Consider the following 57671-nt stretch of genomic DNA (forward strand, 5'->3'; position numbering starts at 1 on the left):
GGTGTTCCTGCTACTTTTTTTGTTGTTGGTCAGCAAGTGGAAAAACACCCAGAAATGATGAAGAGGATTGTTGACGAGGGTCATGCATTCGGAAATCACAGCTTTACTCATTCTTTATTCCCAGACATTCAATCGAGCGATGTCCAAAATGAATTAAGACAAACTCAAGATATTATTTCTGATACAGTTGGTCGGCAGTCGGACTTATTTAGACCTCCGTTCGGTGCACTGACACGAGCTGATGAAGAATTAATTCATCGAATCGGATTCCGGTCTATCATGTGGTCAGTTGATACAATGGATTGGTCAGGTCTTTCTGGTGATGAAATTTATTCAACGGTGATCAATGAGATCTCACCAGGTGGAATTGTTCTTCAACATAATATCGATTGGAACCCGGAGAATTTAAAAGGAACTGTCGATGCCTTACCAAAAATCATTGATGAACTTCAAAGGCAAGGTTATACTTTTGTAACGATACAAACATTATTAGAATAACTATCGGTGAACTTTTTTAACAAGGAGAAGCAAAAGTAAAAGGGGAAATTTTATATTAATGGAAGGGAAAGCATTTTCTTTTGATGTTTTACCATCAACTTCTATAATAACGTCAAAAAACAGTGTGCATTCTCTGCACACTGTTTTTATTATGACTAGTTAACTCTTACTACTACACCTCTGAAATTATCTGCCCAGTATCCACTATTCATGCTAGCAATTGCAACACCTGTAGAGCTTTGAGAACCGATGAACTGTCCTCCACCTAAGTAGATGGCTACATGTCCATTTGTTTTGTAAGTGTCAAAGAACACAAGGTCTCCAGGTCGCGCTTCGCTATAAGAAATACGTTGACCAGCGTTTACTAATCCATCTGTACTATAAGGTAAGCTTTTACCAACTTGAGAGAAGGACCATGCAACGAATCCCGAACAATCAAATCTACCATTAGCTACGTCATAAGAACTTCGGCCACCACCGAATACATAAGTAGAATTACCGAAATACTTTCTTCCTACTTGCGTGACTGCCCCGCCACTAGAAGAAGTTGATGCTGTAGTTGATTGACTTGTCGAAGAATCACTACTCGAACTTGAAGTTGTGTTTGAACTTGAACTCGAGCTTGAACTTGAGCTTGAACTCGAGGTTGAACTTGAAGAACTATTGCTGCTGCTTGAGTTATCATTAGAACTTGACGAGTTTTCACTTGTCGATTGGCTTTGTTGTTCCGCAATTACTCTTTCTTCTTCTTCTTGACGCTCTTGCTCTTCCGCTTGGCGCTGTTGTTCCGCTTCTATTCTAGCTTGAATATCTGCTCGATCAGATTGCAAGTTTTCATCTTGTTTTACTAGTTCTTCCATCATTTCTTCCGTTTGCTTTTCTTTCGAAACTAGTTCTGCTTTAAGTTCATCATTCTGATCTTGTTGACCTTTAAGATGTTTATGCATTCCTTCCATCTCTGTTAAGATGTCATTTAGTTCATCTAATTTATTCTCAACCTTTTCTTGCTTCTCTTCTAACTCTATTTGATTTTTTTCTAGTTTTTCAATAAACTCATTATCAGCTTGAGCAATTCTTGAAATTGTAAACACTCGGCTCACAAAGTCACTGAAACTTTCAGAACCTAAAATAACTTCTAAGTATTTAGCATTACCGCCTTGTTTTTGATAGGCATTTGCACGATCTTTAAGTAAGTTAAATCGTCTTTCTATATCTTCCTCTAATTCATTAATTTCTACTTCCATTTTTTCGATTTCTTCATTTCTAGTAGAAATATCTTCTTCTGTTTCTTCCATTTTTGATTTATTATCAGCAATTCCTTGATCTACTCGTGCAATTTGATCATTAATTTCATCAATTTCAGTTAAGATATCCGATAATTCTTGTTCAGCTTCTGACAAATTAGATTGTACTTCTGATAATTCAGATTCAATTTCAACTTTCTCATTTTCTAAATCACTTGTCGCTCCTGCCAACCCTGCTGGAAAAAATAATACCCCTGTCATTCCTAAAACGATCATAAGTCCTACTAATTTTTTCTTCACAAATACCCCACCTTAATCTCTAATCATTCTAATGTCCCATTATCTTAAGTTACATCTATATAATTCTATGTTTTTATGTATATTCTTGGTGAAAAATGATAGATATATGACTCACTAGGTAGAATAGTACCATTATAAAATCACAGGAATATGATAATCATGTTACAAAAACATTTCAATTTGTATTTTTAGAGAATTTGTGTCTGTTATCAGAATTTTCTAAACGGGATTTTTTATCTTTTTTTATCATTCTTTTGTATGATATCTGCAAAAAAAAGAACAAGCCTTTGCTCGTCCTCTTCTATTTATATACTATGAAATTCTCTTCTAAATCAGACAGTCTTGGGTTCTTAATCTTTAAGACCTTTTGTTTCTCAGTGATCGTACAAAAACCTCTTCAAGTAATTTATCTCGTTTATGCATCGATATACTATTATTAAATCTTTGTTCCCATTCTTCGTTTAATTTGTTTGCCTGAACTAAATATTCTGCTCCTTTTTTCATAAATGATTTGTAACGATCTGTTAAAATTTCAATTGCTTTACCATATTTTTCATCCGTATAAGGTTCGACAGCCTCTTCATAAATATCTATTAATATATCACCTTCTCTTTCGGGAAAATATTCATGAGGAGGAGTACTGTCAAATGCGCAAAATCCTATCTCTCTAGCTACAACCATATCAATACTTTCAGGATCAAAACCGCAATGATAAAGTTCAACATTATAGCCTTTCTTACTAACTTCATCTGCCACTTTTTTCAACAACGTAGATTTCCCTGTTCCTGCTCTCCCTTTTATAAGCCATCTTTTATGACAATCGGTCGTTAATTGTGGTATAAAATCCACCATGCCTTTAGGTGTGACAGCTCCAAAAAAACGATGCTTTATAACTGCTTTTTTTGTCAATTCCTTTCCCTCACTTAACCAGTCTTTTGTCATACGTTGAGCTAATTTGTTAAGCTTATGAAAATCCATATTATTAATATATATCTCTTCTAGACCATCGTGTACATACAACCCCTTTTTAAATGATACATGAGCATTTTGGAAAGCGATGTTCATTCTTTCATTAACAAGTTTCTTACTTTCCTTTTCAATCATTTGTGCTTCTTGATTCAATTCAGCATCTAGATCTAGTTTTTTTATGATTGTACCTTGAAACTCTAGTTTGAGTAGGTCCCCGTCATATATAGCAATGCTCAGTTCTCGATTGATCACACAATCTATGCCATTTTTAATGGAGGAGCTATGAATAATTTCAACATCAAAACCTTCTTTCGTCCACTTGTTAGCCATTTCTTTCATGAAGTCTGTTTTAATGGACGGGATTTTTCCATTACATACGATACCTTGGCGAATTGATTGTAAATTAGATGAGTAGAAATGATAAAACCCTTTTGCCGTATGGTCCCCTGCAAAGTAATCCAACTGTTTAGCTGCCATATGCATGCACTCCTTTTTCAAATAAAATTTCCATTGGTGTATTAGCCTATGCAACAACTATCAACTGGTGATGATCAATACGCCATTTCTCCCGTTCCCTAGGATTAATAAAACACAAAAAAACAACAAGATAAAGATATTCTCGTTGTTTTTTATTGACGACTAATTTTTAAATGTTATGCTGATTTCTTTTTCTTCTTTAAGAACAATTCTCTTCGACGTTTCATCCCCTTTGTAATATAACAACCTTTAAAACTTCGAGGTTCATAAGAAGCAACAAAGGCTTTTTCTTCATATTGAAATTTCGACATGATTCAAGAACCTCATTTGAAGCTATTCATAATCCATTATTGACTACTTTTTCCTAGAGTATTTTCAATCTTTTCAAGTCTTTCTTCTACCTCTTCTTCTGTTAATTCATATTCTACGATATATCTGTTTCTTGGATGAACACGACATTCATGCGTACAACCTCTCAAATAAAAATGTTCATTTTCTTCTGATATTAAAATTTGCTTATTGCATTCAGGATTGGCACAATTTACATATCGCTCGCAAGGTTCGCCTGTAAAATGATCTCTTCCTACAACATGATGCGTTATTTGGTTGACAGGAACAGTCAGTCTCTCGTCAAAAACGTAGCATTTTCCATCCCATAGTTCCCCTTTCACTTTAGGGTCTTGTCCATACGTAATAATCCCCCCATGAAGTTGGGAAACATCTTCAAACCCTTCTTTCAAAAGCCAGCCTGAAAACTTTTCACAGCGAACACCACCAGTGCAATATGTGAGAATTTTTTTATTTTCAAACGTCTGTTTATTTTCTTTGATCCAATCTGGTAATTCGCGAAAACTTTTGATATCAGGTTTGATAGCCCCTTTGAAATGACCTACGTCATATTCATAGTCATTTCTTGCATCTATAATAACGGTATTAGGATCATTCATCTGCTTATAAAATTCCTCAGGTTCTAAGTAATTTCCAGTTATCTCATTTGGATCCACATCTTCTTCTAAATCAAAAGAAACCAATTCATCTCGGTGACGAACGTGCATTTTTTTAAATGCATGCTCCTTGGATTCTTCTATTTTAAACACCATATCTTCAAATCGAGGATCTTTCTTCATTTCTTCCATATATAAATCAGTTTGCTCTACTGTTCCAGAAACTGTCCCGTTGATCCCCTCTTCTGAAATCAAAATACGACCTTTTAATCCGAGACTTTTACAAAAATCTAAGTGTTCTTGTTTTAACTCTTCAGGAGAATCAATCGTAATGTATTTATAATAAAGCAATACTCTATATTTATAATCGAACATTATTTCTACCACCTTTAATTCATTGAAATAGTTATTAAACCTTTTTACTTAAAAAGTCCATTTTATAGTATACCAAAGGATTAACAATCGTTACAACGGTTAATCCTTACAACTACTTTCCCATACGTGCGTATAAACTCGGTTCATTTTTGCTATTCTTGGGTAAATTGGTCTGTAAAGGAGTGGATGTCATTGTTACTAGGATACGCTTGTATTAATACTGTAATCCCAACAAAATTAAAAACATGTAGGCTAGCCACATATCATAAAAAAGGGAAAGAGATTATCAAACAGCATACAATATCTAATTTAAAAAGCGTCATTTTGGCTTTAAAATGGAATATAAAAAATGACATATTATTTTTTCGAATCAGTTCAGATATAGTTCCCCTAGGAAGTCACCAAGATATGGACTGGGAATGGTGGTTGGACTCAGACGTTCTAGATTTGACAACTGAAATTAAAACATTACAAGAAAATTACCAAATGAGATTATCGATGCACCCTGGGCAGTACACGGTAATTAGTTCTACAAGAGAAGACGTATTTAAACGAAGTGTGAAAGATCTTGAATACCATGATCGCTTGCTTAACCTTATCGGCGGAACGGAAATGATCATCCACGGAGGTGGGGCCTATGGCGATATGGACTCAGCTAAAAATCGCTTTGCTGACCGCTATTTAACACTCTCTTCAAGTATTAGAAAGAAATTAATTTTAGAGAATGATGACGTGACGTATCAATTACATGACGTACTTGAAATCCACGATAAGTGTGGCATTCCGATTTGTTTTGACATCCATCACCATCATTGCAATCACGGAAAAGAGACAATTTCGTTACGTGATTTATTTGACAAAGTGATTGATTCTTGGCCATCTGGAACTACACCTAAAGTACATATAAGTTCCGGGAAAGAATATCTAACCGATCGGCGTCATCACGATTACGTATTTAAGGAGGATTTCGAAAAATTGCTAGCTATTATTAATGGAAGAAATGTAGATATCATGCTTGAAGCGAAGAAAAAAGAACAAGCTGTATTGAAGCTAACAGAAGAAGTTTCAAACTGACACGACAAGAAGATAACTAAAAAAGAGCCTTCAAATGAGGCTCTTTCATGTTTTACGCTAAAAAACTAAATCCTATTGGCAAACTAAAACCTAAATAAAGTGTTATGATAAATGAAATAATTAACCCAATTGTTACGCCTTTTGCACTCTTCCCTTTGTTCAATTTTACTAATACCATCTCAGAGAACCCTATCACAGCTAAACCTGTAGCAAACTTCAATCCATACATCATGTGATCAATCGAACCGAAATTTACAAACAATATGATCCCTGTAATTAAAATGAGAACGTAAAATAATCGTAAAACCATATGTACGATTTTCATTTGCTTAGCCATACCATTTTTAAATAATGATAATGCTACAAAAAACAAAATAAGCGCTACAACCCATGTGAAGATGTGGGTATGTGTCGAATATAACAAACCAATTCCTCCTTTTTTCATTCATATTATATAGACGAATAATCGTCTCATCTCCCATCTTATACAAATTGAATGCATAAATAAAGAAAAACCCCCTGTAGCTTCTAGTTTTTCACCTCTTATTTTTCTAGACTTTTTTTATAATCTGACGTTTAAGAAAATCTCCTTGACACTAACCGGTTCTTAAGGCTAAATTACTTGGTGAAACGAAATATATTAATTCTTTATTTATATACTCGTTCATTATGTTAATGAAGATAGAAAAGAGGCTATCAAATATGAAACATGCAGATCCAAAAGACATTAGTATAGGTATTGCAGCTGGAACCGGAGCATACCTTCTATGGGGATTCCTCCCTATATATTGGAAACTTGTCGATCATGTCCCATCGATGGAAGTTTTAGCCCATAGAATTTTTTGGTCATTATTATTTATGATCGTCATGTTTGTTAGTTTACGAAAAGTCAGTCAACTCTCGTATGATATTCGCTATTTATGGACTCATCCTAAAATCATTGCTGGTATTTCTCTTTCTGCATTTTTCATCAGTGTAAACTGGGTCTTATTTATATGGGCAGTAGCAAATGAAAGGATTGTAGAAGTCAGTTTAGGTTATTATATTAATCCTCTTTTCAACGTTTTACTAGGGGTGCTTTTTTTCAAAGAAAAACTTATCTTCTGGCAGAAGATTTCTGTTATTCTCGCATTAATTGGTGTCAGTATCATGACGTTTTCTTTCGGGCAAGTCCCATATATCGCTCTTATACTCGCTTTTAGTTTTGGTATGTACGGATTAGTGAAAAAACAGACAAAAATTGGAGCCATGACAGGATTAACGATTGAAACATTATTATTAACACCTGTTGCTTTAGGTTTCTTATTTTGGGTGCATGCTGACTTCTCTTCCGTATTTTATACAGACGAACCTACAACAGGCATTCTCCTTGTTGGAACGGGGATAGCAACTGCAATTCCTTTATTGTTATTTGGTATTGGTGCGCAGAAGATTCCCCTTTCCTTTATCGGATTTCTTCAATATATTGCACCTTCTATCATGCTACTTTTAGGTGTTCTCTTATACGGAGAGCCGTTTACACCTGTTCATGCCGTATCATTTTTCTTTATATGGCTTGGTTTAATTATTTATTCTTTTGCAAAAACATCGTTTATGAAAAAACTCACCCCATGATAAGAATACTCTTCATTGGAATATTCTATCTTCTATCTGCTAACGATATAAGAAAACAGGTGGAGGGTTGACGACAATGAATAAGACAACAACTTTTTTTCTCGGCATGACCGGAGGAGCAATCGGCTTCATATATACGTTTTATGCTGTCTTTTTTGGTACCCTAGACGAAACGACCTTTGGGGAATCATTTTTTATGGGGACAACGATGGTTGCTATGTTATTAAGTACGATAGCGATGATTGGTGCTGCGCTCGTAAAAAGAAAACCGACATTCTCAGGTTGGCTAATGTTCGTTTCAGGGCTTATGCTACCGTTATTCATAAGCACCTTTGGGCTCATTCCATTACTATTTATAGTGCCTGCTGGTTTATCGGAAATAATTAGAAATCGTCACTAGATCTGATGGTTACATTCCACCTAATATGGGAATATGGATTAGGTACTTATTTTATCTTTAGGGGGAATGTTCAAATGATTTCACAAGAGGAAAAAACGTTAGCATTGCTTATCTATCTCGTTAGTTTTTTAACAGCAATTATCGGCCCATTAATAATTTGGCTGCTGAAAAAAGATGAGTCAGCTTTTATTGACTACCACGGTAGAGAGTACTTAAATCTTTTTATTTCTTATACAATTTATATGACAGTCAGTGGAATCTTAGTTATCCTCCTTATCGGATTTGTTTTGCTCCCGATTGTTGGTGCTGCCGCTCTCATATTCACCATTATTGGTGCGGTAAAAGCTTATAGTGGAGAATATTACCGTATTCCGTTTCTTTTACGGATTTTATAAGCAACAAGGGTAACGAAGCTGGTTTACGACCAGCTTTTTTTATGTCTTATAAAGATGATGATTGAATGCCTATGAATGAGATCGGTTTCTACGATTTCGTTTATTAATCATGTTTACCCCCATCACAACTGCAATCATTTCTTCATTATCGACCGATTGCGAGTCGTTAATAAGCTGAAAAACAGGTGCTTCAAAAAAACCGCTGATTCTTTTAAATTCAGCAATCACTTCCTCCTTTTCATTCATCATTGTGTATTCATTTGAAAATGCTCCTGAATGTATGGAAATTGTCCCTCGATTATCTGTAGTATATTCAAATTTTTTTGCAAAAAAAGCGATTTTTTGCTTAAGAGAACCCATTTCCCTCGCTCCTTCCCCTACCACACCCCATTTTCTTGACATAAACGGAAAAGCACCTTTGACAACAACTTTTCCATCTGCATTTTGTACATCAACGCTTGACGAAAAAGCACTTTTTAAATCTAATTGCCCAATTTGCACTTTCTCTCCATTGAATATAGGTGTGACACCATTGGAGAAAAAATTATCCTTAAAATAAATCGTTCTATCGTCCATGCCTTTCATCCTTTCTAAAAATAAACATTTCAAACTCCCCTGAAAATAATAAAACTTTAGAAAGAGTTCTAGCTTCCACTCTCTCGTCAATTAAGATCATTTTCATGCATCATGGTGCGAAAAATTAGAATTGGTGCCTAACTAAGTTTTAATACCTTAACTTATAAATTCTTCTTTTATCGATTAATTCCTTTAACCTTTTTTATAATAGTTATTTACATTAAGCTATTGATGCTATAAATTAACCACACGTGTCGTGCACAACCTTAGGACAGAGCAATCCGACCAGATTAACATAAATCGTCTCTTGGCTTCTAAGATCACATTCACAATAAGTGCTCCCTATATTTAATTACATATCATTTTGCAATCTATGTGTCGATGAATCACAAAAGGAACCTCCACGGTTGCCAAACATCACGTTCTCCCGTATAAATAAACTATAATTACGGAGGTGATGAGATATATGTTAAAAATCGCTGGTGTACAAATGTTTTCTGATGATTTGCAAGTATCAAAAAATAAACAAAAAGCCATCGAACTCGTTAAAGAAGCGGCTAATAATGGAGCAAAAATGATCTGTCTACCTGAGTTATGGGTTACAGGATACAACTTAAAAAAAGAGGACCTCTCTAATTTAGCAGAAACACATGACGGAGAAACGGTTAACACGTTTAAAAAATTAGCTAAACAATTAGGAGTTGTGTTAGTTATTCCTTTTTTAGAAAGTGAAAATATGATAGATACTAAAAAACAATCGTATTATATTTCAGCAGCAATCATAGACTGTGATGGAAGCATAGTTGGCGTTTATCGAAAGTCTATGCTTTGGGGAACCGAAAAAAACATATTTACTGCAGGGGAAAAAGTTTACGAGGTTTATCATACGTCACTAGGTTCCATCGGAGTATTAATTTGTTATGATATTGAATTTCCAGAACCAGCAAGAGCGCTTGCTTTAAAAGGTGCCCAACTAATTTTTGTACCTTCTGTATGGAGTTTTGAAGCAGAACCACGTTGGGATATTCAACTACCTGCTAGAGCGCTAGATAATTCTCTTTATATTTTCGGCATTAACACTTATGGAAATAACTCTTGTGGAAAAAGTAAATTACTCGATCCAAATGGAAGTCTACTAACTTGTGCTCCTAAATATAAGGAGGAAATCATATATGGAAACATAGATTTCCAAAAAATACTTGAAACAAGAAAAAGAATTCCTTATATAGCTGATCTACCCTCTCGATTTATTTCAAAAGACCTTATGGAAAATCCGATTCATTCAAAGAATTAAATTATGCACTAATCATAAATTGTCCGAATCATACGAATTTTAACTTTTATAAAAAAATATTATAAACCCTTTTAAATAAGGGGTTTCTTCTTTATTCGCATATTCTGTGTAATATTTTATTGTAGATAGTTTTGTATAACTATGCTAAAATCATTTTTATCATACATTAACTTAAGATATACATTAATCTTTTAGACCATCTTCTCTTTTAAATAGTGCTAATATTAGTACTATTTGAAATATAAAAAACTATAAGGGGGAACGATTTGTGAAAAAACTATTTTTGATTTTTGCACTTGTATTGATTGCTAGTTTTGTCGCTGCTTGTGGAGATGGAAATGCTAATGAAGAGGTTACTGGAGATGGTAATGCTGCTGAAAACAACAATGTTGAAGATAATGCTGAAAATAACAACGCCGTTGCAGATGAGGACATGCCTGAGTTGACCGTAGCAACGGACTCCAACTATGTTCCATTTGAATACTTAAATACGGAAACTGGAGAAATGGAAGGCTTTGATATTGACCTTATTTATGAGATTGCTGATCGAGTAGGATTTACCATTGACTTAGAAGTCGTCGAGTTTGACGGGATTGTATCTGGTATGGGAACAGGTCGTTACGACATCGGAATTGCTGGTATGACGATTACGGAAGAACGTGCGGAAAACTTTGACTTTTCTGACCCATACTATGACGCTGGTTTAATGATAGCGGTACGTGAAGATGAAGAAGAAATTCAATCCGAAGATGATCTTGATGGAAAACCAGTTGCAACAAGAGCTTCAACTACAAGTGAAGATTATTTGTTAGAAAACACAGATGCTGAAATTAATACATTCCCTGACATCGTCAATGCATACCAAGACCTCGTTGCTGGTCGTGTTGATGCCGTTGTTTATGATTTACCAAACGTGCTTTATTACATTGATACAGAGGCAATTGGTGAAATGAAAACAGTTGGTGACACGTTGACAGGTGAGCAGTATGGAATTGCCTTCCCTCAAGGATCTGAACTAGTAGCAGATGTTAACGAAGCTCTAGCTGAGATGAAAGAAGACGGGACTTACGGAGACATTTACGAAGAGTGGTTTGGTGAAAGACCAGACGATGAATAATCGTTTAATAACATGATATAAATTTGGAGCGCAACAAAAAGATGTCACTCGTTGCGCTCCAAAACTACATAATAGAAAAAGGAGGCCACCTAAGGTGATAGAGAATTTTACTGAAATTTTCACTAGTCCTCACTGGGTTAATACTCTCCCCTTCATATTGAAAGGCTTACAATTAACATTAATCGTTACATTTGTTGGTGTGTTTTTCGGATTTATTTTAGGTAGTATTTTTGGATTGGCTCGATTATCAAAAAGTAAAGTCATCTATGGTATTGCTACAGTTTATATCGAAGTTGTGAGAGGAACACCAATTCTCGTACAAGCTTTATTTCTATATTTTGCTGTATCCGACTTTTTTGGTATTAACTTTACAGCTTTGACTGCTGGAATTATTGCTATTGCCATTAACGCTGGAGCTTATATTGCTGAGATCGTTCGAGGTGGAGTGGAAGGAATTGATAAAGGTCAAGCGGAAGCTGGACGTTCTGTTGGACTAAGTTCTACTCAGACGATGCGCTATATTATATGGCCCCAAGCTTTTAAACGGATGATTCCACCCCTCGGTAACCAATTCATTATAAGCTTAAAAGATACGTCTATCTTTGCCGTTATCTCATTAGGAGAGGTTACTTATTTGATGAGACAGTATGTCGGAACAACTGCTGAAACATTCGTGCCGTATATCATGCTTTGTTTAGCTTATCTTATTATTACGATCCCATCGATGGTATTTTTACGTCGTATAGAGCGGAGGTTAGATGTTTAATGATTAAAGTTACTGATTTACACAAATCCTTCGGAGCTACAGAAGTGTTAAAAGGAATTGATGCTGAAATAAAAGAACAAGAAGTATTATGTGTCATTGGTCCATCCGGATCTGGTAAAAGTACATTTTTACGTTGTATCAATCTATTAGAAGAAATTACAGCAGGTGACATCGTTATCGATGGCGAAAGCCTCATGGACCCTAAAATTGATATTAATGAACTTCGGTCTCAAGTAGGAATGGTGTTTCAACACTTTAATTTATTCCCACACATGACGGTACTTAATAATGTTACGTTAGGTCCAATGAAAGTGAAAGGAATTTCAGAAAAAGATGCCGAAAAACTTTCTCTCGACTTATTAGAAAAAGTTGGTTTATCTGATAAAGCGTACGTATATCCTGGTAGCTTATCCGGAGGTCAAAAACAACGAGTTGCTATCGCAAGAGCATTAGCTATGAGTCCTAAAGTGATGCTGTTCGATGAGCCCACCTCTGCACTTGACCCCGAACTAGTTGGAGATGTTCTAGGAGCGATGAAAGACCTTGCTAACGAAGGAATGACAATGGTTGTTGTTACACACGAAATGGGATTTGCTCGTGAAATGGGAGATCGCGTGTTGTTTATGGACGAGGGTAAAATTATGGAGGAAGGCCGTCCAGAAGACATCTTTGATAACCCGCAGCACAAACGAACACAAGAGTTTTTAAGTAAACTCCTTTAAAAAGATCCTAAGCAAAAAGCCATTCCAATAGAATGGCTTTTTGCTTATTCCATTTAATTATTAATTTAGTTCATCTCTTATCTATCAATAACTGCTTCTCTATATCTTCTTTATGTAAAGAAAATTAAAAATAAATCTAGTGATAAAATATATTTTCAGCTTTATTTCCTCTGAAAAAGGGAAACAAAGAAAGCAGGTGATGATATATGCGTGTATTAATAAAAACAATCTCGATCATAGGTTTCTTCATTCTACTTATCTATGGTATTCAACTAGCAATGTTTTACTTCAATCAAGAGCAATCTTTGTTCCTTAAACCATCGCTTTCCGAAGAAGATGCAAAAAAAATATCCACTAATCGAGAAAATGTCGAAGAACTAATCATCGAAGTAGAGGAAAATATACATATTCATGGTTGGATAATGGAAAACCAAACAGATCGCACCTCCCCCGCTCCCTTACTTATCTACTTTGGAGGAAATGGGGAAGAACTTTCCCACTCAATTGATTCTTTTAATCATCTAGATGGTTGGTCCGTATTGTTAATGAATTATCGAGGATATGGATTAAGTGATGGTTCTCCGTCTGAAGAAACGTTATTTCACGATGCTCGAGCAATGTATGATGAACTGACTGAACGTGATCGTATTGTTGTTGCTATGGGAAGAAGCATGGGTACAGCACCTGCCACACATTTATCGAAGGAAAGAGACTTGGCTGGTACTATCCTTGTCTCGCCTTATGATAGCAGAACGCGATTATCAGAACATCGCCATCCCTTCATCCCAGCTCAACAACTCATTCGTCATCCATTCGAACTCAGTGATAAAGCACATTCAATAGAATCTCCTTTATTAGCTTTCGTTGCTTCTGAGGATCGAGTTATTCCTCCTGAACATTCACAAGTAACCATAGATGCGTGGGCTGGAGAAAAAAAAGAAGTTTACTTAGAAGGATTTGGCCATAATGATTTGCAAGCTAGTGAAAATTATTGGGAAAATATTGAGAAGTTTTTGGAAAACAAAAAAGGTCAGAAACCTTGATTATCAGAAAAAAAGCTAACGGACAATTACTATCCGTTAGCTTAAATTAGTTTCTGTTATCTAAAAAATAACAATCTAATTTATACATTCACATATGTCTTTCTTCGATCGCGAAAGCCTTTCACAATTCTCAACAACATAGCTCGATCCATCTTTAATAAAGGTTGACCTATATTTTTTAATAACTCTTTCGTATTATCGTCATGAAAACATATCGTACGGTTTAAATAAGGTTTAAACACTCGTAACGGATCATTTAATTTCTGTTCTTCCAAAGATAATGTATTTTCCTTTTCATAAGGAACAAGTTCAATAGCTTGGAAGTCCATTCCGTCTTTGATCGTATCCATAATTAAGTCATTAGCTGGAGGCGCAGGGTTTACAAGATTATAGACTTTAGTCGTCTGTGCAAACTTCAGTCCTGCCACTAGAAGTGTCGTAATATAATCTACTGGGACAATATGCGTTGTCTCATTAATTCCTACTAAAATCTTCACATCATGATGATCGACCTTATCAGGATACCTCGACATTCTCTTCTTTAAAAGCTCAACCATACGCATAACACCATACATACCAAAAGTCGTGTCCGCTTCTCCGGTTTCGGAATCACCAATAATGATCGCTGGACGCATGATGACCACATCAAAATGTTCTTTGTACGACATCACTTCGTGTTCTGCGTAGCATTTACTTTCCTCATATGCATTGACAAACTGTGTAGAATCAATTGGGTAAAGTTTTTCAAACCCTTCCGTTCGTTCTCCTAATGTATAGGCTGTACTCACATGGATGAACTTTGAAATTTGCATTTGTTTTGCAAAGTTTAAAAGATTTTGCGTCCCTTCAAAATTAACTTTTAGAAGTTGATCACGATCTTTTTCATTAAACGATAAATATGCTGCACTATGATAGATAGCATCAATCGTTCCTGATAATTGTTTTAATTTTGTCTTCGAAAGACCTAGCGTTTCGTCGGAGAGATCTCCTTCCAAAACGTGCAATTGCTTTTGCTCTTGACTGTTCAAACGATTTTTCAATAACGCTGCTTTTTTATGACTACGAACAAGGACATAGACGTTATGGTCTTCTTTTACTAATTTATGAACTAAATCCATTCCTAAAAATCCCGTTCCACCTGTTACAAAAACATTCATGGAATAAAAGCTCCTTACTTACTCTTTATTTCAAAATCACCGATCGACACGGTTGTTTAATAATAACTGAATATCTAGTTTATTTTACACTAACTAAGTATTGTTTGTGTAGTAAAAAGGGTTACTTGATCAGTTTCCCATCTGAGTTCCTACAGAAACACCAGTTATTGTCTTATGATTATTGTGGTTTTTTGGTAACTTCTTCGGTCACATCTTGTCCAACAAATAAAAATATCATTACCCAACAGATAAGGCTGACACTATATACAGGAAGAAGGCCAGGGATGAAACCATTGAGTAAATAAATGACACCAATAGCTAAAATAAGCACAATTGATTTTCCTGGAGACAGAACTAAACGCTTGATTGGTTCAACGAAAGCTATTTTAGAAAAAGCTACTTTATATTTTTCAGCTGATACGAGTCCGAATACGAACGTCCATAAAATGAGTACAATTAGCAGTATAAATGTACTAATACTATAAAAATAAAAGAAAAATCCTCCAAACAAGCTAACAATATTTAAATTAACAAAAATAACTGCAAACATGATGATAATTCCTAAAGCAATCGCATTTGCTTTCAAGAACACGGTTCGATATACGGACCAAAAAGTTTTAAAAAGAGGTGGTTCCTCTCCTTTACTCCATAATGTCATCAATCGACACATTGCAATCCATGCGGGATAAAAACCAAATACCCCAAATCCTAATATTGTAAATAAAATCCATAATAAATTAACGAAGGCAAGTTTCATCATCCAATCTGCCACTCGGTAAATAAACCCTGAAGTTCCAGTCTGTTGCACTTCATTCCCTCCTCTAGTTTTCATTTAGTGATAATAAATTACGTTCTTTAAACCTAAAAAAGTAATCATCCCGAAGGTGACTACCTTAATAATTTCATGATTAATAATACGACCTTATCAGTTTAACTCTTTGCGGCATTTTTTTCTACACTTATTGATTTTCTTTCCCACTTTGGTCACTTATGCATATCTTATTTAGGAACAATTAACGAATAGGAGGATAATTTACATGTCTATGCAAGAAGAACGAGATCGTTTAAGCGTTGATGAGTTGGATTTATGTGATATTCCTTTTACCGCTACTAGAGACGATTTGGCACCCGAATTTACTGCACAGGCACTCATCAATAATCAATTAAGTGAGGTAAATTTAGGTAATGAACGTGGAAAGTGGGTTATTTTATTTTTTTACTCGAGCAATTTCACGTTTGTATGACCAACAGAGTTAGCAGCAGTTGCTGCTATTTATGATCATTTACAAAAGTTAAATGCCACAGTTTGGGGCATTAGTACCGACAGCATTTATTCTCATAAAGTGTTTAAAGAAATCTCTCCGTCTATGACTCAAGTTGAGTTCCCACTCGTAAGTGACCGAAATCAACGAATAAGTCGAGCATATCGTGTATTAGATGAAGAATCAGGTGCTCCCTTTCGAGCAACGGTCTTAATCGATCCAGAAGGGATTATTAAATCAAAACTAGTATATCCACGAGAAGTTGGACGAAACACGTATGAAATCATTAGAATGTTAGAAGGTATTCAATATTTTTTAGATACTGGTCTTGGTGTCCCAGCAAATTGGGTACCTGGGAAACCCGGTATCGAAAGAGATCCAAATATGATAGGAAAAATTTAGTGCAACGCCTTCAAGGATTTATCTATGTTAAAGCTAATTATTGATGTGAAAATATTCGTGAGGCTCCTTAAGAGTGATGATTTTAGCAAAATCATCACTTAATGATAACAAAACCAGACGTTAAAAAACCCACAAAAAAATAGATAAATATACACCAGTTAAAGCCATTGCCGATCCTGCTACTGCTCCTTGTATTTCACCCTCTCTTGCTATTTGTGCGGTTCCAATTCCATGAGCAATCGTTCCGATCGCCAGTCCCCGAGCCATCGGATCAGAGATATTAGTTATATTCAAAAGCCGTGGTCCAAACATAGCTCCGATCATCCCTGTAACCATCACAAATATTGCGGCTAGCGCTAGATCCCCTTGATTTAATGAAGCAATTTCTAAAGCTATTGGTACTGTTGCTGATTTCACAGAAAGTGAAACAGAAACAGATTTTGTTATCTGAAACAAATGTGCCATTATTAAGCTAATCACTACCGCAACTGTAGACCCTAAAATAAGACTTACACCAGCGGCTAACCCGTGTTTTAAAATAAACTTTCTGTTTTTATAAATGGGGACAGCCAAAGCAACTGTAGCAGGTCCAAGAGCATACGTTATGACATTTTTTGCCGGTTCATACTGACTATATGGGACATCTCTAAAAATTAGAATAGCCATGATCAATACCGTGCTTAAAAATATCGGAGTCAAAAATGGTGACGGAAAACGCTGATATATTTTTTTAGTGATCATGTAAACGGCAATGGTCATAACAATGTGTACGATTAGTATAGTATTCATCTCACTCTTCCTTTTTTCGTGATATCGTTTGTGACATTCCACCAGTTACGATGATACCAATACATGTGCTCAACATAATAACAAACATTAAAAAAATTCCTTCCGAAATACCCATATGTCCAAGAGTCATAAGACCAACACAAATAGGTATAAAAAAAAATGTCAAATGTTTTATTAATAATTTCGCTCCACGTTCTATCCAAGTGATCGGTATAATACCGGAGACTAATAAAATAAACAAGATAACCATACCTAAGACATTACCCGGTAGCGGAATGGAGGCCCATTCCGTTAAAAATAAACCTAGTTGATGAATAGCCCATAATATCATTAGCTGTAGTAAAACAAAACTTATATTTTTCCACATATTCATTCACTCCTAGGTTCACTGTATCTGTAGCCTTTTATTTCGTCACTATAGAATTATTTTTTACTAATGAAAACCGCCCTCCGTAGAGGACGGTTTTCATTTTCACGTTCTTTAGATCGGAGATGGTTTTCTATCATTTCTCACCTAAATTACTTCTTCGTATACTTCATGATCGTTATATGCCCGCGTATACAAATGCTCTACATCCGCGTCCGTCAGAACCATCAATTTTTCAAATGACATCTCTTTTACTCTAGACAAAAATTTAATCATGTTTTCTCTTTCCTGACGTTGCATATAAACCCTCTCCTTTTCTGTATTAATACAGTTTGTATTTTATATTTGTATTGTATAACAGATATAAACAGTGGTCAATGTTTTTTTAAAACATTTTTTACAATCTACTAAAAATAGTTAATTGGTCATTAAAAGTGGAAAAGTATATGAACTTCGACCTAATATTCATTTTTATTAGAAAAACTTGGCTTATCGCCAAGTCCTGGCGAAAGCCTTAGTTTTTATACTTTAGTCCATTAACGGAATTAAACTTTAAAGTATAAAAAAGCCCTTCTGCATAGGACAGAAAGGCTAAAAAAAGTGTTATTGAGCTTTTTTTCTCATTGATTTTGGTACATAAACACAATATGGCTCGCTCTCCAAGTAATCTCCTGTCATTGCATAAGCTCTCGAACGAGACCCACCACAAACGTGTTTGAATTCACAGACGCCACACTTTCCTTTATATAAGTCTGGATTTCTTAATGATGTAAACACTTCTGACTCTCGATAAATGGTTGGAAGAGGTGTCTCTCGTACGTTACCTGCTTTAATAGGCAACAATCCGCTTGGGAACACATCTCCTGTATGGGATATAAACACAAAGCCATTGCCATCATTAACCCCTTTAGGCGCTCTCCCTAGTCCGTCGATCTGACCTGTAGAGCCGCTTTTCAGTGCATCTTCATAATGAATGTCAGATCCTTCACTCGCACTAATTTTTTCTCGCATTTTATTTTGAATGACAACTCTTCGGTAATGTTGTGCTGCTGTTGTTTTAATATCAAATGGCACTTTCTTGGAAAGGTCATAAAGCCATTGGAAAACTTTTTCGTGTTCAACAGGTGAAATCATATCTTTTTCCTGTCCTCGTCCTGTAGGAACGAGGAAAAACACACTCCATAACACACAGTCCAATTTTTCAATCATTTCTGCCATTTCTTCTAAGTAATCGTAATTATATCTAGAAATAACCGTATTAATTTGCAAAGGCATTTCTAATTCATGCAAATAATTGATCGCATTCATCGTTAAGTCAAACGAACCTGTCGTACCTCTAAAATGATCATGAATTTCTGCATTGTGTCCATCTAAACTAAATGCCCATCTTGATAAACCGACATCTTTTGCTTTTTCCATCGCTTGTTTAGTCACATTAGGTGTAGCAGAAGGAGTCATTGAAACACGAACACCTTTATCAATCGCATATTTCGCTATATCAAAAACATCTTCTCGCATTAATGGATCTCCGCCTGTAAAAACAAGCATTGGATTATTCATGGAATGTATATCATCAATGAGTTTCTTCCCCTCATCAAAAGAAAGTTCAAATGGATGGCGGTGATACTGAGCTTCCGCTCGACAGTGTAAACATTTTAATTCGCAAGCTCTCGTTAATTCCCATATAACGATAAATGGATTTTCATTATAGTCTCGAGGAAACATGTGAAACCCTCCCTGTATCTTATCTCTTACGATAAGTTTAACGTTGGGAGTATCTTCTCGATGTGACGAAGATCACATTATCTCCAACTTAAACATAATGTTCACATTATCTATACATGTTTTGTTAAGTTCACTGAATGTTAGAAAATGAATGGACACAAAAAGTGTAGGACTATTTCGAGAATGCTTCTTTCTCTGCCAGTTTTTCTCTCTTAGGGACTTTCTCTACTGGCAAAACACTGAGTCCTTTGACAAGACAGTACTTGAACATCCTTATTATTCAGAAGTGCAAATTTATATGTATGTTTCACTCATTAGTTTTACATGCTAGTGATCGCAAGTAGAATGAATACAATTAACAGGCAAATCGCAACAATCCATGAAACGGTATAATCTTTTGTTGGTGAAGCACTAGTTCCATCCTCCTTCAGTTTCTCATCCAAAACTTGTTGACTATCCGTTTCACTAAAGGCAAATTTGTCTTCTCCTTGACTGTTTAGCTTTTGCAGTTGTTCAATAATCTCAGCTAACGCAACAAAAACGACCGCAATGGCAATACCAGAAAACCAGTAAGGTAAAATAAAACTCCACGCATAATAAGTTCCTGCTCCTCTGAATGTTTCTGAGCCAATTACTAATCCACTTATCATTGTAAAAATGAGAATGATTACTGCTACAGTTAGAAGTAATATGGAAACCTTGTTTTTATAATTCAAATAAACGCCTCCTAAAATTCCACTAGAGAGTAATATTCTACAAAAAAAAAATACTTTTCCTTCAATATAGAAGAAATTTAAATTCAAAAACCTCTATACTTCTCAACTTGGCTCCATTTATCGTAGGTTATTGATTTTTAAATCACCGCTCATGTCTTGTGGACAAGGTGTTATCAGCCTCTTTTTTCAGCTTGAGTATCACAGATGTTTAAAATCATACTTCGACAGAATATTTGAGTTAAAAAGTATAGTGGCTCAATTATTTTTAACATAACTGTTAGTAGTTCTTGATCTTATAATCTGTCTTCGTTCTAGTTACTAGATAAGATTCCTTCCCGTTTATATAATCAGTTCGTGACGGTATATAGAGTGGAGCATCCGCTCTTTTGTTCCTTTTTTCCAATAGAGTTTCTGTTTCTTTCCCTGCGATGCCATCTATTTCTAAATTATTATCTGTTTGAAATTGTTTCACAACTTCTTTAGTATCTTCACCATAACTCCCTATTGCATCTTCCATATGGTAGCCTAATTTCTTTAATTTGTTTTGTAGTTTTTCTACAGATTCTCCAATATTGCCATAACGAAGAATGTCACTCGAGACGATAGGGGTTGCTTCGATATGAGCACCTTCAACGTTGAACCCATTTTCTTCAGCAATCGAGTCGAATGAAAGTTCAGATGTGACAATGAGCACTGGTGTATCCACTTCTACTGTATCAAAAAGCCATTCTACTTGTTCATCATACATGCGAACACAACCTGCGCTTGCATACGTTCCAATAGAGGAAGGGTTATTGTTTCCATGAATGGCATAAGTATTGCCATGTGTCCCATTTGCATCTAAACCAAGCCATCTGTTTCCAAGTGGGTTACTTGGATCTCCACCTGGAATGTCTTCTTTATAATATGGACGATTTTTAATTTTATTAACAATATTGAATTGACCCTCAGGAGTTAGACTTTGATCTCTTCCAGTAGCCACATAAAATAATTCTACTGCCCTATTGTTTTCATAAAATATAAGGTTATTATTTGCTTTGTTAATAATAATAAGTTGCTCGTTAGATGCAGATACCTCTCCCACTGGCATCATCGATCCGAAAAAAAGCACAAGTAACACGCTACACAATCCTTTTTTAAACACATACATACCTTCTTTCATATCGTTGTATTAAACTATATGAAGAAGGGCTTATACAATTTCTAGTCATATCTAAAAAATCACAAATAAATTTATCATTTGACATAAATAAGTCAACGAGGAGGAGTCAACAATAAAATGCTAACTATTTCAAATCGTCAGCATTTTTATTGTTATTTTATTGTTAATTAATTTTTATCGTTTGTCGTTTTTTCATCCATGAAACAAAGTCTAATATGGCTTGATGACTTACATGATGTCCCGCATGTTTATCTACAATTAATTTTATATTATCGTTTTCTCGTTGATGGTCTACAAAGTCTTTTGCCCCTTTAATCGGAACAACATCATCTTTTTCTCCATGCCAGAAAAATAATTCTCTCCCAATGATAGCTTCTGGTTTCTTCGAAAGATCATACTGATTGATTAATGCTACTTTCTCCGATAGCTCCTTCTCCGTAAATGGAAAATAATCTGATGAGCGTTTCATTTGCTCTACTTGCCGCTGAACAAAGTCTTCATAAGCCGGAGTCCCCATAAAAGATCCAGCTGTTTTAATCCAATCAAATTGCGTCATGGCTCCTAATGAAATAATAGCACCCATCGAAACCCCAGCTATCGAAATATCATCATGATATATATGTGCCTTTTCTTTAAAAATTGATACGATACTTGCTGTTTCATGAATGCTTTGAATAACAATTTCCCAGAAAAATAAGTTTCTTTGGTCATTGGAGATACCTTTGTCACGTTCTCCATGATGCAAAGCATCTGGAAGAATAACTCGATATCCTTCTTCTGCTAATAAGTAAGCGTGATGAAGACTATGTTCCTTCACACCAGTAAACCCGTGCCAAAAAATAACGAGTGGAAGCGGGTTGTTTTCTTTCTGTAAATCGACTACCTGTAAACTTGGTATTCCAGCTAACTGTTCTTTTGAAACTGTAATCATATGATTATATCCCTCTCTATATGAAATTAGTATTATTCATCTTACCATTGAATGACCATTTACTTAAAGAGAGAGCCTTCTAAAAAAATGATAATTCGATAAAATTATAAAACTGTTAACAATTTGTTCATAATAAGAACTAAAAGAAACGGTTCCGAGACCAGTGAAAAAGTGTTATATTTTCAGAAACGTTATTAAAATTATAAGGTAAGATGCATAAAGGCTTGATGATCCCTGCGCAAACTCGCTTTCCGCGGAGAAGTCGTCAAGCCGCTTCGGACTTTGCCCTGTAGGGTCTTGACTGACTTCCTTTTCCGCAGGAGTCTCGCTTGCTTCAGTCTCATCAACTACCTCTGCAATAAGTTAAATTGGATTATTATGCATTCTAATTTAAGTAAATTGACTTTTTCAGCAGTCTCAAACGGTTCTGTTCTAACCATAACTCGTACCTAGCTAAATCATGCATGCGAAAGGTGTTCGTTTCTTGTAAATTGTTCTCCTTATTATTTAAACAGAGGGCAAGTTAATCTCACCCTTCCTGAAAAGATAGGTTAATACCTCATACTAGTTGAAACATCCATAAACCTGAAACTCACTTTGATGTGATCTTAGGTTACATACATCATAAAAAAAGCTCCGATTAGATCGGAGCTTATGTACAACTATTTTTGTACATTTGTTGCTTGTGGACCTCGTTGTCCCTCTTCAATCTCAAATGTAACTTTTTGACCTTCATCAAGTGATTTAAACCCTTCTCCTTGAATAGCAGAGAAGTGAACGAATACGTCATCTTGCCCCTCTACTTCAATAAAGCCAAATCCTTTTTCTGCATTAAACCATTTTACTGTTCCTTCTGTCATATTAAGTTCCTCCTGTTTAAATGTTTCCCTATAAAGTATGGACGGATTCTCAAAATATATTCAAACAAATAAAAAAAGATTCCCATAAGGGAATCTTTTTGTTATTACTTAGTTACGTTAGCAGCTTGCGGTCCACGTTGACCTTCTTCGATATCGAAGCTTACTGCTTGGCCTTCTTCAAGTGTCTTGAAGCCTTCGCCTTGGATCGCTGAGAAGTGAACAAAAACGTCGTCTTGTCCTTCTACTTCGATGAAACCGAAACCTTTTTCTGCATTAAACCATTTTACTGTACCTTGAGTCATTAAAAATTCCTCCTGTGCGGGGGTTACCCACGTAATATTACTATTTGAGCTCTTCATTTATTCGTTCAAGATGAAAATTACTTACAAGTAAACTTTTCTCTTTCAGTCATATCCGAACGTCAATAAGTTAACCCTAGTTTAGCATAGAATACCTGAAAAGAAAACAATATATCTAAATTTTTTCTATTATTTTTTCTATAACTCCTATAAAGGACCTGTCATTCATTACTAATTGGTCCAATTTAATAAAGGAAACCGATGAGAACAAAAGCTTCTTTATATTTTTTTATTGTGGGGTTCCTTGTTTGATTAGATCAATCCTAGATTTTATAAACTCAAAATAAAAAATCTAGGATTTCTCCATTATTTTATCTGACTAGCAAATGTTTCTGATTTAATATCATGCCCATAAATATCGTCATAAACTTTCGTCGTTAATTGATTAGGTTTTCCATCAAACACAAGTTTCCCATCTTTAAGTCCAAGAATTCGAGTTGCAAAGTTTTTAGCTAATTCTACATCATGGACATTAATTACTGTCGTTAATTGCCGTTGTTCATGCAACCTAGTTAACAACTGAAAGATGTTTTTAGATGTGGTAGGGTCAAGGCTTGCCACTGGTTCATCACCTAATAATATGGACGGTTCTTGCATCATCGCCCTAGCAATCCCAACACGTTGTTTTTGCCCTCCGCTCAGGTGCTCGACACGTCTATTCGCAAAAGGTAATAAACCAACTTCTTCAAGATAGTAATCAGCTAAATCTCGTTCTTGTTTTGTAAACAATCCTAATAAATTTTCGAATGCTTTCTTTTGACCAAATCGTCCCGTTAAAACATTTTGCTTCACAGATAATCTAGGAATTAAATTAAAATGTTGAAAAATCATACCTACTTCGGTTCGAAGTCGTCTCGTCTCTTTTTCAGAAAGACGGTCGAGATTTTCTCCAGAAACATGAACTGTTCCTTTCGTTACAGGTTGCAACAAATTTATCGTTCGGATAAACGTTGATTTCCCAGCACCGCTCTTCCCAAGCACACAAATAAACTCACCTTCGCTAATCTCCACTGAGAGCTGAGATAAGGCCATTTCTTTTTCGCTAGTATAAGTAACGGAGACATTATCAAATGATATCATCTAGATCACTTTCCTTCTATATTACTCTCTTTCGAACGATTCCACCCATCACATCTACTAGAATCACCAGTCCCATGATGATAACAATTGCCGTTGCCATTGATTCGTAAGCAAGGCTATTATAATAATTCATTAAACTTTGCCCCAAACCTCCACCACCAATCATGCCGAGCACGAGTGATGTTCTAATTGCAACTTCAAACCGATAAAAATAATGTGATAAAACATTCGGCCAGATCTGTGGAATAATCGCAAAAATTTGACCTATTCTTCTCGAAGATCCTACAGATTTCATTGCTTCTTGGGGTCCTGAATCCGCTGCCTCAACAAGTTCCGAAATTAGTTTCCCTAAAACACCAACATTGTGCAAAAATATCGCCATCAGCGCCGCAAAAGGCCCTAACCCCAGAGAAACAACAAAAACGAGACCAAATACAATCTCCGGTATCGATCTTACAAGGCTTAAACTTGAGCGAATCGTAAAGTAACCGAATTTGGAAACTGACGTATTTGCTGCTGCTAAAAAGCTAACCGGTAGTGCAATCACTAACGCTGCAAACGTCCCAAGAAAGGCAACCCCTAATGTTACGAGCGATTGCTCCAATAAATAAGGAAGTAATTCCCAACGAATCGGCCAAAAATTCCGTTGGATAAAGTCCCATGTATTATTTAGCTGAAATAGACTAATCAAAGAAAATTCCGCTTGTTTTGCACTTAAAAAAATGGCTACTGAAAGAATAATTAAATAGACAAGAAGTCTTTTACGAAACCAAATCATACGAAAACGCATCCTTATTCATCGTCATCTTGATCCAGTAAATCCATTGCTCTTGCCGCTTCCAAAATACCATCATATTCCTTATGACTCGCTTCAACAAACGCATCCGCTCCACCAAAAATGGATAAAATCTCATCGTCTTCAATCGCTAAGAAAGCTTCTTGAATATCATTTTTTCTCGTTTCATCCATATCATGCGGAACTGCCCACGGATATTGGTACAATTGATCAGATTCCCAAATAATCTTATAGTCATCTTCGTCAATAACATCATCTTTTATGAGTGCTTGAAATATCGCACTATCTATTGCTCCCGCATCTACATCACCATTTGCTACAGCATTCGCAGTAATATCATGAGAACCAGTAAACCTTACACTGTTGAAAGCGTAAGAACCTTCATTTTCGTAAACTTCCCGTTGCATTAACTCGTAACCTGGAATGGTAAATCCTGACGTTGATGATTGACTTCCGAAAGCAAAGTCAATCTCATCCACTTCAGCTAACAATTCATCGAGAGAATCCCACGGTGCGTCTGGCTGTGTCATGATATAAGAATAATAGTAAGGCTCATTATCAATCAACTGCGTTAATATTGCTTCTGCGCCACTTTGCTCAAATGCGATTAAATATGTGACTGGTCCAAAATAAGCTAAATCAACATGGCTATAGTTGATCGCTTCCACCACCGCATTATAGCTAGGGTAATGAGTTACTTCTACCGACATATCAAGATGATTGCTTAAATGTTCTTCTAAACGTGACAATCCTTCTTCCATTTCGCCAATCGATTGCGATGGAATAACAGCAACCTCAAACACATTATCATTATTCGTACTTTCTACCTCTGAAATTGATCCTTCATTTCCTTCTCCACAAGCGCTTAACAATACGCTGATCAACATCAATGATCCTATAAAAATTTGACTTTTCACGTTTACAACAACCCTTCCTAAACAACATAAGTAAGATAACTACCATATCATAAGATATAATTATATAAATTATAACATTTATTTATATAGCTCAGTTACTCTAAAGCATTGATATAAGAAAAATTTCACATAACTCTTATAAAATTGGAATGAAATAAAGTTCCATTCCACTCTCAATTTCGTTAAAAACACTCTGAACTTTAGCTCAGAGTGTTTTCTTTCTAATTCATTATTTTTGTTTTGCCATTTCTTCACTAACTACAAAGGCAAGATCATCATTACCAAATAAGGAAAGAACACCGAGAAGAGTATCGTTTGGAACATCTCCCGCCTCCTGTTTAGAAACAGTAAGTTCAATCGCCTGCTTAAGCGACTGGTTTCCAGCTTGATCAGGGTAGGCTTTCAAATATAAGTCTTCAGGATCTAAGTCATGATTTACACACCACTGTGCAAACACTAAGATCATCATTTGTTCATCTTTTTGGTAATTTTTTATAATGTATTCTTCCATCTCTTTTTTATCATCCATGATTAAATTAACTCCTTTCCACCTTTAGTATAACGAATCAAATTAGTGAATGATAGAAAGAATCATAAAGCGAATTTTCTTATATGCGAAACGAAAGTGTCTCTCTTTTGTAACATTTTCGCCCAAATTTCTATTGATGAACATTTACAATAGGTATAGAAGAATTTTATATCAAAATCTATAAAAAGTATGGTGATACTATGCATGGAAAAAATCATTCTTCAACTGTAGGTCATCCGCACGGTATGAATACAGACTATAGCGAAAATCCTTTCATCGTTATTTGGGAAGTGACACGCGCCTGTGAACTTCGTTGTGTACACTGTCGTGCAGATGCACAAGTAGAACCTCACCCTAACGAACTTTCTCATGAGGAAGGTTTGAAACTTATTGATGATATATATGACATGAATAACCCTATGCTTGTTTTTACAGGTGGAGACTGTATGATGCGTGAAGATTTATTTGAATTAGCAGACTATGCCGTGAAAAAAGGCATGCGCGTCTCTATGACACCAAGTGCAACAGATAACGTAACAAAAGAACGAATGCTAAAAGCTAAAGAAGTAGGGTTATCTCGCTGGGGATTTAGCCTTGACGGTCCTACACCGGAAATTCATGACCATTTTCGAGGAACTTCAGGATCCTTTGATTTAACACTGGAAAAGATCAAATATCTAAAAGAGTTAAATATGCCACTTCAAATAAACACAGTTATTTCTAGATACAACTATGATTCGTTAGAACAAATGGCAGCATTAGTAGAAGAATTAGATGTTGTTATGTGGTACATCTTTCTACTCGTACCCACAGGTCGAGGTCAAATGGACGCATGTCTCTCCCCCGCTGAACATGAAAAAGTATTCCGTTGGCTTTATGAATTAAACAAAACATCAAATTTCGATATAAAAACAACGGCAGCACAGCACCATCGACGCGTCGTTATTCAACAAAAAACAAAAGAAAAAATGGTTGAAAAAGGAGAAATCAACTATGAAGATGCCATTTCAGATACTGCTTCTCAAGTTGATGGCTTAAAACGAGCTCCCAAAGGAGTCAACGATGGAAATGGATTCATCTTTGTTTCGCATACTGGTGATGTCATGCCAAGTGGTCTCTTACCAATCCCAGTTGGAAATGTGAAAGAACAAGCCTTAAAAAAGATCTACAGAGAATCACCGATCCTACAAGAATTAAGAAACCCTGATTTATACAAAGGAAAGTGTGGGGTTTGTGAATACCGTTTTGTTTGTGGTGGTTCAAGATCACGTTCTTATGCCGTGACAGGTGACTATTTGGAAAGTGAACCATTTTGCGTATACATTCCTGATGCTTATCGTCAAAAACAAACAACATAATCGATCATACCATCTTATAATACCTAAGCCGATTTTGGTCTTAGGTACTTTTTAATTGACTTTGTTATCGTTTTGTATTGATATCGTTTCTTTCGATACATCTTATGAATACCTCATTTATCAATTAGTGAGCCTATTTTAATAAGAATTAGTTTAATGTTCTCTAAGGGCATTCTAGCTAGTCTAATAAATCACGGTATGATAGAATGAAGGTGGAATAGTGGTCTATGTAACTTTACAAGTTAGGATGATGATAAAATGATTAACAAAGACTCCCCCATCCCTATTTACTACCAATTAGAGGAAAAAATAAAAGGTCAAATTGAGCAAGGTGAATTGAAAACAGGGGATATGTTACCGTCAGAACGAGAGTATGCTGATCGTTTCGAAATCAGTCGAATGACAGTCAGACAAGCGATATCTAAGCTTGTAAATGATGGATACGTGTACCGCAAAAAAGGCACAGGAACATTTGTTGCCGAAAAAAAGATTGAGCAACCTCTTCAAGGGCTTACAAGCTTTACAGAAGATATGAAAACACGTGGTATGAAACCAAGTAACAGACTTATCCACTTCAGGGTTGTCCCAGCAACTTCTTATACCGCTTCTGCTCTAAATATTGATGAAGGAGCACCCGTGTATGAAATCCAACGCATTCGTTTAGCAGACGGCGTCCCAATGGCTTTAGAAACGAATTATTTATCCGAAAGTCTTAATCCTAGACTAACGGAGGAAGTTGTTCAGTCCTCTCTATATGATTTTATAGAAAATAAGTTAAATAAAAAAATTGGTGAAGCAACACAAATTATCGAATCATCTATTGTCACAGAAAAAGAGATGGAACTTTTAGAAGTGAAAAAAGGCTCGCCAGTTTTAATTATTGAACGAAAAACTTATTTAGATGACGGAACACCCCTTGAAGTCGTAAAGTCTGCATACCGTGCGGATCGTTATCGTTTCATGATTAACATGAAAAGGAACTAACTCTCTCCCCTTTATTCATTTGTCATGACGCCCCATGTGGAATATCCACATGGGGCGTCATGACTTCTTTTTGGTCAAACGAAATTTGGACTTTTCACTCTACCATGTATTTTATCTTGGATGATACTCTTACATGTTATGCTTTTTTATTTTCACTCTCCAACAACTTCGAAAAATCATCGAAGCTCTTCGTTAAAAAACTGACCGTTGTTTGGTCAATTAATTTTCCATTTTCATCTAACTTTTTATGAACTTGACTAATAAATATTTGTGGTTGAGGTGGAACATAGGCATTACATGCCGCGAGAGTTTGTCGCAATTGCGATTGAGAAAACCCTCCCCCCATTCCACTTGGTGATGCACTCATTAGCAATACAGGTTTTTCTGAGAGCACATTTTCATTTGTCATACTCCCTGCCCAATCCAATGCATTTTTTAATACACCAGGTGTTCCATGAGAATATTCAGGAGAGACGATCAAAAGTCCATCAGCATTTTTTATCGCTCGTTTGAATTGAGCAACTGTAGAAGGATCACCCCCATCTTCCTCATCCGCATTAAAAAGAGGGATATCTTTGATGGAATAAGGTGTTACTTCTAATTTTTCATGTGTCAATGCTTCCATAAATTTCATAATACTTTTGTTGTAAGAGTTTTTACGTAAACTTCCAACAATACCAAGGATTTGTTTTTTCATTATATCTCCTCCTCTAGTCGTATTATCACATATTGTTATTTATTTTGCTCGTAATACGCATACCAGACTTTAGCTATTGACAATGAATCAAGTCTTTCATTATGATGTGAAGAGATATTTCTATACTCGAAATAATTTTACCAAGCTTTCATTCCATGGTAATCTCTGTTTATTTGTTATATTATAGACAATTCTTCCTTCAATCTCGCATGTTTATAACTTTTCTTGTCATATAACTATCATTCTATTAGAGCTTCATCCTCTCTAATAAATTTATTCCTTTGCATCCTTCAGCTAATTTTATACTCCGAAAGAGAGGTCAATATGAATAATGACCAACAAAGTAATCCACTAAGCCGAAAAGATAAAAATAATTTAACACTACTCTTATGTATTATCCTTACATTTACAGTGATGAACGGAACAATGTTTAACGTAGCTATACCTGATATCGCTGAAGAGTTTCATTTACTTCCTTCCCAAGTAAGCTGGGTCATGACAGGATATATCCTTGTTTTCGCTATCGGTTCTTTGATGTACGGTAAGTTAGCCGACATTTTCCCAATCAAAACATTACTCACAATTGGTATTATCCTTTTTGCGTCAGGAGCAACGTTAGGTTTGTTTTCACCAAACTATGCCGTCTTATTAACCGCTAGAGTTCTTCAAGCAATGGGTGGTGCTACCATTCCAGCTTTAGCATTTATCATTCCTGCACGGTTCATGCCTGAGGACAGAGCTAGAGTTTTTGGCATTGTTTCAGCGACGGTTGCCTTTGCTTCAGGTTTAGGTCCGATAACAGGAGGCCTTGTTGGTGGAGCATTTAACTGGCGATACTTATTTGTCCTGTCAATCTTATCACTCATCGCAATCCCTTTTTTACGAAAGTGGTTACCTGATGAAAAGAGGAAAGAAGGAACAGTTGATGTTTTAGGTGCCGTTTCCATCGCTGCTACCATAGCTGGCTTATTAATATTTATTACATCATTTAACGTTTTTGGACTCGTCGGCGGCTCGATCGCTTTCCTAATTTTTATCTGGAGGGTTAAAACGTTTCACTCTCCATTTATCGAACCATCTATGTTAAAAAATAGATACTACACGACAACAATATTAACTAGTTTTTTAGGTACGAGTGCCATGTTCGGAATGATTTTTATTGTACCAATTATGGCAAGAACAATTTATGATTTAAATACGATTGAAATCGGATTACTCCTTTTTCCCGGTGCGATGGCTGCTGGATTAATAGGACAATACGGTGGCACTTTAGTTCAGAGAAATGGTAGTTACCCTGTATTGAGAAGTGCCTTTCTTATGGTCATTCTAGGAAGTTTACTTATTTCAACTTTTATTGGGTTCCCCCCTTATCTGATTGCTTTTTGTATCATTGTTCAATATATGGCTTTCCCACTTATTCAAAGTTCCACAGCCAATCTATTAACAGAACTTGTCCCCGCTGAGCGAACGGGTGTAGGAATAGGACTATTTAATTTAATGAATTTTCTTTCTGGAGCCATTTCTAGTGCTGTATTTGGGTCATTATTAGATATGGATCATATTCGATTTCAAATGAACCCACTCGCATCAAATGGAGAATTTGCGATTTACTCCAACTTATTTATTGGACTTACAATTATCGCCATTATTGCTGTAACGATCTTTACCATCGTATTTCGAAAAAATCCTTATGCTCATTGATCCAAAATCAATAGGAAAAAGCAGTCTGATAACTACAGACTGCTTCCTATTCAAATAACTGGTAGAAATCTCTCCAATCTCCGTTAAATGGACTGGTCGAATCTTTCACCTTTTCCTGTTATTACTTTTTCATGTATTTTTCCTGCTTTTAAAAGCCTTTGCTTTAGCTTATTTCTTTCAAAATAATTCGCTTTCTTTGAGCGTTCTTTCAATGCATCAAAAAATTCTACTCGCTCCGAAGGTGAAGGCCCTTGAATCATTGGCTTTTTTTCCGTTTGCCGCTGACCATAAACCATCATTTGCTCATCTTTTACTGGCGGAATATATCCCATATGATCACCTCTTTATTACCTTATACCCTCATATCATTTTTTATAATCTTGTAAGAAAGAATTTTAATAAGTTTTAAAACGAGACCTCATTCGATTTCCGCCACATGAACAATGACCTTTTTTTCGAGTTGGTTTATATGTCATCATTCCTGAAGAATACATTCGTTTCCTTCCACTATTATCAACCCTGCTTTTTTTACTGTTCACCATTTTTTTATCCATCATCTCACTCCTTTTCTTCATCCATAACAGAATATGAAACATAAAAAAAAAGTGCAATGATCGATTTATTATATAGGGACTGTTGTAAATTTTTAATCCCTTCTCTTTCATTCACCAAAGCCTACCAGACTTTATTAATCCTTTTTATCTAATGACTGTTGAAATGTTTGGAAAAACCGTTCATAGTTATTGTTTTTATACTCTTTATCAACATATTCTGCATTCTCATTTCCTATTTCAACTGAATTTTCTTCCTTTAAATGAGAATGATCATTCTCTATTTGTCGTACATTTTGTTCCTTATCTTTCTCATTCTCTAAATCTTTCAGTTTACTTTCAAGGTAATCGTTTTGCTCTTCTAGATTTTTTAAAACAATTTCTATTTTTTCATTTTGTTTTAACAAATCATCGTATTTATTTTCTGCTGTTATTTTTTTCTCTTTCAATTCGTTATATTTTTGAAGTAGTTCGTTCATTTTTTTAACATCGTATTGTGTCTCCATCTTTTGAACTTGAAACTTGTATTTCTTTGCTTCCGCCTTGTAATGAAGCACTTTCTGCTGAAGCTGAACTTCTGTTAATTTGTGCGATTGTTTTTTAGTGTTCATTTAAACACCTCCTGCATATAGAGATTCTTCTTCCATCTATATGTAGGAGTTAAAAAAACTTGCCATCATTTTGAGTAGAATGACCTTTTTTACCAATTTAGTTAGAGATACCTCAATACAATCTCTTCGATTATTACTGCAAACGCTGCAATAGCAAACAAATAAATAATAATAATGAATATTTGAGGAAATAAAAGGTAACCACCCAACATCCCTGCTGATATCCAGACAGACATACACCAATGACAGACGAACAACTCCCCAATAAATTTCTTTATCCCTTCTCCTTTAGGGATATAATTCCAATCCTCGTTTCCATCCTCATCGACTATATTTTGTTCCATCAATAATCTAGTTCTTAACGATTCTGTGATTTTATCATATAAAAATAAATGAGTTAATCGGAACACGGATAGTCCAATAAGAATAAATTCAAACCAAGTATATGACATTCTCTTCCCTCCATATTTGATAAGCTCTGTTATTCTTCGATGTAAGTTTTATAACAAAAATCGTAGTCTACAAATTTCAAGTAAATAATCGTGATAAAAATTAACATAACTAGTCATATATCACACACAGATACATTTTAGCTACATACGATGAAGTAGTTCGATTACATTTTTTATATGACGAAAGGATGAAAAAGATGAATAAACTAGAAAGACTTTGTATAAAGGTTCCAAAAGTTTATGATTGGATCACTCATCAAGCTGAAAAGGAGTTCCAATTTTCCATTGGCGACATTGATTTTTTCACGGAAGAAGAGCCAGAAAATCAAAGAAAGGATAATGTTGTTTCCGATGTTTGTGGATACTTTTTACCTGATTTAGTAAAGGTCAGTTGTGTTCTTGTAGAACCGGAAAAACCGAAGAAAAAAGAAAAAAAGCAGGAGTTGTGTCAAGAAGTCGGTGAACGAAAAGATATTTTTGTGGAAGAGTTTGATACAGAGTTACAACTTGTGAGAATTCAAAAACAAGGACAGTTTCAGATTGTTTTAGAGTCGGATCATAAAAATGGAGTTGCACCACTTTTTTCAGAACCGGTTAATTTCTTTAAATTAGAGAAATTCATCTTATGTGCTCCAGACGGAACAGAGGTCATTTGCCACGTATATGACTTTGATTGTGAAGGTCAATTTATATGTAATGGTGATGGAACGGAATGGACGATTGATCTCGTCTTGCTTATTTGTCAATCCATTCAAGCAGAGGCAGAAGTGAAAATTGATATCGAAGGAAAAATTTGTAAACCGAGGCCTGAGATTATTCTTCCTATACCTGACAAGGAATGTCCAGAATTTACATTTCCAGAGCAATGCCCTGAAATTTTTCCGCAACCACACAAGAAGTAACCGATATTCACCATTAATTTTGCATTTTTTAGCATGATTAACTGAACAAGAGGGAGGCTTTTCTCTCTCTTTTTTTATGCATGTGTTTACGTTTTACGAATAGATATGATACATCAGTACGTTTTTGTTGAAGGAGGAGTCTATGAATAATAACCAAGTTGGTCAAACGAAAGAAAACCAGAAACTTATTCAATTAAAACAGCAGTTGCTTCATTACAAATCAGAATTGGCAAAATACAAACACATAAATCATTTTTACAAGAAAAAGTTGTCATTAAATGAAGGTGATAATCAAATTACATTTAAAGAAGAAAACTTCGATACTGTTGACCCCGACAACAAAACAGAACCACTCATTTCAGCTTCAGCATATTTTAATTATTCCGTGTTTTTTCCAGAAAAAGAAGAAGCATTAAATGAAACACTTATTGTAGGACATTTTCATATCGTAAATTCCGGGCAGGTTGAGCTAAATAACCCATTCATAGCTTTAAAGGTTACCCCTGTGAAAGCAGCCACGATTAGCGGGAAAATTGCAGTAACAGAGAACTCGGAAACGGTCATATATACATCGGATGAAGAGTGGCAACATATGCACCATGATTGGAAAAATATTCTTAGAGAGAAAGGCGAATATTGGTTAAAACCATCTCATTGTCGGGTGATTAAACCAGGTGAAACTTTAAATTTCACAAATTTTGACCTTCGTTTAAATAACATAGATTCAGAAGGACAAATAAAAGTGGAAGGGGTATGTTTTTCGACGGAAATGACAAATGGTATCCCTTCTATGAATCAAATCACTTTTTATTATTAATAGTCGTAGTTTTTAATAAATCATTATTTGATACCTCTTACCTAATACCTATTCCTTTTATTCAATGCTTAAGATAAGATATGTATTTATTCTGCCTTTGTATGTGTAAACAACTAACTTAAGGACAAACTGATGAATCTATCCAGTTAAAAAAGCTTGTGAATTGGATTTTTTCCAACACACAAGCTTTTTTTTGTAAGCTTCACCTTGCTTTCGAGGGACAGTACGTTCATCTTCCAAGGTGTGAATCTTATTTATTCGGGAGGTTTTGTTATCTGCTATCGTCCAGTATTGATTTAGAAAAATCAATACTAAACTTAATATAGCTTTAAGATTGAGATTTTCCCATAAGGCCTATCGTATGATAACCACCATCTACATGGAGAAGTTCACCAGTAATCCCTTTTGATAAATCACACATTAGAAACATCGCCGTATCCCCAACTTCCTCTATCGTTACCATTCGTTTAAGAGGAGCTTTCGCTTCCATTTCATTCGCCACTTCATTAAAACTTCCAATTCCTTTTGCTGATAATGTACGAATAGGTCCCGCAGAAATAGCATTAACACGAATTTGTTCTTTTCCTAAGTCATTAGCTAAATATTTTACGCTAGCATCGAGACTAGCTTTCGCTACACCCATGACATTATAATTCTGAACTACACGCTCACCACCGAGGTATGTCATTGTGACAATACTTCCTCCTTCAGTCATAAGTGGACGAGCAGCTTTCGTTACGGCTGTTAGGGAATAAGCACTGATGTTTTGTGCTAATAAAAACCCTTCTCGCGTTGTATTTAAATATTCTCCGTCTAATTCTTCACGATTTGCAAATGCTACACAATGAGCAATACCATGAATAACGCCTGATTTTTCTTTAATTTGTGCAAACGTCGCTTCAATATCTTCATCCTTTGTAACATCACATGGTAAAACGTAATGTCGTTCTGCAGAATCCAATGTTGCAACCAAATCACTAACATTTTTCTCTAAGCGTTCAACAGCATATGTAAAAATTAAGTTAGCTCCTGCATTTGCTAAAGACTGGGCAATTCCCCAAGCGATACTTCTTTTATTTGCTACACCCATGACAACATAGGTTCGTTGACTTAAATCAATCTTCATGACTGATTCCTCCTCATGACATTTACTTCTAGATATTAGTACTTGGTCATAATTTTACCCTAGCTACACTAAAACGTCAATAAACCGGAAAAGAAGAAATATATTTCTCTATAAATGTGATACGCTATCAAACGAAGTGGAGGCGTTATTGATGAAACAATTTGATATTATCGGTGATATTCACGGTTGCTATGATGAGATGAACGAGTTATTGGTGAGATTAGGTTATAAAATAGGTTCTGACCTCTCTCATCGAAATGGACGAATACCTGTTTTTTTAGGAGACTTGACCGATCGTGGGCCATCTTCATTAGCTGTAATAGAAGACGTATGTCGGTGGGTTAAAAACAACCATGCTTTATATTGTCCAGGTAATCATTGTAATAAGCTTTATCGGTATTTTTTAGGTAGGAATGTGATGATTAAACATGGGTTAGAAACGACAGTGGAAGAATTAAACCACCTATCCTCTAGTGATTTCCGTCGCATATCTCATTCTTTTATTGAATTATATGAACAAGCGGAACTATATTTGCAACTTGATAACAATCAATTAGTAGTTGCACACGCTGGAATTCGTCCTGATTTGATCGGTTCCAAAGGAAAGCGAGTTAAGTCATTTGTTCTTTATGGGGACATTACAGGAGAAACTCACGGTGACGGGAGACCGGTAAGACGAGACTGGGCTTCTAAACATTCATTCCCGGCCTTTATCGTTTATGGTCATACGCCCGTTGCTGATCCCCGGTGGATTGGTGATACGGTTAACATTGATACTGGATGCGTTTTCGGTGGCCAATTAACGGCTCTTCAATGGCCAGAAAAGACCACATTATCCGTCCCATCCAACCAACCGTATGTAGAAGACAAATTCCAGTCATTTAATTGACTGGAATTTCAACTACGATAAAACTCTTCCGGTATATTAGCACGATAATGATGCTTCTGGCCTGTTAGTGGATGACAAAAAGCAAGTTCATAAGAATGCAATGCTTGCCTTTTCATATGTAACATTTCACCGCCGTACAACGTATCTCCTACTAAAGGATAACCGAGAGAAGCCATATGAACTCTTATTTGGTGCGTACGGCCTGTTTCCAATAGTAATTTAACCTCAGAGAATAAGTGATTTTTATTCAATCTATGATAGTGTGTTGTTGCTTTTTGTCCACTACAGTGCCTTTCCCTTTCAATAATACTTGAAGATTTTCTAGCTATAGGAAAGTGAATGGAACCAACATGCCAAGGCATTTCCCCCATAACTAGAGCTACGTATGTACGTTGGATCGAACCTTGCTGCTGCATTTTGACACATAAATCGTGGCTATGCCGATGTTTAGCAACTAACATAAGCCCTGACGTATCTCGATCTAATCGATTAACAGCATGGAACGTCGCTGGCCAACCAATTGTTTCAAAGTAATGCAAAACCATGCCAGCCACCGAGGATTCATCATGATCCTTGGTTGGTATAGTAACAATGGACGACGGTTTATTTATGACAAGGACATGTTCATCTTCATAAATAATATCCAAGGGCAACTCTATACGCTTAATTTTTTGGCTAACTTCTTCTCTTGGAAACGAAACAGTTACTTTATCCCCTACGTGCAAACGCTTTCGAACCGTTTCTTGTTTCCCATTGATATAAATTGTTCCGCCTTTGAATTTAATTTCTGCTAACGTTTTACGAGAAATGCGTTTAATATCTCTTAAAAATGTTTTCAATACTATCCCGTCATTCGCTGCATCTACATACCAAGTTAGGACTAATTTATTCCATGTCATTCGGCAATAAACGACTCCTTTACCCTTTTCCAAAATGGAAATGGTCTAAAGCGAGCAAACCGAATACGTTCCTCCGCTACCCGACATTGGATAGATTTCACTTGCTTTTGTACTAAGTTTAGATGATCAACTGTTACTTGAAAGTCCACATTGTTTTTAGGTTTTAACATACACGTGTGATGTTGAGGAAGTACAAGAGGAGATCCGATCGTTCGATAAACACGATTATTAATAGATGCCATTTCTGCTAATTGGATAGAAGCAAGTGATGGGTGTAATATCGCCCCCCCTAATGCTTTATTGTATGCTGTACTCCCTGAAGGCGTAGAAAGACAAAGACCATCTCCTCGGAAAGTTTCGAAATGATCGCCTTTAATTTCAATATCCATGACAAGAGACCCTTCCATACTTTTAACTGAACATTCATTCAATGCCAAAAACCGTTCTGATTTTTGATCATTATTGTGTCTAATGATGACCTCAAGCAAAGGATATTCGACAATTTTAAACGGTGTTTTCGCGATATGAATCACCAGTTTTTCAACTTCATCAGGTTTCCAGTCAGCGTAAAAGCCGAGATGACCAGTATGTACACCTACAAACGATGTTTCTTGCGAACGGTGGGCATACTGATGAAATGCTTCTAATAATGTTCCATCACCACCAACAGAGATGACGATCTCCGGCTCCTTTTCATCGTACTCTAAATGAAACTCTTGCAAGTAAGATTTGATTTTTTGAGATAAGATATTTGAGTCATTATCTCCTCGTGATTGTATATTGAATTTCATTTTGCATTTCCCACCCTTCAGTTTCCTTTTCTTAGTGATTCTCTTTGTTTTGTAATAATTTGCTGAGCATCTTGCACCTCACCACGAATTTTAGACATTTCTTCATCTAATAAAAACGCCGCTTCAGCAGCTCTTTGCAACCTTTCTTCTATTTCTTCTGGAATTTTACCTGAGTACTTGTACTGAAGAGAGTGCTCAATAGTAGCCCAAAAATTCATAGCTAACGTTCGAATTTGAAGTTCAACTAAAATAGGTTTCTCACCATTTATCGTTTGAACTGGATAACGAAGAATCATATGATAAGACCTATATCCACTTCTTTTTTTATGTTTAATATAATCCCGTTCTTCTACGATCTCAAAATCAGTACGAGCTTGAATCAGTTCAGCAACTGTATCAATATCTACAACAAATTGACACATGACTCTAACCCCAGCCAAGTCTTGCATTTCATCCTCTAATTTATTTAAAGGGATACTTTTTCGTTTTGCCTTTTCCAAAATACTTGAGACTGGTTTCACTCTTCCGGTAACAAATTCAATCGGAGTATGCTTGGATGTGAGTTGATATTGATCACGAATTCCTTTTAATTTGATTTTCAATTCTTCTACCGCCTGCTTGTAAGGAGTGAGCATGACATCCCAATCCATCATTGTTGCGTCACCACCAATTTCATAATTGTTACACTATGCATTCTCTTTTTTTCAACTTGATTTATATGTATTGTTTGAATACTTTTTCAACTTCTTCCACAAACAAAGTTCCATAATTCCCATTACCTTTAATGTTATCCAAAAGTAATTTCATTTCATCCCATAGATAAATGAGTTCTTTACCTGACTTGTCGTGTTCATTTAAAATTAAGAGAGGCGTTTTATTTACTGATAATCCATCCGCTAATTCAGCCCAATGTTCATGAGAAATCCTCACATGATGATACCCTTGTTTATTTTCCAATAAATAAACAAATGCTTTCCCTTCTGAATCAACTAATATTCTTCCAACTGCATCGAGATTTTTCCAATTCTCATCCGTTATTTCTTTATTAACAGAAAAACAAATATAATCCTTTTCTTCATTTATATGAATCACATTAAATATGTGCATCCTTCATCCTCCTTTAAATCAGTACCCCTATTTTACCATAATCATTCTTTTGAACGTAGGAAAAAACTTACTCTGACCAATTAATTGCATAAAAATGACTCATTGTAAATAAATAAGAGTTGTGGAATAATATAGACATTGTTTGTCTTATGTCAACAAGAATTAATTAATTCATCCGGTAGTTCTATGCTACCTAAAAAATGAAGGTGAAAATAGTGAGTCAAGAAATTGAGATTGAATTTAAAAACTTAATTACAAAAGAGCAGTATGAAAAATTACTAACGTTTTTCTCTTCAACTTGTAGCCCGATGTTCAAACAAGTAAACCATTATTTTGACACAGAATCGTTCTCATTAAAAGCCTTAAAGTCCGCTCTGAGAGTTCGTTACAAACAAGATGGCTACGTATTAACGTTGAAACAGCCTCATGTAACTGGATTATTAGAAACACATCAAAAAATAGATAATCAGTCATTCCATTTATTGAAAGAACAAGGAAAAATGGAGTCAGGAGACGTCTCTCATCAAATTAAAAATTTAATTGGTGAACCTGTTCCCCTCCTTTGTTATTTAGGTCACTTAACAACGGAACGAACAGAAGTCCAATTAAAAGAAGGTCTATTAGTTCTTGACAAAAGTTATTATTTTGACAGAGTGGATTACGAAATAGAATTTGAGTGCAAAGAAGCGAAACAAGGAAAAAATGACTTTCAGCATTTGATGGATTCATGGGGTTTAACTTGGATAGAACCTGCTAACAAAATAGAACGTTTTTACAACGAAAAAATGCGTATTGCCAAAGAATAAATTGTGTATTTATCACTTATTTCGAGGAGAATGAACATGAATGCGAACTTTATTAATGATTACTACCAATGGCAGATATTAAGGTCGTGGGGAAACCGTCAAGCAAACGGTCTAGATCGATCTGCTGAACCATTGCAGAAAGATTTTAATAACCTTCTTCAAGATCAAATTCAACTTTCACAACAAAAAATGAGTTCTTTGAATCTCAATTCATCCTTTTCCAACAAACATTTGCCGACCACTTCTCCAATACCTGAATTGAAAACTCAGTCCAGTAACGATGAAAACTATTTGTCATTAATTAAAAATGCAGCTAATAAGCACGGTGTAGATGAACAACTTATTTATTCGATTATTAAACATGAATCTAACTTTAGAAGTGATGTTCAAAGCCATGCAGGTGCTCAAGGACTGATGCAATTAATGCCTAACACCGCTAAAGGGTTAGGTGTTAAAAATAGTTTTGACCCTGCAGATAATATCGATGGTGGAACACGATATATTAAAGCGATGCTTGATAAATATAATGGTAATGTTTCTCTTGCATTAGCCGCTTACAATGCAGGTCCTGGTAATGTTGACCGTCACGGTGGAATTCCTCCATTTAAAGAAACACAAGCATATGTTCCTAGAGTATTAGACACATACAATTCCTTATCGAATAAGCATTACACCTAATAATTACTTAACTATACGAATGAAAGATGTGGTTAGATTTAAGTTCCTTTGCTTATGTGAAGGGGCTTTTTTTGTTTTCTAACCATTGATAATTCACATTTGTTGCTACATATAGAATGCCTTGCTACAATAACGGTACAATCATATTAAAAAGACCTTTGTTTATCTGTTACCATACTTACGGTGCATTCATGTTTTCACACAATGCCACGGTGCATTTGGTAAAAGTTTAATGAAGGCTACTTTTTAATGTAAATGACTATACTTGCTAACGGTCGATATAAAGGAGAACGAAATGACAGAACAAAATAAACAAACGGCCTATGATCTTCTTGGAGAGGAACAGTTAAACAAGTTAGTAAATAGGTTTTATGAACTTGTGTCAGAACACCCTGATTTAGCACCTATCTTTCCTAATGATCTAACGGAAACTGCTCGTAAACAAAAACAATTTCTTACACAGTTTTTTGGAGGACCATCCTTTTATACAGAAGAACATGGTCATCCTATGTTGCGAAAAAGACATATGCCTTTTCAAATCACTCCCCATAGAGGAGAAGCTTGGCTCTCTTGTATGGCCCAAGCATTAGTCGATACAAATATCGAAGAGCCATTAAGAACTGCGATATTCGAACGGTTATCTTACACTGCAAAACACATGGTTAACAGTGAGAATCAACAGTACAACTCAGATAATCTTCGAAAGGGGGATCGACAATGACTACGAACCAAGGTACTTTTGTATGCTATGACGATTTAGGTATTTGCTGCCCTGCAGAACCCGAATCTTTTTATGTTAATGGAAAAGGGAAAAAACCTGTTGAAATTTATGTATTTATAGATCCTCTTTGTCCAGAATGTTGGTCTCTAGAACCAATAATAAAAAAGTTACAAATGGAATACTCAAACTACTTTAAGATAACGACATTTTTAGGAAATGAAATACGCTCTTTAAATACTCCGTGCGGTAAAAATTATCATTCAATCGTTCAAGAGTTAGCTCAATCATACAATGAAACCTCTTGTAGAACTGGTATGCCATGTGATGGAGATGTTTGGCATGAAAATATTATGACCACTCCATATTCTGCAATTTTGGCAATAAAGGCAGCAGAACTTCAAGGAAAGGCAATTGGTTCAAAGTATTTACGTAGAGTGAGAGAAGCGTTATTCCTGCATAAAAAAAATATAGCTGAAGAAGACGTTCTTATTTCATGTGCTAGAAAAGTCGTCGGAATGGATGTTGAAGAGTTTTCGAAAGACCTCCATTCAGAAGTGGCTACAAAATCGTTGCAAAATGATGCAAAAACTACATCTGAAATGGATGTAGAAAGTTTACCTACTCTCGTGTTTTTCGGCGATGATGTTAATGAACCAGGTTTGAAAGTTCAAGGTCTTTACAATTACGACGTTTATGTCGATATTATGAGTGAATTGATTGGAAAAAAACCAGAAAAATGTCCCCCAATTTCGATTGAGCAATTTATTTCGTTTTATTCATTAGTAGCTGAAAAAGAAATATCGGTTGTTTTTGATAAAAGTATGAAAGAAGTTCATAAAGAAATGATAAAACTCCAACTGAAGCAAAAAGTGGAAGAAATTAAAACGAAGCAAGGTTCTTTATGGCGTTATTTAGGTTAATCAGAACATGATTTTAACACACTGATTGAATCAGTGTGTTTTTTATATACTATTTTTATGAAAGTATTGTCCTACTCGAGCATAGAGTAATAGAAAAGATATTCTAACTATTATTTCTTGCCTTCTTCATTAAAGATTTTACAGAACGAAAAAAATCAGGTGGGGTAACCTGATTTTTTTCGTTCGGAACATTGTCAATTTTTTTGAAAGGTTGTTTTCGTCAAGGGGTTTAAGACGTGTCACATAAGCTAAGGGGGGGCTATGTGATCCCTTTCACATATATAATGTATCAAATCCATATAGCGAAAGCAATAGTTACGTGAAATATTTCACATTTTAGTCATAGTTTCATTCTCATTATCGTGCTTCGTCTTATCGACTGTAGCGTTTCCATTATGCAAAACAGCTACGTTATCCCTAACTATGTCTCATATATAGATAGGGATAAATAACAAACTGTACATGTATACCATAGATCAAATAACCTTTCTTCACACGGTCATCAGCAAGGGGGGGATATTTCATGAAAAAAATTTGGCTAGGTTGTTTATTTATTCTAGTAAGTTTCTACTTAACATTAATTAGTTTAATGAATTTGTTTCCTATGTGGATTGCTTTTCCTTTATTACTGCTATCCATTATCGCTACTATTCAAGGATATACTAATCGACATCGTTTTAGAGGTTTTTAGACCGAATGCTTTCTAAAATAGAGAGCTCTTTTATAATTTTATTTTAAGAAGTTGAGGCAAGATTTTAGGAGCTTGACGCTTCGTTTTCTTATGTCTTCACAAGCCTTGTTAAAAGCTGAATAAAACAAGAAAAGCCTCTCTTCACATTGATAGAGGCTTTTCTTTCGGTTATTTTTCAAAAAGTAAATTCTCGATTTCATCTAACGTGCTTTCAAATACTGACAATGCTTCTTTTATTGGATCAGCTGATGTCATGTCTACACCTGCTTTTTTCAATACTTCTATCGGTAAATCTGAGTTACCTGCTTTCAAGAAATTCACAAATCGTTCGACAGCAGGTTCCCCTTCTTTTAATATCTGTTGAGATAATGCGGTCGCAGCAGAGTAACCTGTTGCATATTGATATACATAGAAATTCATATAAAAATGAGGTATTCTCGCCCATTCTAATGCAATTTCATCATCAATAACAATGTTTTCTCCAAAATATTTTTGATTAAGTTTATAATACGTATCACTTAATGTATCTGGGGTTAAGGGTTCTCCGTTTGCGGCCATTTCATGGATTAATTTCTCAAATTCCGCAAACATCGTTTGGCGGAATACTGTTCCGCGGAAACCTTCAAGAAAATTGTTTAACAAATATAAGCGACGCTGTTTGTCCGTCTCTTTTTTCAAAAGTTTATCATTCAGTAGTGCTTCGTTTGTTGTTGATGCCACTTCTGCAACGAAAATCGAATAGTTTGCATATGGGAATGGCTGATATTTTCTAGTGTAATAGCTGTGCACGGAATGGCCAAACTCATGTGCAAGTGTAAACAAATTGTTAACATTATTTTGCCAATTCATTAATACGTATGGTTTTGTCCCATATGTTCCAGATGAATAAGCACCACTTCTCTTACCAACATTTTCTTCCACATCGACCCAACGGTTTTCTAACCCTTCTTTAACAATCGACGTATATTCTTCTCCTAAAGCATCTAATCCATCAACCATCATATCTTTTGCTTCTTCATAGGAAACTTCCATATCGACATCTTTTACGATCGGTGTATACAAGTCATACATGTGTAACTCATCCACATCTAGCGCGCGCTTTCGAATATCGACATAACGGTGAAGCAAGTGTAAATGATCATTTACTGTTGATACGAGTTGATCATATACAACTTCAGGAATATTATTGTTACTTAGTGCAGCCTGTCTAGCTGAATCATAGTTACGTACGTTTGCCTTAAAAATATTTTTTTTCACATTCCCACTTAACGTACTAGCAAATGTATTTTTGTATTTTCCGTATGTTTCGTAAACTGCCTTGAAAGCATCCTCTCTCACCCGTCGGTCATCACTTTCTAAGAAACGAATCAGTCTACCGTGTGTCAATTCCACTTCATTTCCCTTTTCATCTTTAATCGGTGGAAATTTCATATCTGCATTATTTAACATGCCAAACGTCGTTGACGGTGCATCGGTCACTTCTCCTGCCTGTGCAAGAATAGACTCTTCTTTTTCACTTAAAACGTGAGGACGTTTCTTATTTAGTTTATCTAACGCATGTTTGTATAGTTTTAACTCTGAAGTTTCTTCTAAAAATTTCGCTAGCTTTTCTTCAGGAATCGCTAACAATTCAGGTGTCATGAATGACGAAGCTTGAGATACTTGCGATAAAAGTTGGCTTGCTCGATCATTAAGTCCTTGATAAAAAGAATTCGTTGTGTCTTGATCATAGCGCATATGAGCGTATGCATATAATTTCCCTAGCTTTTTGGACACTTCATCTTGGTATTGTAATGCTTCATATAATTGCTTACCCGATGTCCCTAATGTTCCTTGAAATTCTGTTATCTTTGGAAGCATCGCTTTAATTTCCTTGAATTGTTCTTCCCATTCTTGGTCAGTCGCAAAAATATCTTCAAGATCCCATGTTTTTTCTTTTGGTACTTCATCTCTTTTCGGTAATTTTGTTTCTGCTGCCATATAATGGCACCTCCTATTCATTCTAGTTACTATTTATCCAATGTAATCGCTAACAAAGCTTTTTTATAAGACTCTGTTAAATGCCAGTAATGTTGAAATCAATTTTCAACATCCTACGAAACAGAACTTTTATAAAATCGCCATTAAATATAATTTTAGCAGAAATAGTCAGACGATGTTAATGTTACAACTTATTTATTTTTAGTATCGAAATATTTTTCTATTTCATGTATAACATAAGTATCATCATCAATTAACGTCTGTAGTGACTTTCTTACGGTAACATGATGAATGATTTCATATACTCCAGGAAAAATTTTCTGCAGCACTTTAAAAAAACATAGGAAATCTAAATATTCGACTAACAATTCCCTTATCAGTTTTTTATAATGAATCGTCGATGGTCTTAACGTAAATTGAAAAGATTGACGGATATGATTGAACCGTTCAGTTAATGAAGTTACGTGCAAATGTGAATGCAAGGGGGTATTATTAATCACCTCCATTACAATCCATGATTGCCATAATTGTGGTGGGGTATCCAAAAAAAATTGTGTTGCTTGAGGAAAATTACAAACTGCCGGAAAGTAATTGAGGTTAAGCTGATGTTTTTGAAAAATGAAGAGCATCTTTCTTTCAGATGGAGTGAAGGAAAAAAACACCTTAATTCTTTTCTTTAACGTTTGCGATTTCCACTGTTTAAATAGTACTTCATTTCTTTTTTTTCTATCTGAAATTTGCATAGTGTATTTTAACGGATTAATCATTAATTCTTCTGGTGATGTATCAAATGGTAGTTGTGTAACCCAGTGGAGCGTTTTTCTAGGCTGTAAATAGTAAAAGTCAGAACATACAAGCCACTTTTTGTAAGTAAGATTAAAATAAATAGAATGTGGAACTGGTTCCATACTAATTAAAAAGGAGTCTAGTTGGGTAAATGTTGTTAACGTAAGGGGGATTGGAGGTATTGTCGGTTGAAGGCCAATCCATATAGGATAATAACCTGCTTCTAAATATGTAAAGTGTCTCTTGTAAAACTGTTCAGAATTAATATGAGAGCGTTGAAGCTCAATCACTAAATGTTTCTGGTTTATTTTCACACATACATCTGGTCTTCGTTTTAATTCAGGTAAGTAACATTCTAATAAAGGCTTAAATTGATATGACCTTAACCAATTGTAAATCATATGTTTTGCTTGAAAATGATCTACTGATTCATTTGATTTTACCGATAAACATCTTGAAGAAGGATGATGGGCGAAATGCCAAGATTGGCGTTCACCCAGTTTCAAAATCACTTCTTCCGAACATTCTGGGCAGTAAAATTTAAAATTAGTTCGCATGTTTTCTAATTGTTCTCGACACCACGTAAAATTGGATAAAATAATCGTTTGACCGTCACACCGGTCAGCTCGGTACATAGAGATCACCTCTGCTTTTTGATTATTATACCAATAACCGAACGTACGTTCAATAATTTTCATTGTAATAACTTTCAACCATTGAATATCTATAACATTGGTGATAAAAGCCTCGACGTTGATTCCACAACTTTTTGTATAAATGGCCTTTGTTTAAACATTTCGTATCGGATAATCGTTGAATGTTCCATATCATAAATATAATCACTAACTAAAGTTTCCACACTTCTGGTTTGATAAAGAAAAGCATTTACTTCAAAATTCAAATGAAAGCTTCTCATATCCATATTTGCCGTTCCAATCGAGGCAATTTCGTGATCCACAATAATCAATTTACTATGCATAAAACCACGATGATACTCATAAATTTTTACCCCTGCTTCTAAAAGCTCTGGGAAATAAGATCTTGAAGCATAGAAAACAATTCGTTTATCCGGCCTACTTGGAACTAGAAGTCTTACATCTATTCCACTTAATGCAGCAACTCTAAGTGCACTTAATATATCTTCATCAGGAATAAAATAAGGGGAGGCAATCCATATCGACTTTCTTGCAGTTGTGATCATCGTAAAAAACAACTTTTTCAATACTTCCCACCTTGTATCCGGACCACTTGCAATCATCTGGATACCACCATCTTGAGGTTTTGTTGGTAAAGCTGGAGATAAATAATCCTGCTTTAATGCAGATTCACCGGTTGTGTAATACCAGTCCCTTAAAAAAATCAATTGTAAACTGCGAACAACTTCTCCTTTTACGAGAAGGTGGGTGTCACGCCAAGGACCAAAATATTTATTTTTCCCTAAATACTCATCACCAATATTTAATCCACCGATAAACCCATAATGTGTATCAACAATGATAATTTTACGATGATTTCGATAATTCATCTTATGTGTTACTATCGGAAATCGAACAGGTGCAAAAGGAACCGCCTCAATTCCAGCTTCAAGTAAATCATTTATATAGGTTTTGTTCAACTTCCAACAACCAACAGCATCATAGAGGAATCGCACTTCCACTCCATTTTGAGCTCGTTCAATGAGAATCTCTTTTATCTCTTGCCCGATTTCGTCATCTCGAACAATATAGTATTCCATATGTATATGGTCCTTCGCTCGCTTTAACGCTTCTTTTATGTTTGTGAATGTTTCTTTTCCATCAGTTAATATTTTTGTTTCTGACTGAAATGAAATTGGATTGTTGGCCAATTTATGTGCAAGTCTGAATAACTTTTTCCGGTCCGGTTGCATTTCATTTAATTTTGATTCATCAATTACTTTATTCCCTTCAATTTGATGTAACGCTTGTTCATCTAAAATAGCTTTTTCACTAAAGGATTTACGTTTTCGATGATTTTGACCAAACAACAAATAAAAGAAAAAACCAACAACAGGAAGAGTTCCAAGTACAATAAGCCATGTTAACGTTCTTGCTGGATGTCTATTTTCCAAGAAAATGACAATAGCAACAAAAAATGCAGACAAAGAAAAGATGATGCTGAAAGTGGCTACAACCCAACTCTCCCAATAATCACTTGTGAGGAATAAAAATCCACTAACTACTGTTAAAAATAAAATGATCTGTAATCTTTTTAACATGAAAGATTCTCCTAACATGAATGCAATATAATAATTTCTTATAAATGATAATAGTACGATGATATTATAGATAACAGAAAGAAAAACCGATCATTTGACCGGTTTTTAAATACATCAATCATCTAAAAAAAGAAAACATCATGATAAACATTTCCTATGTTAACTCTTTAAAGACGAAATTGTTCTCGTAATACAGACAAAGCGTCTTTTTCTAGAATCACTTTTCCATATTCAACCATTCTATGAATGGTCACATCTGATTCATAACCAAATTCAAGCATACGGCTTAATAAATTATCTTGCTGCTCATCTGTATATGATTCATCAAGTGTTACAAACAAGAAGTATGAATCTTGAAAGTGATACAAGCTGTTATTAATCGGTTCTTGGAAACTATGACTTAAAGCAATTAGTTCTTCGAAGTCACGGAACCCTATCACAACACTTAAGGAATGGTCTTTCACCAATTCATTATCTTTGTCTTGGACAAATTGTTGATCAAGCATATCGACAATCGATTGATCCACAGGTGTGTCTTCTTTGTCGTCGCCTACAGGGATCTCCAGCTTTACGCTTCCATCATTAATTTGTCCTCTTGTAACAATCACTTCTAACCCTTTATCCAGCGCGTGCACTTGCACCCACAAAGGACCGTTCATTTCAAACGTGTCTTCATCATTCACTTCATTCATCATTTCAAAAAACAACTCTTCACCGCGTTCACGATTATACCAGATTTCTTCTTTATCAAATCCTCTTCGCTCAATATCATGGTAAGTGATATAAAATTTAATCGTTGTCTCATTTATTCTTTCTATTTCCATGTGCTCTCACCCTTTCGAGAGATAAAATCAGTTTCACTTAATTATTAACCTAGTCGATATTCGGAAATGTTATTATTTCTATTCCCTAAATTATAAATTACCAATCATTTTAAACTTACTCCTATTCTAAGGGATTCCATAGTGAATTGAAATATATATGCTTGAATTTCTTTAAGAAAATAATCCCTGATTTATTTATTACCCTATTATGTTCTGAATTGGAATGCAATTGTATATATTGTACAAGACTGTTTGTCCTTTGTAAAAGAAAACGGAAAGCATCTAAAAATCACAATAAACACCTATAAGAGCAAAGCTAAACTTTTATTTAACGATAAATCTTTTCCTAAAAAGAATTTGCTCTTATTGAATTAAAACCCTGATATCAATGTTTAGAGAGGTGACATAATATGGATAGTGAAATAATTTGGACACTTTTAACCATTATTGGTATAGATATTATATTAGGTGGAGATAATGCAATCGTTGTAGCATTAGCTTGTAAAAATTTACCGAAAGAATTACGAAATAAAGCAATCGTGCTAGGTATTATATTAGCGGTTGTAGCAAGAGCCAGTTTAACTCTCGTTGCGGTACAATTATTAAGTATCCCCTTTTTAATGCCTATAGGTGGAATATTTCTTATATGGATTGCTTTTCGTTTAATAAAGTCTAATGAAGATCATTCATCTTTTCCAGAAAACTCAAAAGTAAGGGATGCTATTAAAACGATTGTTATTGCAGATATTGTTATGGGGTTTGATAATGTGATTGCTGTTGCAGGAGCCGCTGAAGGGAATGCTGTATTAGTGCTTGTAGGACTGATTATTTCTGTTCCAATCATCATTTGGGGAAGTAAGATCATCTTATTTTTCATGACAAAATATCCACTCATCATATATTTTGGCGCTGCGATTTTACTTTATACTGCCGGTAAGATGATATTACATGAAGAAACGATTATATCCATTATCCAAATGAGTTTCTTCCCATTGAATTTTTTCATCCCATTGCTAATCATTGGAAGCTTATTACTTTTTTGGGTTAGCGATAAGATTAAAGGCGTTAACTGGTTATTTTTTCAAACTTCAAATAGAAAGAAATAAAACCTTCCGTCATTGAAATACGGAAGGTTTTGATTTATTCATTAACTAGACGTTTTGTAGCTTCTTGTAATTGAAATGTACGAACTTTCCTTGGAAGGAATCGGCGAATTTCAGCTTCATTGTAACCAACTTGAATTCGCTTCTCATCAAGAATGATCGGTCTTCTCAACAAACCAGGATGATCACTAATTAATTGAAAAAGTTGTTGAAGAGGCATTGCGTCTAATTCAACATCCAATTCTTGAAACACTTTAGATCGTGTTGAAATAATTTCATCAGTACCGTCCTCTGTCATTCGAATAACTTGTTTCACTTCCTCAACTGACAATGGATCTGAGAAAAGGTTTCTTTCAACGAATTCAATATTATGTTCCTCTAACCAAGCTTTAGCTTTACGACATGATGTGCAACTAGGGGATGTAAATAATGTTACCATGTAAATTTCTCCCTTCAATTAAAAATGTTAGTCGTTCCATCTATATATCATTCATTAAAGACATTTTCTATTTACAATTATTATTATACTATAAATAATTTAAAATGAAAAGCCTTTATTACAAAAACATTGTACAATTATTAGACACTCTGTATAAGTATAGGTGCCCACATAGAGTTTACTTCCCGATTTAAAGATAATTAAACCTAAATTATAAATCATTTTCACCTATCTGCAATATATGTTAAGGATACTATTATGTATTTAAATCTACCGTTACAAAGTTTAGATAAACAATTCAATTACTTACATTATCTTGATTGGTAATGCAATAAGAAAACGCATTCCTTTTATTTAGTTTCTATAAGTTAACCATATCACATTTTCAATTAAATATATATATTATCAATTAGATTTTTGTACTTCATACAACTTTATTTGTCTTTGAATAAAACTAGGTGTAGTTCTCTTCCGTTTTTGCTATCATTTATCAAAATTTTTTTCCTTTTATAAAAGAAGTTTGTTTAGAATAAATGATTAGATAATAATGAAAAACCAGTCCTTGAAAACAAGAACTGGCCTTTAATTCCGTCAAGCACTCCATCTACATTGAGACACTGGCTGTTTTTTGGGGATCTTATTCACTTCTTCATCCCATTTCCGTTTCAGTAAATCTTTCCAAAGAACTTTCTTTCTTGCCCTCTTTTTAGCCCTGCTCCCCATGCAAAACACGCTCCTTCCTTAAAGTGTTTTGATTAAGATACAGATGATTATCATCAGCCTAACAGTGTGCTAGACGGAACGACAAAATTAAGATGTTGGTTCTTTTTTAGTTTCTTCATCATAGCTTAACACTTCTTCTACAGATTCATACGCTTCTCCATATAATTCTTTATCTTTATACGTATGAATCGTTTCATACGTTTGACACATCTTGTTATAAATACTCTCTTCTGATTCATCTATTGGAGACCAATAAAGGATTTCCATTTCATTGATTTCACCTGTATTCAGCGATTTTCTTGAATAACCTATAGACTTCGCATGTTTGAATCCTTCTCTACTATAAAAACGTTGTCTTTTTTCGCTATCTGTATCTTCGTAGTCAATTGGTTCCACTTCTAAAATAATTGGCTTGCCGTTTGCTTTTAATTTATTAAGCAATTTCTTACCTAGCCCTTGTCCTCTAGCATCTTTGGAAACAAATAAATAATCGATAAATGTGAAGTCATCCATTTCAACATACATAAGAACGTGTAAAGGACTTTCATCTTTTTTATAAATTTTCTTCTTTTCTTTTAAAAGAAGTTCAATATGCTCTTTTGATTTCATTTCCTCAATCGGAAAATATTGATTTAATTTCTCGTACCAATTCATTTATTTGACCTCCATTATTGTATCTCTACTCTTATTATATGCTTTTTTAACGATTTCATAAAGGGGATTGTCGCTTAATATAGGTAGTTCTATCCTCCTTAGTTATAAAGAACCTAACTATATCGTATATAATGCTACAATTCCTCTATCATTCGACTTTATACAAGTAAATAAGATTAGAGGTAACATTGACGAAGCTTACTATTCCTCCATTTCACTGTCTCTTTTACGGGGGAAATACAACTAAGAGGTCATCATACACTTCATCAAATGCTTTCTTGAAACACCACCTCAACCAACGCCATCATAAACGCTCCATTTCCTCCAAAAAAACACCGCATAATAACCTCATGCAGTGTTTTTTTAACCTATATCCTATTCATCACCTAACTCTAGATCAAGCATATAATCTACGCCTTCAGAGTATCTATTTCCGGCATTCCATAATAGAAATTCATGAATATCATTGTCATATAATGCTTGGATCTGTGCTTCCACTTCATCTTTACCATAATTTAAGTAATTTCCAGAACCTAGGTAAGAAGCTGTGAAATCTTGAAGCCAAGGTCTTGAAACTGGTGGGTCATCTAATGCTCCTAACACTTCATTTTCAACTTGCGAATATTCATCGACCAATTCATATGGATAAAGGTCTGGCTTATCTAATCCAAAATAAGGCGTCCAATGACTTGGGTAAATCATCGAAGAAATGACATCTACATTTTCAGAAATACTAGAGAAATTTTGACCAATACCCGGCGCTTCAGAAATCGTTGCCGCATATCCAAAAATATCAACAGAAACATCCACGTCATAAGGTTCCAATTTTTCCCTAGCATATTTAACAAATTCTGTTACAGCGGTCACTCGTCTTTGCACATTTTCTTCAGGATTATCCGTGAAGTCTCCACCATCATAATCTAAAATGTCATCTCTATTTTCAAATCCTTCAGGGAAACGAACATAATCAAATTGTATTTCTTGAAATCCCATCTCCGCAGCTTTGATAGCAATATCAACATTATATTCCCATACTTCTTCCATAAATGGGTTTACAAACGCTTCGCCTCTTCTATTTTTCCAAACTTCTCCATTTTCTTTAAAAGACAACTCTGGCTGACTTTCAGCTAATACTGTATCTTTAAAAACAACGATTCGTGCGATTGGATAAATTTCATGTTCTTCCAATGTAGACATCATCTCTTCTGGATCACCAATCATACGTTGAGAAATGTCATAATACGGGTCGTCTTCTTCAGGTCTATACGTTAAGTACCCATCATCATCTTTAATATCGATAACCATCGCATTCAAAGCTGTTGAGTCCAACAAATCTAATAAATCATTAAATCTTGATCCTCCAGCTGAATGACCTGTGACGAAAACACCTCTCACAGCATCAGGATAGTTAAACGTGTAACCTGAATCAAAAGTGTAGCGAGCTACTCTCTCTGGCCATCCTCTTTCTTCCAAAACTGTTTGTTTCTCTGTGTGTAAAGTGACGGATTTTGTCTCTTCCTCAGCCTGAACAAAAGATGGTGCAAACCATACCATTGTCGCAAACATCATTGAACTCATTAAATAATACCTTTTTTTCCCCATTTACGTTCCCTGCCTTTACCAAATGTAGTTAATTTATATAAGATGTCAAAATAGCAAAACCTAAAAATATGGTTCCATGTTATGTAAATAATTAGTATTAATCTGCATCTATTAATTTTTTTGCTATTAAATTTCTTTACTTGATAAATTATACATTGAAAATCATACTTTACCAATGGATATTTTAGAGCATTCTTAAAAAATTATTCCTAAAGTCGCTTCATTGTAGAGGTCGAAACCTGTTTCAAACTTTTGAAAAGAGGAAAAATACCTATATTACGTGTGAATGGATCGATAAACAAAGAGTACCCTCTCAGAGTAGAATGAAAATACGTTTTTACTCCATTCTCAAATAGTCGGAAATAGTTTTAAACCACTTAGTTTTCCTTTTGACATTAAAGGTATCAAAAGCTATAATATTGAACAATATATTTTTTTAAGCATAGGAGTAGATGCATGATGAAACGAGTAACATTAATGGAAATATTTGAACATCATATCGCTCAAAAATATGTAAGACGCGCAGGTTTAGCCCATGCTATCTCAGCTGCTTATCACGCTTATAAATTCTCTCTAGAATATGGGGTCAATCCCGATTTAGCTACAAAAGCAGCGTTTTTACATGACATAGGTCATTATACATGGTATCGGAATGGACAGTGGGATTATAATTTATACAAAGAAAATGATATCCACGCCATTAAAGGAGCTGAAAGAGCTCATAAACTACTTATCCGCTTGGACGAAAACCCTGTTGCCGCAAAAGAAATTGCTCTAGCTATCTTGCTTCACACTGATTCATATTTGCCTGAACAAGGGATTCAATTAGAACCGCTCCAAAAAGTAGTGGCTCTCGCTGATACGGTAGATGAAGAACCTGGTGGTGCACACCACTACAGAAAAATTTCTGACGAAAAAGCAAAAAAAATGATTCAAAAACTAGATGATAAAATAATGGAGCATTTGAATAAAGAAAAAATCAAAAATCAAGCAACGATGAATTAATTCTCTTAGTTTTTGTTGCTATTTCTATTTAATCATGCTACATTTTATTTAATTAAGCAAAAACAGAATTTGTAAATAAAAAGGGGAGTAGCGACCTTTTGGTTTATGAGCCGTCATGACAGCACTAGTAAAATAAGTGCTCGGTTCATAAAACTTTGGAATCCAAAGTACGCAAGACCTTTTTATGAAACAACCTCAGGTGTAACTGAGGCTTTTTCATAAAAAGGTCTGTTTTTTTGTGGAAAATACAAAGGAGCCCTGTATATGATTTATTTTATGTTTATTTTAGCCGCTGCTTTTACCGTAATAGCCGCCATAAGACTTTCTACTTATGCGGATATTATATCAGAAAGAACTTCCCTTGGAGGGATGATGGTTGGTACGATTCTCCTTGCTGGAGCAACTTCTCTTCCAGAAGTAACGACAAGCCTAACTGCCATTGCTGTGAATAACCCCGATATCGCCGTAAGTAATGTTTTAGGAAGTAATTTATTTAATTTATTTATTCTTGCGGGGTTAGATCTTTATTATCGAAAACATAAATTATTTGCAAAAGTAGGAACAAGTCATTTATCAACGGGGTTTATGAGCTTTGCATTAACCGGGATAATCTTTGTTGCTATGGTATTCCCTACTGGGTATCATTTTATGAATATTGGTTTAGAGATGTACTTTCTTGTTTTATTTTATTTCATTGGAATGAAATGGCTCATCATGAATCAAAAAGATGAGGTGTTCAGCGAAGTCGCTCCAACAAGCGAATCCACCTACCATACAGGTGCCATTTCATTAAGAAGAGCTAAAATAAGTTTTGGAATATCTGCCTTCGTTATCTTTATCTCAGGTTCTTTATTAACAATATATGGTGATGCCATCGCGGTGTCTTCTGGATTAAGTTCTAGTTTTATTGGTACATTTTTGATTGCAGGTGCTACCTCTTTACCTGAAGCTGTCACCGTTATTGTTGCCATACAATTAGCTAATTATCACTTAGCCGTAGGAAATATTTTAGGAAGTAATTTGTTTAATATTTTAATTCTAGTATTATCTGATCTATTTTTTAGAAGTGGACCAATTTTATCCTTTGTTCACCCGATTACAACCTTATCAGTTGTAGCTGTATTATTATTAAATATCCTAGTTATTGTTGGTATGATTCTCTCTCAATCGGGTCGATTTAATGGCAAACTTTATTCCGTTCCATCAATTATTGTTCTCAGCTTTTATCTTCTACTGAGTTTTATTATATTTGTACTAAGTTAAAGAGTTGTTAATGATCTTATTTATCTTCTTTCTCCTCATTAAAGATAATTTAATTATTTTCTTTAATGAGGTGTATATATTTATCAGCAGGAACCAACCCGTCCATTCGCTTTACCATTTCTCCTTTTTCATTTACATAAAAACTTGTTGGTATTCCTAATACTCGAAATTGTTTTTGTGCATCTCCTTTGATATCTAATGCAATAAATATGTCAGTTGAATCAATTTTTTCTATATACTCTTCCACAGCAGATACCGCGCTCTCTTCTTCTGTCAAATTTATTGCTACAACTTGAACATCCATATTCGAGAACTCTTCAGATGCAAACTGTAATTCTCCCCATTGTTGTTCACAAACATGACACCAAGATGTGAAAAAGAATAAAATCGTTTTTTTTCCTTGAAAACGGTCCATCTTTATTCTCTCTCCATCAACTGTTGCTAAAGAGATATCATTTAAAATGTAAGATTGCTCAACTTCTTTCTCAGACATCGCCCTCTCAACGACAACCCACTCATGGCTCGAATTCAAATAAAAAAAACCAGCAACACACAGAATCAGTAATAATGCCGACCATTTCACTTGTTGCATAAAATTAAATCCCCCCTCTATCACAACGTATGTGACAAAGGAGGGACAAAGTACAAGTTTTACGTTAGCCTTTTAATTTAGATGTGAATTTATCAACAGCTAATGCAATCGCACCATCCCCAGTAACGTTTGCTGCAGTACCAAAGCTATCTTGCGCCATATAAAGAGCAATCATCAAACCAACAGCCGCTTCACTAAAACCAAGCATAGATGTCAAAATACCGATCGCTGCCATAATCGCTCCTCCAGGAACTCCAGGTGCTGCGATCATGATTACGCCTAACATAGCAATCACTGGTAGCATCGTAAAGAAATTTGGTACTGTATATCCGTCAAGAACGGACATGACAGCAACAGAACAACTTACAATCGTGATAACACTTCCTGACAAATGAATAGTTGCACTAAGTGGCACACTGAAGTTTGCCACTTCTTCTCTTACTCCATTTTGTTTCGCTTGTTTTAATGTAACTGGAATTGTTGCCGCACTGCTCATTGTCCCTAAAGCTGTAAAATAAGCAGGCAACATTGTTTTTAATAATGTCATTGGATTCCTTCCAACAAGGCTTCCAGCAACCACATACTGAACGGACAACCAAACCCAATGAGTTACAATGGCAACGACAAGCACAATACCAAACACTTGCAATGTATCAAACACAGTCCCTTCTGCTGCTAATTCTGCGAATATCCCTGCAATGTAAAAAGGAAGCAATGGAATGATAATTTTGGTTATTACTAATTCTACAATTGACTTCCCTTCATCAAACACTCGAATTAAAAATTCACTTTGAAGTTTGGCCATCCCAATCCCAAATAAAAATGCAAAAACGAGAGCTGTAATTACTCCCATTAACGGTTCAATTTCAAATGAAAAGTAGCCTTGTAATCCTGCCCCTTCTT

At 35.1% G+C, this 57671-nt stretch carries 65 protein-coding genes (2 of these 65 cut by a window edge); 25 read left to right on the forward strand and 40 right to left on the reverse strand.

The genetic code is table 11. The features are described from left to right. Positions 1-498, forward strand: partial view of a polysaccharide deacetylase family protein gene (locus QDN89_RS06080; RefSeq protein ID WP_280769373.1) — the 3' end only. It extends 591 nt beyond the left edge of the window; only the last 498 of its 1089 coding nucleotides appear in the window; its start codon lies beyond the left edge, outside the window; it ends in the stop codon at positions 496-498. 155 nt (positions 499-653) lie between these two features. Here QDN89_RS06080 and QDN89_RS06085 read toward each other — a convergent pair whose 3' ends face one another. The 4 genes from QDN89_RS06085 to trhO form a co-directional block, all read right to left on the reverse strand. Then, positions 654-2042 (reverse strand): C40 family peptidase, encoded by a 1389-nt coding sequence (locus QDN89_RS06085; protein WP_280769203.1) that lies wholly within the window; start codon positions 2040-2042, stop codon positions 654-656. A gap of 357 nt (positions 2043-2399) precedes the next feature. Then, the gene (locus QDN89_RS06090; RefSeq protein WP_280769204.1) at positions 2400-3488 is read right to left on the reverse strand and encodes a hypothetical protein; all 1089 of its coding nucleotides are present in this window, start codon (positions 3486-3488) and stop codon (positions 2400-2402) included. A 176-nt stretch (positions 3489-3664) separates the two neighbouring features. Further along, on the reverse strand, positions 3665-3799 hold the full coding sequence (locus tag QDN89_RS06095) for a hypothetical protein (protein WP_280769377.1): 135 nt from the start codon (positions 3797-3799) through the stop codon (positions 3665-3667). A 36-nt stretch (positions 3800-3835) separates the two neighbouring features. Next, positions 3836-4807 (reverse strand): oxygen-dependent tRNA uridine(34) hydroxylase TrhO, encoded by a 972-nt coding sequence (gene trhO / locus QDN89_RS06100; protein ID WP_280769205.1) that lies wholly within the window; start codon positions 4805-4807, stop codon positions 3836-3838. A 186-nt stretch (positions 4808-4993) separates the two neighbouring features. Between trhO and uvsE the strand changes: the two genes are divergently transcribed. Further along, complete coding sequence (uvsE, locus tag QDN89_RS06105; protein ID WP_280769206.1) at positions 4994-5881, forward strand: UV DNA damage repair endonuclease UvsE; 888 nt, start codon at positions 4994-4996, stop codon at positions 5879-5881. Positions 5882-5933: 52 nt separating this feature from the next. Here the strand turns inward: uvsE and QDN89_RS06110 are convergent, their stop codons facing one another. Beyond that, complete coding sequence (locus QDN89_RS06110; protein ID WP_280769207.1) at positions 5934-6305, reverse strand: YisL family protein; 372 nt, start codon at positions 6303-6305, stop codon at positions 5934-5936. 278 nt (positions 6306-6583) lie between these two features. On the opposite strand from QDN89_RS06110, the gene rarD reads away from it, so the two are divergent. The 3 genes from rarD to QDN89_RS06125 all read left to right on the forward strand — a co-directional run bounded on the left by rarD (position 6584) and on the right by QDN89_RS06125 (position 8290). Next, positions 6584-7495: an EamA family transporter RarD gene (gene rarD, locus QDN89_RS06115; RefSeq protein ID WP_280769208.1), complete on the forward strand. Its 912-nt coding sequence runs from the start codon at positions 6584-6586 to the stop codon at positions 7493-7495. A 76-nt stretch (positions 7496-7571) separates the two neighbouring features. Beyond that, entirely contained in the window at positions 7572-7895 is a 324-nt protein-coding gene (locus tag QDN89_RS06120) for a hypothetical protein (RefSeq protein WP_280769209.1), read from the forward strand. Between the two features lie 74 nt (positions 7896-7969). Next, positions 7970-8290 (forward strand): DUF4870 domain-containing protein, encoded by a 321-nt coding sequence (locus QDN89_RS06125; protein WP_280769210.1) that lies wholly within the window; start codon positions 7970-7972, stop codon positions 8288-8290. A gap of 69 nt (positions 8291-8359) precedes the next feature. Here the strand turns inward: QDN89_RS06125 and QDN89_RS06130 are convergent, their stop codons facing one another. After that, a complete protein-coding gene (locus QDN89_RS06130; RefSeq protein WP_280769211.1) occupies positions 8360-8866 on the reverse strand; it encodes a hypothetical protein in 507 nt (168 codons plus the stop codon). A 466-nt stretch (positions 8867-9332) separates the two neighbouring features. On the opposite strand from QDN89_RS06130, the gene QDN89_RS06135 reads away from it, so the two are divergent. The 5 genes from QDN89_RS06135 to QDN89_RS06155 all read left to right on the forward strand — a co-directional run bounded on the left by QDN89_RS06135 (position 9333) and on the right by QDN89_RS06155 (position 13808). Next, the gene (locus QDN89_RS06135; RefSeq protein ID WP_280769212.1) at positions 9333-10160 is read left to right on the forward strand and encodes a nitrilase-related carbon-nitrogen hydrolase; all 828 of its coding nucleotides are present in this window, start codon (positions 9333-9335) and stop codon (positions 10158-10160) included. A gap of 268 nt (positions 10161-10428) precedes the next feature. After that, a complete protein-coding gene (locus QDN89_RS06140) occupies positions 10429-11277 on the forward strand; it encodes a transporter substrate-binding domain-containing protein (protein ID WP_280769213.1) in 849 nt (282 codons plus the stop codon). A 94-nt stretch (positions 11278-11371) separates the two neighbouring features. After that, positions 11372-12043, forward strand: coding sequence for an amino acid ABC transporter permease (locus QDN89_RS06145; protein ID WP_280769214.1), 672 nt, complete (start codon positions 11372-11374; stop codon positions 12041-12043). Then, entirely contained in the window at positions 12043-12765 is a 723-nt protein-coding gene (locus QDN89_RS06150) for an amino acid ABC transporter ATP-binding protein (protein WP_280769215.1), read from the forward strand. The genes QDN89_RS06145 and QDN89_RS06150 overlap by 1 nt, the downstream gene beginning before the upstream one ends. A gap of 206 nt (positions 12766-12971) precedes the next feature. Then, positions 12972-13808 (forward strand): alpha/beta hydrolase, encoded by an 837-nt coding sequence (locus tag QDN89_RS06155; protein ID WP_280769216.1) that lies wholly within the window; start codon positions 12972-12974, stop codon positions 13806-13808. A gap of 80 nt (positions 13809-13888) precedes the next feature. On the opposite strand, the gene QDN89_RS06160 is transcribed toward QDN89_RS06155, so the two are convergent. Next, positions 13889-14965, reverse strand: a complete 1077-nt coding sequence (locus QDN89_RS06160; RefSeq protein WP_280769217.1) for an SDR family oxidoreductase — start codon at positions 14963-14965, stop codon at positions 13889-13891. Between the two features lie 178 nt (positions 14966-15143). Next, positions 15144-15773 carry a YesL family protein gene (locus QDN89_RS06165; protein ID WP_280769218.1) on the reverse strand — a complete coding sequence of 210 codons (630 nt, stop codon included), beginning with the start codon at positions 15771-15773 and terminating at the stop codon, positions 15144-15146. A gap of 235 nt (positions 15774-16008) precedes the next feature. On the opposite strand from QDN89_RS06165, the gene QDN89_RS06170 reads away from it, so the two are divergent. Next, complete coding sequence (locus tag QDN89_RS06170; protein ID WP_280769374.1) at positions 16009-16629, forward strand: peroxiredoxin; 621 nt, start codon at positions 16009-16011, stop codon at positions 16627-16629. 120 nt (positions 16630-16749) lie between these two features. On the opposite strand, the gene QDN89_RS06175 is transcribed toward QDN89_RS06170, so the two are convergent. The 13 genes from QDN89_RS06175 to QDN89_RS06235 form a co-directional block, all read right to left on the reverse strand. Further along, on the reverse strand, positions 16750-17418 hold the full coding sequence (locus tag QDN89_RS06175; RefSeq protein WP_280769219.1) for an LrgB family protein: 669 nt from the start codon (positions 17416-17418) through the stop codon (positions 16750-16752). Position 17419: 1 nt separating this feature from the next. Continuing rightward, entirely contained in the window at positions 17420-17785 is a 366-nt protein-coding gene (locus QDN89_RS06180) for a CidA/LrgA family protein (protein ID WP_280769220.1), read from the reverse strand. Positions 17786-17932: 147 nt separating this feature from the next. Further along, positions 17933-18085 (reverse strand): BH0509 family protein, encoded by a 153-nt coding sequence (locus QDN89_RS06185; protein ID WP_280769221.1) that lies wholly within the window; start codon positions 18083-18085, stop codon positions 17933-17935. 303 nt (positions 18086-18388) lie between these two features. Further along, on the reverse strand, positions 18389-19510 hold the full coding sequence (locus QDN89_RS06190; protein WP_280769222.1) for a TIGR04053 family radical SAM/SPASM domain-containing protein: 1122 nt from the start codon (positions 19508-19510) through the stop codon (positions 18389-18391). A 320-nt stretch (positions 19511-19830) separates the two neighbouring features. Continuing rightward, positions 19831-20226 carry a hypothetical protein gene (locus tag QDN89_RS06195; RefSeq protein WP_280769223.1) on the reverse strand — a complete coding sequence of 132 codons (396 nt, stop codon included), beginning with the start codon at positions 20224-20226 and terminating at the stop codon, positions 19831-19833. A gap of 277 nt (positions 20227-20503) precedes the next feature. Further along, positions 20504-21370: a L,D-transpeptidase family protein gene (locus tag QDN89_RS06200; protein WP_425335371.1), complete on the reverse strand. Its 867-nt coding sequence runs from the start codon at positions 21368-21370 to the stop codon at positions 20504-20506. A gap of 181 nt (positions 21371-21551) precedes the next feature. After that, complete coding sequence (locus QDN89_RS06205) at positions 21552-22319, reverse strand: dienelactone hydrolase family protein (RefSeq protein WP_280769225.1); 768 nt, start codon at positions 22317-22319, stop codon at positions 21552-21554. A 662-nt stretch (positions 22320-22981) separates the two neighbouring features. Then, positions 22982-23179, reverse strand: a complete 198-nt coding sequence (locus tag QDN89_RS06210; RefSeq protein ID WP_280769226.1) for a cold-shock protein — start codon at positions 23177-23179, stop codon at positions 22982-22984. A 104-nt stretch (positions 23180-23283) separates the two neighbouring features. Next, complete coding sequence (locus QDN89_RS06215; protein WP_280769227.1) at positions 23284-23481, reverse strand: cold-shock protein; 198 nt, start codon at positions 23479-23481, stop codon at positions 23284-23286. Between the two features lie 363 nt (positions 23482-23844). After that, positions 23845-24618: a phosphonate ABC transporter ATP-binding protein gene (gene phnC / locus QDN89_RS06220; protein WP_280769228.1), complete on the reverse strand. Its 774-nt coding sequence runs from the start codon at positions 24616-24618 to the stop codon at positions 23845-23847. Between the two features lie 16 nt (positions 24619-24634). After that, positions 24635-25396, reverse strand: coding sequence for a phosphonate ABC transporter, permease protein PhnE (phnE, locus tag QDN89_RS06225; RefSeq protein ID WP_280769229.1), 762 nt, complete (start codon positions 25394-25396; stop codon positions 24635-24637). Between the two features lie 14 nt (positions 25397-25410). Continuing rightward, complete coding sequence (phnD, locus tag QDN89_RS06230; RefSeq protein WP_280769230.1) at positions 25411-26331, reverse strand: phosphate/phosphite/phosphonate ABC transporter substrate-binding protein; 921 nt, start codon at positions 26329-26331, stop codon at positions 25411-25413. A gap of 229 nt (positions 26332-26560) precedes the next feature. Continuing rightward, the gene (locus QDN89_RS06235; RefSeq protein WP_280769231.1) at positions 26561-26860 is read right to left on the reverse strand and encodes a hypothetical protein; all 300 of its coding nucleotides are present in this window, start codon (positions 26858-26860) and stop codon (positions 26561-26563) included. Positions 26861-27060: 200 nt separating this feature from the next. Here QDN89_RS06235 and QDN89_RS06240 point away from each other — a divergent pair, with 200 nt between their 5' ends. Then, positions 27061-28218, forward strand: coding sequence for a TIGR04053 family radical SAM/SPASM domain-containing protein (locus QDN89_RS06240; protein WP_280769232.1), 1158 nt, complete (start codon positions 27061-27063; stop codon positions 28216-28218). Between the two features lie 258 nt (positions 28219-28476). After that, positions 28477-29202, forward strand: a complete 726-nt coding sequence (locus QDN89_RS06245; RefSeq protein ID WP_280769233.1) for a GntR family transcriptional regulator — start codon at positions 28477-28479, stop codon at positions 29200-29202. A 136-nt stretch (positions 29203-29338) separates the two neighbouring features. Here QDN89_RS06245 and QDN89_RS06250 read toward each other — a convergent pair whose 3' ends face one another. Beyond that, positions 29339-29899 carry an NADPH-dependent FMN reductase gene (locus tag QDN89_RS06250; protein ID WP_280769234.1) on the reverse strand — a complete coding sequence of 187 codons (561 nt, stop codon included), beginning with the start codon at positions 29897-29899 and terminating at the stop codon, positions 29339-29341. A gap of 324 nt (positions 29900-30223) precedes the next feature. Here QDN89_RS06250 and QDN89_RS06255 point away from each other — a divergent pair, with 324 nt between their 5' ends. Further along, positions 30224-31600 (forward strand): MFS transporter, encoded by a 1377-nt coding sequence (locus tag QDN89_RS06255; RefSeq protein ID WP_280769235.1) that lies wholly within the window; start codon positions 30224-30226, stop codon positions 31598-31600. A gap of 83 nt (positions 31601-31683) precedes the next feature. On the opposite strand, the gene QDN89_RS06260 is transcribed toward QDN89_RS06255, so the two are convergent. From QDN89_RS06260 to QDN89_RS06275, 4 genes are all read right to left on the reverse strand, one after another. Continuing rightward, positions 31684-31932, reverse strand: coding sequence for a hypothetical protein (locus tag QDN89_RS06260; RefSeq protein ID WP_280769236.1), 249 nt, complete (start codon positions 31930-31932; stop codon positions 31684-31686). 63 nt (positions 31933-31995) lie between these two features. Next, positions 31996-32154: a hypothetical protein gene (locus QDN89_RS06265; RefSeq protein WP_280769237.1), complete on the reverse strand. Its 159-nt coding sequence runs from the start codon at positions 32152-32154 to the stop codon at positions 31996-31998. 134 nt (positions 32155-32288) lie between these two features. Continuing rightward, positions 32289-32762, reverse strand: coding sequence for a hypothetical protein (locus QDN89_RS06270; RefSeq protein ID WP_280769238.1), 474 nt, complete (start codon positions 32760-32762; stop codon positions 32289-32291). A gap of 101 nt (positions 32763-32863) precedes the next feature. Continuing rightward, on the reverse strand, positions 32864-33214 hold the full coding sequence (locus tag QDN89_RS06275; protein WP_280769239.1) for a DUF1360 domain-containing protein: 351 nt from the start codon (positions 33212-33214) through the stop codon (positions 32864-32866). Positions 33215-33411: 197 nt separating this feature from the next. Here QDN89_RS06275 and QDN89_RS06280 point away from each other — a divergent pair, with 197 nt between their 5' ends. After that, on the forward strand, positions 33412-34116 hold the full coding sequence (locus tag QDN89_RS06280; protein WP_280769240.1) for a BMQ_0737 family morphogenetic spore coat protein: 705 nt from the start codon (positions 33412-33414) through the stop codon (positions 34114-34116). Between the two features lie 142 nt (positions 34117-34258). After that, positions 34259-34933: a hypothetical protein gene (locus QDN89_RS06285; RefSeq protein WP_280769241.1), complete on the forward strand. Its 675-nt coding sequence runs from the start codon at positions 34259-34261 to the stop codon at positions 34931-34933. Between the two features lie 328 nt (positions 34934-35261). On the opposite strand, the gene fabI is transcribed toward QDN89_RS06285, so the two are convergent. After that, on the reverse strand, positions 35262-36059 hold the full coding sequence (gene fabI, locus QDN89_RS06290; protein WP_280769242.1) for an enoyl-ACP reductase FabI: 798 nt from the start codon (positions 36057-36059) through the stop codon (positions 35262-35264). A gap of 151 nt (positions 36060-36210) precedes the next feature. Here fabI and prpE point away from each other — a divergent pair, with 151 nt between their 5' ends. After that, complete coding sequence (prpE, locus tag QDN89_RS06295) at positions 36211-36948, forward strand: bis(5'-nucleosyl)-tetraphosphatase PrpE (protein ID WP_280769243.1); 738 nt, start codon at positions 36211-36213, stop codon at positions 36946-36948. An 8-nt stretch (positions 36949-36956) separates the two neighbouring features. Here the strand turns inward: prpE and QDN89_RS06300 are convergent, their stop codons facing one another. The 4 genes from QDN89_RS06300 to QDN89_RS06315 form a co-directional block, all read right to left on the reverse strand. After that, complete coding sequence (locus QDN89_RS06300; RefSeq protein WP_280769244.1) at positions 36957-37847, reverse strand: RluA family pseudouridine synthase; 891 nt, start codon at positions 37845-37847, stop codon at positions 36957-36959. Next, positions 37844-38638 (reverse strand): NAD kinase, encoded by a 795-nt coding sequence (locus QDN89_RS06305; RefSeq protein WP_280769245.1) that lies wholly within the window; start codon positions 38636-38638, stop codon positions 37844-37846. Before QDN89_RS06305 ends, QDN89_RS06300 begins: the two co-directional genes overlap by 4 nt. A 17-nt stretch (positions 38639-38655) precedes the next feature. Next, entirely contained in the window at positions 38656-39291 is a 636-nt protein-coding gene (gene yjbM / locus QDN89_RS06310) for a GTP diphosphokinase (protein ID WP_280769246.1), read from the reverse strand. A gap of 61 nt (positions 39292-39352) precedes the next feature. Then, positions 39353-39745 carry a UPF0738 family protein gene (locus QDN89_RS06315; protein ID WP_280769247.1) on the reverse strand — a complete coding sequence of 131 codons (393 nt, stop codon included), beginning with the start codon at positions 39743-39745 and terminating at the stop codon, positions 39353-39355. Positions 39746-39960: 215 nt separating this feature from the next. On the opposite strand from QDN89_RS06315, the gene QDN89_RS06320 reads away from it, so the two are divergent. From QDN89_RS06320 to QDN89_RS06340, 5 genes are all read left to right on the forward strand, one after another. Further along, positions 39961-40551 (forward strand): CYTH domain-containing protein, encoded by a 591-nt coding sequence (locus QDN89_RS06320; protein ID WP_280769248.1) that lies wholly within the window; start codon positions 39961-39963, stop codon positions 40549-40551. Positions 40552-40587: 36 nt separating this feature from the next. After that, positions 40588-41229 carry a lytic transglycosylase domain-containing protein gene (locus QDN89_RS06325; protein WP_280769249.1) on the forward strand — a complete coding sequence of 214 codons (642 nt, stop codon included), beginning with the start codon at positions 40588-40590 and terminating at the stop codon, positions 41227-41229. A 295-nt stretch (positions 41230-41524) separates the two neighbouring features. Then, on the forward strand, positions 41525-41950 hold the full coding sequence (locus QDN89_RS06330; RefSeq protein ID WP_280769250.1) for a globin domain-containing protein: 426 nt from the start codon (positions 41525-41527) through the stop codon (positions 41948-41950). Further along, entirely contained in the window at positions 41947-42870 is a 924-nt protein-coding gene (locus QDN89_RS06335; protein ID WP_280769251.1) for a ClpXP adapter SpxH family protein, read from the forward strand. The genes QDN89_RS06330 and QDN89_RS06335 overlap by 4 nt, the downstream gene beginning before the upstream one ends. 523 nt (positions 42871-43393) lie before the next feature. Continuing rightward, the gene (locus tag QDN89_RS06340; RefSeq protein WP_280769252.1) at positions 43394-43561 is read left to right on the forward strand and encodes a hypothetical protein; all 168 of its coding nucleotides are present in this window, start codon (positions 43394-43396) and stop codon (positions 43559-43561) included. Between the two features lie 168 nt (positions 43562-43729). Here the strand turns inward: QDN89_RS06340 and pepF are convergent, their stop codons facing one another. From pepF to mecA, 4 genes are all read right to left on the reverse strand, one after another. Beyond that, a complete protein-coding gene (gene pepF, locus QDN89_RS06345; protein ID WP_280769253.1) occupies positions 43730-45541 on the reverse strand; it encodes an oligoendopeptidase F in 1812 nt (603 codons plus the stop codon). 191 nt (positions 45542-45732) lie between these two features. Next, positions 45733-47025: a competence protein CoiA gene (locus QDN89_RS06350; protein ID WP_280769254.1), complete on the reverse strand. Its 1293-nt coding sequence runs from the start codon at positions 47023-47025 to the stop codon at positions 45733-45735. Positions 47026-47051: 26 nt separating this feature from the next. After that, the gene (gene cls / locus QDN89_RS06355; RefSeq protein ID WP_280769255.1) at positions 47052-48563 is read right to left on the reverse strand and encodes a cardiolipin synthase; all 1512 of its coding nucleotides are present in this window, start codon (positions 48561-48563) and stop codon (positions 47052-47054) included. Positions 48564-48730: 167 nt separating this feature from the next. Beyond that, entirely contained in the window at positions 48731-49387 is a 657-nt protein-coding gene (gene mecA, locus QDN89_RS06360) for an adaptor protein MecA (RefSeq protein ID WP_280769256.1), read from the reverse strand. Between the two features lie 410 nt (positions 49388-49797). Here mecA and QDN89_RS06365 point away from each other — a divergent pair, with 410 nt between their 5' ends. Continuing rightward, on the forward strand, positions 49798-50493 hold the full coding sequence (locus QDN89_RS06365; protein WP_280769257.1) for a TerC family protein: 696 nt from the start codon (positions 49798-49800) through the stop codon (positions 50491-50493). Positions 50494-50527: 34 nt separating this feature from the next. Here the strand turns inward: QDN89_RS06365 and spxA are convergent, their stop codons facing one another. The 3 genes from spxA to QDN89_RS06380 form a co-directional block, all read right to left on the reverse strand. Beyond that, on the reverse strand, positions 50528-50929 hold the full coding sequence (gene spxA, locus QDN89_RS06370) for a transcriptional regulator SpxA (protein WP_280769258.1): 402 nt from the start codon (positions 50927-50929) through the stop codon (positions 50528-50530). Positions 50930-51739: 810 nt separating this feature from the next. Then, positions 51740-52306, reverse strand: a complete 567-nt coding sequence (locus QDN89_RS06375; protein WP_280769259.1) for a GNAT family N-acetyltransferase — start codon at positions 52304-52306, stop codon at positions 51740-51742. A gap of 375 nt (positions 52307-52681) precedes the next feature. After that, positions 52682-53908 carry a putative glycoside hydrolase gene (locus QDN89_RS06380; protein ID WP_280769260.1) on the reverse strand — a complete coding sequence of 409 codons (1227 nt, stop codon included), beginning with the start codon at positions 53906-53908 and terminating at the stop codon, positions 52682-52684. A 459-nt stretch (positions 53909-54367) separates the two neighbouring features. Here QDN89_RS06380 and QDN89_RS06385 point away from each other — a divergent pair, with 459 nt between their 5' ends. After that, on the forward strand, positions 54368-54913 hold the full coding sequence (locus QDN89_RS06385; RefSeq protein ID WP_280769375.1) for an HD domain-containing protein: 546 nt from the start codon (positions 54368-54370) through the stop codon (positions 54911-54913). A 264-nt stretch (positions 54914-55177) separates the two neighbouring features. Then, on the forward strand, positions 55178-56176 hold the full coding sequence (locus tag QDN89_RS06390) for a sodium:calcium antiporter (RefSeq protein ID WP_280769261.1): 999 nt from the start codon (positions 55178-55180) through the stop codon (positions 56174-56176). Between the two features lie 49 nt (positions 56177-56225). Here the strand turns inward: QDN89_RS06390 and QDN89_RS06395 are convergent, their stop codons facing one another. Both QDN89_RS06395 and QDN89_RS06400 read right to left on the reverse strand, forming a co-directional pair. Further along, positions 56226-56768, reverse strand: a complete 543-nt coding sequence (locus QDN89_RS06395; RefSeq protein ID WP_280769262.1) for a peroxiredoxin family protein — start codon at positions 56766-56768, stop codon at positions 56226-56228. A 64-nt stretch (positions 56769-56832) separates the two neighbouring features. Then, a protein-coding gene (locus QDN89_RS06400; protein WP_280769263.1) for a dicarboxylate/amino acid:cation symporter crosses the window boundary here: on the reverse strand, positions 56833-57671 show its 3' portion. Its footprint extends 310 nt past the window's final position; the window shows 839 of its 1149 coding nt (coding positions 311-1149); the start codon falls outside the window, past its right edge; it ends in the stop codon at positions 56833-56835.

This window comes from Salipaludibacillus daqingensis, from assembly GCF_029891575.1.
GTDB classification, from domain to species: Bacteria; Bacillota; Bacilli; order Bacillales; family Salisediminibacteriaceae; genus Salipaludibacillus; species Salipaludibacillus daqingensis.

What these genes read in the sequence shown, in the direction of transcription:
- QDN89_RS06090 (WP_280769204.1), bottom strand. Translation starts at nt 3,488, where the DNA reads ATGGCAGCTAAACAGTTGGATTACTTTGCAGGGGACCATACGGCAAAA.
- QDN89_RS06095 (WP_280769377.1), bottom strand. Translation starts at nt 3,799, where the DNA reads ATGTCGAAATTTCAATATGAAGAAAAAGCCTTTGTTGCTTCTTATGAA.
- trhO (WP_280769205.1), bottom strand. Translation starts at nt 4,807, where the DNA reads ATGTTCGATTATAAATATAGAGTATTGCTTTATTATAAATACATTACG.
- uvsE (WP_280769206.1), top strand. Translation starts at nt 4,994, where the DNA reads ATGTCATTGTTACTAGGATACGCTTGTATTAATACTGTAATCCCAACA.
- rarD (WP_280769208.1), top strand. Translation starts at nt 6,584, where the DNA reads ATGAAACATGCAGATCCAAAAGACATTAGTATAGGTATTGCAGCTGGA.
- QDN89_RS06120 (WP_280769209.1), top strand. Translation starts at nt 7,572, where the DNA reads ATGAATAAGACAACAACTTTTTTTCTCGGCATGACCGGAGGAGCAATC.
- QDN89_RS06125 (WP_280769210.1), top strand. Translation starts at nt 7,970, where the DNA reads ATGATTTCACAAGAGGAAAAAACGTTAGCATTGCTTATCTATCTCGTT.
- QDN89_RS06130 (WP_280769211.1), bottom strand. Translation starts at nt 8,866, where the DNA reads ATGGACGATAGAACGATTTATTTTAAGGATAATTTTTTCTCCAATGGT.
- QDN89_RS06135 (WP_280769212.1), top strand. Translation starts at nt 9,333, where the DNA reads ATGTTAAAAATCGCTGGTGTACAAATGTTTTCTGATGATTTGCAAGTA.
- QDN89_RS06150 (WP_280769215.1), top strand. Translation starts at nt 12,043, where the DNA reads ATGATTAAAGTTACTGATTTACACAAATCCTTCGGAGCTACAGAAGTG.
- QDN89_RS06155 (WP_280769216.1), top strand. Translation starts at nt 12,972, where the DNA reads ATGCGTGTATTAATAAAAACAATCTCGATCATAGGTTTCTTCATTCTA.
- QDN89_RS06160 (WP_280769217.1), bottom strand. Translation starts at nt 14,965, where the DNA reads ATGAATGTTTTTGTAACAGGTGGAACGGGATTTTTAGGAATGGATTTA.
- QDN89_RS06175 (WP_280769219.1), bottom strand. Translation starts at nt 17,418, where the DNA reads ATGAATACTATACTAATCGTACACATTGTTATGACCATTGCCGTTTAC.
- QDN89_RS06180 (WP_280769220.1), bottom strand. Translation starts at nt 17,785, where the DNA reads ATGTGGAAAAATATAAGTTTTGTTTTACTACAGCTAATGATATTATGG.
- QDN89_RS06185 (WP_280769221.1), bottom strand. Translation starts at nt 18,085, where the DNA reads ATGCAACGTCAGGAAAGAGAAAACATGATTAAATTTTTGTCTAGAGTA.
- QDN89_RS06190 (WP_280769222.1), bottom strand. Translation starts at nt 19,510, where the DNA reads ATGTTTCCTCGAGACTATAATGAAAATCCATTTATCGTTATATGGGAA.
- QDN89_RS06205 (WP_280769225.1), bottom strand. Translation starts at nt 22,319, where the DNA reads ATGATTACAGTTTCAAAAGAACAGTTAGCTGGAATACCAAGTTTACAG.
- QDN89_RS06210 (WP_280769226.1), bottom strand. Translation starts at nt 23,179, where the DNA reads ATGACAGAAGGAACAGTAAAATGGTTTAATGCAGAAAAAGGATTTGGC.
- QDN89_RS06215 (WP_280769227.1), bottom strand. Translation starts at nt 23,481, where the DNA reads ATGACTCAAGGTACAGTAAAATGGTTTAATGCAGAAAAAGGTTTCGGT.
- phnC (WP_280769228.1), bottom strand. Translation starts at nt 24,618, where the DNA reads ATGATATCATTTGATAATGTCTCCGTTACTTATACTAGCGAAAAAGAA.
- phnE (WP_280769229.1), bottom strand. Translation starts at nt 25,396, where the DNA reads ATGATTTGGTTTCGTAAAAGACTTCTTGTCTATTTAATTATTCTTTCA.
- QDN89_RS06235 (WP_280769231.1), bottom strand. Translation starts at nt 26,860, where the DNA reads ATGGATGATAAAAAAGAGATGGAAGAATACATTATAAAAAATTACCAA.
- QDN89_RS06240 (WP_280769232.1), top strand. Translation starts at nt 27,061, where the DNA reads ATGCATGGAAAAAATCATTCTTCAACTGTAGGTCATCCGCACGGTATG.
- QDN89_RS06245 (WP_280769233.1), top strand. Translation starts at nt 28,477, where the DNA reads ATGATTAACAAAGACTCCCCCATCCCTATTTACTACCAATTAGAGGAA.
- QDN89_RS06250 (WP_280769234.1), bottom strand. Translation starts at nt 29,899, where the DNA reads ATGAAAAAACAAATCCTTGGTATTGTTGGAAGTTTACGTAAAAACTCT.
- QDN89_RS06255 (WP_280769235.1), top strand. Translation starts at nt 30,224, where the DNA reads ATGAATAATGACCAACAAAGTAATCCACTAAGCCGAAAAGATAAAAAT.
- QDN89_RS06260 (WP_280769236.1), bottom strand. Translation starts at nt 31,932, where the DNA reads ATGGGATATATTCCGCCAGTAAAAGATGAGCAAATGATGGTTTATGGT.
- QDN89_RS06265 (WP_280769237.1), bottom strand. Translation starts at nt 32,154, where the DNA reads ATGGATAAAAAAATGGTGAACAGTAAAAAAAGCAGGGTTGATAATAGT.
- QDN89_RS06270 (WP_280769238.1), bottom strand. Translation starts at nt 32,762, where the DNA reads ATGAACACTAAAAAACAATCGCACAAATTAACAGAAGTTCAGCTTCAG.
- QDN89_RS06275 (WP_280769239.1), bottom strand. Translation starts at nt 33,214, where the DNA reads ATGTCATATACTTGGTTTGAATTTATTCTTATTGGACTATCCGTGTTC.
- QDN89_RS06280 (WP_280769240.1), top strand. Translation starts at nt 33,412, where the DNA reads ATGAATAAACTAGAAAGACTTTGTATAAAGGTTCCAAAAGTTTATGAT.
- QDN89_RS06285 (WP_280769241.1), top strand. Translation starts at nt 34,259, where the DNA reads ATGAATAATAACCAAGTTGGTCAAACGAAAGAAAACCAGAAACTTATT.
- fabI (WP_280769242.1), bottom strand. Translation starts at nt 36,059, where the DNA reads ATGAAGATTGATTTAAGTCAACGAACCTATGTTGTCATGGGTGTAGCA.
- prpE (WP_280769243.1), top strand. Translation starts at nt 36,211, where the DNA reads ATGAAACAATTTGATATTATCGGTGATATTCACGGTTGCTATGATGAG.
- QDN89_RS06300 (WP_280769244.1), bottom strand. Translation starts at nt 37,847, where the DNA reads ATGACATGGAATAAATTAGTCCTAACTTGGTATGTAGATGCAGCGAAT.
- QDN89_RS06305 (WP_280769245.1), bottom strand. Translation starts at nt 38,638, where the DNA reads ATGAAATTCAATATACAATCACGAGGAGATAATGACTCAAATATCTTA.
- yjbM (WP_280769246.1), bottom strand. Translation starts at nt 39,291, where the DNA reads ATGATGGATTGGGATGTCATGCTCACTCCTTACAAGCAGGCGGTAGAA.
- QDN89_RS06315 (WP_280769247.1), bottom strand. Translation starts at nt 39,745, where the DNA reads ATGCACATATTTAATGTGATTCATATAAATGAAGAAAAGGATTATATT.
- QDN89_RS06325 (WP_280769249.1), top strand. Translation starts at nt 40,588, where the DNA reads ATGAATGCGAACTTTATTAATGATTACTACCAATGGCAGATATTAAGG.
- QDN89_RS06330 (WP_280769250.1), top strand. Translation starts at nt 41,525, where the DNA reads ATGACAGAACAAAATAAACAAACGGCCTATGATCTTCTTGGAGAGGAA.
- QDN89_RS06335 (WP_280769251.1), top strand. Translation starts at nt 41,947, where the DNA reads ATGACTACGAACCAAGGTACTTTTGTATGCTATGACGATTTAGGTATT.
- QDN89_RS06340 (WP_280769252.1), top strand. Translation starts at nt 43,394, where the DNA reads ATGAAAAAAATTTGGCTAGGTTGTTTATTTATTCTAGTAAGTTTCTAC.
- pepF (WP_280769253.1), bottom strand. Translation starts at nt 45,541, where the DNA reads ATGGCAGCAGAAACAAAATTACCGAAAAGAGATGAAGTACCAAAAGAA.
- QDN89_RS06350 (WP_280769254.1), bottom strand. Translation starts at nt 47,025, where the DNA reads ATGAAAATTATTGAACGTACGTTCGGTTATTGGTATAATAATCAAAAA.
- cls (WP_280769255.1), bottom strand. Translation starts at nt 48,563, where the DNA reads ATGTTAAAAAGATTACAGATCATTTTATTTTTAACAGTAGTTAGTGGA.
- mecA (WP_280769256.1), bottom strand. Translation starts at nt 49,387, where the DNA reads ATGGAAATAGAAAGAATAAATGAGACAACGATTAAATTTTATATCACT.
- QDN89_RS06365 (WP_280769257.1), top strand. Translation starts at nt 49,798, where the DNA reads ATGGATAGTGAAATAATTTGGACACTTTTAACCATTATTGGTATAGAT.
- spxA (WP_280769258.1), bottom strand. Translation starts at nt 50,929, where the DNA reads ATGGTAACATTATTTACATCCCCTAGTTGCACATCATGTCGTAAAGCT.
- QDN89_RS06375 (WP_280769259.1), bottom strand. Translation starts at nt 52,306, where the DNA reads ATGAATTGGTACGAGAAATTAAATCAATATTTTCCGATTGAGGAAATG.
- QDN89_RS06380 (WP_280769260.1), bottom strand. Translation starts at nt 53,908, where the DNA reads ATGGGGAAAAAAAGGTATTATTTAATGAGTTCAATGATGTTTGCGACA.
- QDN89_RS06385 (WP_280769375.1), top strand. Translation starts at nt 54,368, where the DNA reads ATGAAACGAGTAACATTAATGGAAATATTTGAACATCATATCGCTCAA.
- QDN89_RS06390 (WP_280769261.1), top strand. Translation starts at nt 55,178, where the DNA reads ATGATTTATTTTATGTTTATTTTAGCCGCTGCTTTTACCGTAATAGCC.
- QDN89_RS06395 (WP_280769262.1), bottom strand. Translation starts at nt 56,768, where the DNA reads ATGCAACAAGTGAAATGGTCGGCATTATTACTGATTCTGTGTGTTGCT.